This is a genomic window from Pontibacillus litoralis JSM 072002, assembly GCF_000775615.1.
In the GTDB taxonomy this organism is placed as follows: Bacteria; Bacillota; Bacilli; order Bacillales; family BH030062; genus Pontibacillus; species Pontibacillus litoralis.
In genome coordinates, this window is the sequence record NZ_AVPG01000016.1 from 1 (window position 1) to 57,671 (window position 57,671).

Consider the following 57,671-nt stretch of genomic DNA (forward strand, 5'->3'; position numbering starts at 1 on the left):
ATGATAGGTGTGGGCTATTTGACGCTTACATTACATCAAGTGTTTACTCGAATGAAAATTTAAAATATTATTATACAAGTGATTTTGTAGACAACATTATGTATGTGGACGACCTAGATATTGAAGATTATGCTAATGACACATCTGAAAAAAGTTATAATATCGAAAATTATGAAGTAAATATATTAAAAGATTCCCCTATCAATTTTGTGGTACATATTTGGGTTAAGGACATCCAGAATGAAAATATAACTTTTTATTTAAATAAGGCATTTAAAGTGTCTACGATATTTTCCGATAACAATCAATTGTCATTTCAACAAACAGGTAATGAAGTAACAGTTACACTTAATAGTATGCAAGAACAGGAGTTAGTGTTTAATTATGAAGGGGTAGGAACTGCGTTAAACCCTGTAAATGAAAATTATGTTTTTTTACCATACTTTTTTAGATGGTTACCCACTAACAGTTCTACCGAAGATTACGTTTTTAATGAAAACTCTTTAGATTATCAACCATTTGAAAATGAATGTGTAGGTATTAAAAATTTTCAGGTCGATTTAACAAGTATAATAGTACAAGAATCTCATGATTGTTTTTCAATAATTAAAGGTGATTTTATCAGTGACAAGGTATCTGATGTCACATATCATATACCTAAAACTTGGGCTGGAAATGCTAAGAATCCAAATTATTATTATACGGAAATCAGAAGTGAAATAGTAGATTTTTTTAACAAAGAATTTGACACTTCTTATACTCTCAAGCCAAAATCAGTAGTTTTTTTCCCAAGATTTGAAGATAGTCCTATATTAAGTTTAAATGATGTAAGGTTAAATAATGATCAAGATATAGTTTTTATAAATCCATTTATAAATATAAAAGATAAAAATTTATCAGAGCATATTTATAGTAAAACGCTATTTGCAACTCCTTTTGCTTTAATTAGAGAAAATGTAAATAGTGCTAATTTTGAAGATTCTAAAATATTCTCTGGATTGGTTACCATCCATTTTGCAGAAAATGAAGGTTACATATTAAATCAGGAGATACTAAATAAAATCAATACCCTATTACCACAAGAATTACAAAATTTTCAAAAACTAAGTGAGGACAACAGACAAATTATTTTACATGATTTATATAATTCTATTATTAATAATAATTAAATTTAAAGAATAGTAAATCTTGAAGGGAGGTGAGAAAATGTTAACAGAGGTTGTAAATAATAAAAAGAAAATCCTACTTGCTACTCTAGTATTAGTCTTTACTCTATTATTTACTGTAAATACTGTATATGCGGCTACAGCTACGGCACACATTTATCCAGGCAAGACTTCAGATACGAGCAGTAAGATAACAGCCACTAAATCAAATGGTTCTTTATCTGTGGTATCTGGTGGGCCAAATTATTATGTTAAAGGTTATGCAAAGAGATCTATTAATTATTGGCCGGATTCAACGGCAGCTTCTATAATTGCTTACCCAGGAAAAAGTAGGTCTACAAATTTTAGTGCTAATTCTGGCTCGAAATATTATGCACAAGCTAATGCACAAACTGGATCTACAGGGGTTTATGGAGAGGCTAAGATTCGTTTCTAGATTGGATTGTAAGATGAAAGAAAATCCATTTTGTTTAATGTTATTTATAAACCACATGAAGTCGAGTTTATAAAATTTGATTCCATGTGGTTATTCTTAAAACAAAAATTCAATAAATTATGAAATGAGTGTTAACAATGAGGCTGTTCGGAAGAATTTCTTTGTTCTATGCGAAACAAATGATAAAATCTCCAATTTACATTGGAACACATATATTCCTACTACTAATGCTTATAATTAGAGTAATAATAAACATTAATAGTGAATTTAACTATAATGACTTTGGAAACTTTATAGGTGAAATGACTATAATTATACATGTAGTCTTTTTAAGTTTTATGGTTTTCTTTTACATATTTCTCTCTAATGAGTACAGGTATGGTGCCAGCCAATTATTTGTAGGTTCTTTAAAAATTACTTATATTAGATTAGCAGCTATGTTTATGAACCATTTTCTTTTTCTATTCTTCTTTACTTTTTTTCAGATAGTAATTATATTTTTATATTTTTATTATTCCAATATTGCTTTCTCTTCATTTTATATAGAAACATTAAACTATATTTTTATTTATTGGTGTGCCCCATCTATTCTCTCATTTTTGATTGGTGTCCTTTTGGCAATAACTTTTGGAAGAAGAAACATAACTCTTATTTTTATATTAATAATATGGGTATTGGTTGGTCCTATGAACGCCATTTTTTTCTATGACTTTTTTAGTTCTTTAGATGAAGGCGATGCCGGCTATTTGTTATTATTAACACCCTTAAATACTGATGATGTATATCGTGATATTGTTGGATATAATATGAGTAATTCGATATTGATTAGTAATATTTTTTGGTGTTTAATACTATGTTCATTAATTATTTTCTCATTAATGAAAGCCTCCTATGCTAGAAAAGCCAAAATTCTAAATGTGATTATTGTGGCATGTCTTCTATTTCTAAGTTTTACTATCTATCCGTTTGCACTCACGGGAAAAAATCCTGTATTTAATTATAATCAAATAATTAATGAAGCTAAGTATTCTCAACAAGAGTCTCCTTCTATAAGTGACGACTTACTTGCTTACGATATAAAAAATTATGATATAGAAATTTCGATGAAAAAAAAACCCCAGGTCAATGTCAAACTTGAATTGAATATCTATGAAAACCCGCCTGATGAATTAGCATTTTCACTTTATCACTCCATGAACGTAGAAAGAGTTAAAAACCATTATAATCAAGATATTAATTTCACTCAAAATGGTGATTTTGTATTTATTAGTAACCCGACAGAAGAATTAGTATTTGAATATGTGATGGAAGATTCATCTTTATTACCAGCATCTAAATCTTATTTATTTTTACCTTATTATATTAATTGGTTGCCCAGTAAGTCACAACATCCACAGTTAATGTATGATCAGGACACGAATGAAGAAATAATTTTGGTTAGCAATAAACAACCTGCAGACTATAAGTTATTATTTAATGGAGATATTGAATATTATACAAGTTTATCTGACGAAACAGGAGATAAGCACTTTGGTAAACAAGATAAAGGGCTTACATTAATTGCAGGTGAGATACGAGAAAACACCATCAAAGATAACAATATAATAGTTCCCAAATCATGGCCAAATATAGATAATAGTTGGTCGGGCTATTATGATGATTTAGTAAAAACACATTTATTTTTAACTGAAATGTTTAGCTTAGAAAATGTAAAACTACCAAAGGATATTTTAATCCTAAGCCCACATTTAAAATATGATTCTTTTCAAAACAAAAATCATCTGCTTATTCATCATACAACCTTACTTGAATTAAGCGATTCGACTCATGAAATACCAGAAGTATATATCAATGGATTGTTATGGAACAATAGAGAATCCTTTAATTTGGATAGGGGGCTAATGGAAGCTTTTAATGAAATGCTAAATTCATTTTTACTAGATGAAATAACGTTTAGCAGTTCTAACTATGTTAACTCTTCATTTGATTTAACGCCATCAAGACCAGTTGCTAGGTATGATGATATTTACGAATTAGGAATAGATATATTTTACGAAAAATTTGTTCAGATGACTCAAGATCAAAAAAAGGAGTTTCTTATAGAATGGTATGATAACTTTGAAGAAATTAACAATTGGGAAGAGGCTGTAATTTTCATAGAAAGTTTTATAAGGGAGCAGGTTTAATGATTGAAATTTCTGGTTTAACTAAACGTACAAAGAAAAAAGAGATTTTAAGAGATATAAACATAAAAATGGATGGAATTTATGGATTAATTGGTCCTAACGGTGCAGGTAAAACAACCCTAATGAAAATTATATCTGGACTTACGTCTATGAGTAGTGGACGAATTTCGATTAATGGGGAAGATTATACAAAAGGGAAGTATTTAAAACAAAATAAGCATACAGCATACCTCCCTCAAGATTTTATGATTTATCCTAAAGTAACGGTAAATGAGGCTTTAGATCACATAGCACTCCTTAAAGGAATACTAGATAAAAACGTAAGAGAACAAAAGGTATACAATTCTCTAAAAGAAGTAAATTTACTAGAACATAAGGGTAAAAAAATGTCACAATTATCTGGAGGGCTACGTAAACGAGTAGGTATTGCACAATTATTACTTGATGAACCAAGCATTTTACTTTTTGATGAACCGACTGCCGGGTTAGATATAGAAGAAAGAATTCGTTTTAGAAATTTACTGAAACACCTTGGGGATAATCATGTAATTGTTATATCCTCACATATTATTGAAGATATTGAATTCCTTGCGACAAGGATAGGCATTTTAAAGGAAGGAAAGTTATTATTTGAAGGAACACCAGAGAAATTGAAACAAGCTGCTGAGCAAAAAATATGGACTGCGCAAATACCATTAGAGGAATTAAGTAAATTCATATTAGATCAAGACGTTATTTCTCTAACTGAGGAGGGGAAAAATGTAAATGTTAGAGTTTACTCTTCCACCTCAATAAATAGTAGTAGCTATGAAATTGCAACTCCCAGATTATTAGATGGTTATTTAAGTGTAATAAGGGAGCATAAAATATGAAAAACAAATTAGTAAAAATTCTTTTATTATTCAAATTTGATTTAAAAAACACTGGTGTAATTTGGTTTTTTCCGTTAGTTATGTGGGTTATTTCCGTTATATATCTAATATTACAAGTACCTATAGATCAATCGAGTATCTATAATAGTATTATTATGTTTCAAGGCTTCTATGTACCATTCATAGGGTTTGGTATTATGTTTAGATTAAAAGAGTTGTATGAAGATGGCGCTAGTGAGAGTCTTATGCCATATTACACTTTAAACCTCCCTTTGGATATAGTACGTTATCTCTTATTGCACTTTTTTGGAGTAATAATCTGGTGCTTAGTTTTTTCAATAAAGTACGATATTAATCTAATATGGCCGATAAACATCATACACTTTTTTTTACTTAGTATTCTTTTTATTTTCTTTAGTACAACTTTAATTATAACAATCAAACATATAGAGTTTTCGTTAACAGTTTTATTAACATATGTGGTAATTGAAATGGCTACATTAGGGGAATTTATGCCATGGCCGCATGTTTTTATATTTGATCAGGTCTCATTGTATCCTGAATTGAGATTAAAGTTTGTATTCATTTGTTTCTATATCATTTGTTTAGTATGTGCTACTGGGATATTAATAAAGAGAGACTCAACTAAGAAAACAAATTCAATTTGACTACCACTGTAAAACAATGAAAAAACTGTTGTAATGGGGAGGTATTTTTCGGAAAATTAATAGGGAGGTGATAATAATGGGGTTATACTACTTTTTATTGATGTTTATTGGAATAGTATTATTAGTGAGAGGATTGTTTAAAAATGATGGAACGAAGAAAATAAAGATAGTCTATATTGTTGTAGGAGTAATTATTATAATACTGTCCATAATACTACTCATGCCCGGTACTATATTTGAATGGTGATTGATTACCAAATGTATTTCTACACTCTATTGTGAAATGAAAGTAAGCGTCAAATACTACACACATATGCAACTTCGCCTCCAGATGAGATAATCTTCATAGATTAATTCTCGAAGGAGGCTTTTTATGTCAGATAAACAGTTAGAATGGGAGACAAGAATGGATCAATGGTGCGAAAGCGGCCTTAGTATGGCTGCTTGGTGCCGTAAAGAAAAGTAAGCGTCAAATAGCCCAGACCTGAATGATAGGTGTGGGCTATTTGACACTTACCTTTAAAATATTATATTGCCACAGCTGTGATATATATCAGTCTTTAACATGAATCGGGACGAATATATAATAACAGAGAGGGTGAGTATATGTTTTCGTCCAGACAAAAGATGTTACTAGCAAAGCTTTTAGATAGCAATCAGTATGTCACAGTTGCGTTTCTAGCAAAGTGGCAAAATGTAAGCGGAAGAACAATTCGCTATGATCTAGATGCGATGGATGCCATATTAAAGGATATGGATATTACGCTTACTAGAGTGCCTGGTAAAGGTGTACTATTACACGTTAGTGAAGAAAAACGTTCTATTTTGCTCTCCATTGCGGAAGGTAATCAGATTACATTTGACAAGTGTATACAGCTTACGATGATCAGCTTGTTTGTGGTGATGCGGGAAACAGTCACAATTCAGCAATTGGCTGACGAATTTCACTTAAGTCGCTCAAGCATTCAGAAATATCTTCCCGAAGTAGAAGAAATGTTGGATCGTTTCGATTTACAACTAACGAGATTAGCGAGAAGAGGGTTTCGGGTAAATGGAACAGAACGTAGCTTGCGGCGGGCACTCTATCATCTTCTTACGGATGTACAAGTCGATCTTGAAAAAGCGAAAGGGTGGCTTACGCTTGAAGAACACGAAGGCAATGAGCTGCTCTTGCAGTGGCTCGATTCATGCCAGGAGGAGCGTGGAGTTTATTATAGTGAAAATTCCCTCCAAGTTCTCTATATTTTTCTAGGGTGGTGGTATAACCATATTTTAAATGGTCATTACGTTTTTGTGCCGCAGAATCAAAGGGACAAAAAGGCTTATTATCTTGGAAAAGTGAGAGAATTTCTCACGTGTACGATTGACGATAGTCGTGTGCTTGAGCATGAGAGTGCCTTTCTAGATAATCTCTTTGATCAAGCAAAAGTCGTTTCTTATAAGAAGAACGCTATTCAATGGGGGAATTACGACAAGGAGAAAACATTTAGTACGTATCTTGTTAAACGAATCTCTGCTGTTTTGCAAGTCGACTTGACCACAGATGAAAAATTGATGAACGATTTGACGTACCATATCAAATCGGCGATTCTTCGAAGTGAGCAAGGGGTGGAAATTGACAACCCTTATACTGAAGAAATTAAAGTTAGGTATCGGGCTATTTATGAAATGGTCCACCAAATTACTTGTGATATGGGGTATCCGCTGTTAGCAGCTGAAGTTGCCTTTATTACGATGCATATTAGTGCTAGTTTTGACCGAAGCAAAAGCAGACGATTTATACCAACAGTCATTGTTGTATGCTCCACAGGTCTGGCCACCTCCTCCATCTTGACGACGAAGCTTTCGCAGGTGGAACCAGGTTTTCGAATAATAAGCGTTGTCAACACAGAAGACCTTGCTCATGAACTTGAGGAACATGATGTTGATTTTGTCCTAACCACACAGGAACTTAACATGAAGCTATGGAATCAAGTGAAAATCTTTCGAGTGAGTCCACTTTTGAATGATGATGATAAACGAACGATTCAACATGAAGCTCAGAAAATCATTAACCGCAAACAGCTGGAGCTTTTTAACCAAGTGTACGCCAGTGCTGCTCCAGTTGTTGAACCAACGCTTTTTGATGAAACCGTTCACTTTGCGAAGACAAGTGATTGGAGAGAAAGTGTATCCCTTGCAGCTCAGCCACTTTTGCAAAAAGGTTACATTCGCCAGGGGTACATTCAAGAGATGATTATGTCTGTTGAGAGAAATGGAACATATATGGTGTTTCTTCCGAAAATTGCATTTGTCCATGCTGGCCCAGAAAATGTTATCAAGGAAGGCATTAGTATGACTGTCTTTGATAAGGAGATCGATTTTGGTTCATTTAACCCCGAAAAAGTAAAAATCGTTATCGTCCTAGCGATTAAGGAAGCGCACAATCAAGATTTTCTTCAGCTGTTCCGCTATTTAGAGTCTCCTGAGGTGAGAGAGCGGTTATCGGCGAAGAAGAGTGGAGGTAAGGAAGAAACGTGAGAGAAGAAATAATAAAACAAGAACATATTATTACTGGTATTCAGGTGGCGAATTGGGAAGAAGCCATTCAGGCATCAGGTGATTTACTTATAAAAAGTGGCGCTGTCAGCACTGAATATGTAAAGCAAATGATTCAATCGGTGAAGGATAATGGCCCTTACATTGTCATCGGCCCTGGTATTGCTATGGCCCACGCAAGACCGAGTGAAGCAGTACGGGAGAATGCTATTTCCCTTGCCGTATTAAAAGAGGCGGTGAGCTTTGGTCATGAGGAAAATGACCCTGTTGATTTAGTTTTTTCCTTTTCTGCGAAAGAAGCAGATTCCCATTTAAAAATGATGGAGAGCCTGTCACGTGTACTCATCGACGAACAGAAAGTCGAGCAACTAAGGCAAGCAAAAACAGCAAAAGAAATTTATCAATTACTATAGAAGGAGTGTTAATCAATGAGTAAATTAAAAATTATGACGGTATGTGGATTTGGTTTAGGATCTTCCATGGTATTAAAAATGAATTTGGAAGGTGTGATGAAGGACTTAAATATGGAGGCCGATATCTTTACAGGGGATGTTGGTTCTGCCCAAAGTACCCCTGCAGATTATATTTTCACAAGCAAAGAACTTGGGGAAAAGCTAAAGGAATCTGTTAGTGCTCCAGTGGTTATCATCAATAGTTTTGTGAACAAAGCAGAAATTAAAGAAAAAGCGGAAGAAGCAATCGTACGTAAATAGCGGCGGTTTGGTTTTATTCATTCACTAGCACAGGGGGTTATAATTATGCAATCATTTATGAACTTTTTGGTCGAGATTATTCGTGAGCCTGCTATCTTTTTAGGGCTCATTGCCTTGGTTGGTTTGCTGCTCTTGAAAAAAGACTTCTCTTCCGTTGTTTCAGGAACAACAAAAACCATTATAGGTGTCGTCATACTAACGCAAGGTACGAACATTTTAACAGGCTCGATCGCACCATTAACAGAAGGATTTAACTTAATGTATGACATTCCAGAGTCAGAAGTAGCACCTGCTCTTGGATCAGATACAGTCTTAAGTGAGTACGGGACTGAAATTGGTCTTGCGATGTTAATTGCCTTTGCAATCAATTTAATTGTGGCTAGATTTACACCAATCAAACATGTTTTTTTAACTGGCCACATGTTATTCTGGTTCCCGTTCATTTTTGTCGCAGTAGGGGTTGAAAATTCTTTAAGCAATACACAGATTATTTTGTTTGCTGCCATCATGACTGCTATTTATATTATCGTAGCACCTGCCCTTTTGCGGCCGTTCGTTCGCAAGGTTACGGGCTCTGATGATTTCATTATTGGCCATCCGACAACCATTTTGTCGTTAATTTCTGGGTGGGTCGGTATGCTGTTTGGCACAAAAGGTAAATCATCAGAAGATATTAAATTCCCTAAATCATTAGAATTTTTGAGAGAAATTAGCATTACATCGTCGATCACTATGTTTTTTGTTTACTTCATTGTCAGTCTTATTATTGGCTTTGATTCAGCTGCGACTGCCTTTGGAGCAGATCAAAGTATTTTCATTTTCAGCATTATGCAAGGGATTCTTTTCGGTGCGGGGCTTACCATTTTACTACTCGGGGTAAGAATGATGCTTGCAGAAATTATTCCAGCATTTCAAGGTATTTCACAGAAGTGGATCCCCAATGCGGTTCCTGCTCTTGATGCGCCTATTCTATTCCCGTTTGCACCAAATGCGGTTCTCATTGGATTTATTGTATCCATGATTACATCGGTAGCCACTATTTTTATTACAGGAAGCCTAGGAGTGTTCGGCTTTGTTATTGTGCCGCTCACCATTACCTGTTTCTTTGAAATTGGAACAGCGGCGATTATTGGTAACGGAACAGGCGGTTTAAAAGGGGCAATTGCAGGCTCAGCAACAGCTGGAGTAGTGATGGTATTGCTTGTGGGCATATCGGTACCCGTATTAAGTGGCACTGTATCCGACTGGATTGTCATTTTTGGCGGGAACGATTTCTCCCTCTGGTCATTTATCGGTGACACCATTTTGAAAATCCTTCCATAAAGGGGAACACATCTATGTCGTATATCAAACAATATTATGATAAAGTTCAACAACTGCTTGGCCAAGTTCTAGAGGAACAAGAACAGCTTCTAGATGAAGTTGCTCAATTGATGGTAAAAGCAGTAAAAGAGGGTAACTCATTGTATCTCTTTGGAGCCTCCCACGCGGGTATCGTTGCGGAGGACGCATTTTACCGGGCGGGGGGATTTGCCCTATTTAATCCGATCTTTAGTCCAGCATTGATGCTCAATGTGGAGCCGGTTACGCTTACTTCCAAAGTCGAACGCTTGGAAGGCTACGGGCAAATTCTTTTACACTCTAAGCCGGTTAAGGCTGGTGACGTGATTTTTATTCACTCTGTTTCTGGGAGAAATCCCGTAGCGGTTGATCTTGCCATTGAGGCAAGGCAACGAGGCATGAAAGTAGTCTCGTTAACCAATCTGACGTATTCCAAAAGTGTTACGTCGCGCCATTCCTCTGGTAAACGGCTCTTTGAAGTCAGTGATTTTGTCATTGATAACTTTGGAGAGCCGGGAGATGCGGCCGTTTCTATTCAATCGCTTTCTCAAAAAGTCGCTCCCACTTCCACAATCATCGGTAGCTTTGTCATTCATTCGATTGTGTTGCAAATTATTACCCATCTAGAGCAATCTGGAAGTGATGTACCTATCTTCCGTAGTGCCAACCTAGATGGAGGCGACGACTATAATGAAACGATGATGAGCAAGTATAAAGAACAAATCCACTATATGTAAGGAGCGATTGCATTGAAGAGATATTTGCGTATTTCAGCTATATCTGCGGTAATGATTCTTTCTCTTGCTGGGTGCAGCACAGGAGAAGAGGGAAGCACGGAAGAAGAAAAAAATGCCAAGTCGAGCCAAGATGCGACAGAGGATACAGCTACTAGCGAAGAAATCGAGTGGGAAATTGTTTATGAAGAAGACTTTGAACAAGAGCCACAACAGCTGCTTGATAACGAGTGGATCCACGATGATTTAACAAGTGGAGAAGACAATCAATGGCATGTAGACCATATGGATGACAACGGCGAATACTTCGATGTACGTCAAGGGCCAGAATTTCAGGAAAAACTAGATGAAATGAAGCTGTATCGCCAACAAATCCCTTTTGGTGAAGATGATTGGCTCACTCTAGAACTAGCTGCTAGAGATTTTAATACTAGTAACGAGCAACCTGAAGAAGCTGTACAACCATTCGCAGAAATTGTGGATGATGGAACAGGAAACCAAGTTCTTACGTTAAATGAGCCTGAATACAAAGGTGGCATCCTCGTTCGTAACACGGAGGAATTACCGCAAGAATACCGAATTGAATACGATTTGCATAACGTCAATTTTGGGGGACGCAATGCAGAAGGTGCAATTGAGTACGACGGAATGTACAATGGCTATACAGAAACGGAAGAAGAATTGGACGGTTTCCCGTGGACGAGTGGAGAAGACATTAAGCAAGCCAATGGTTTTTATTATTTAGGGATTATGGATTACGCCAATCCGGCTCCCCATAATAATGCTTTCATTCATAACCACCGCAAAGTCGTCTTTGATAGTTATAGCACGGAAGATTTGCCATACGGTCAAGAAAAACAAATATGCAATACTGCAACAGGTGAAAACTATGATTATTACAGTGATGAAAGTGCACATTTACCGGTCTATGCTGGATTTACGAATGCCTATCATCAGAATTTTTTCAATGAGAACTTGCTTTACCCGCCGATGACAGTTCATAGCGAATGCGGTAGTGTGTCGCAATCAGATAATATTTACTCAGCATTTGAACTTGATCCAGCGGAATTAGACGGAGACGGGCACTACCATATGGCTGTTGAACGACATGAAGATCGCTACGTTATCGAAGTTACAGGCAAGATGTTTCATGATGAAAAAGAACAGACGTATCGATATGAACAAAAGTTTAACGACCCAGAGAATGAAACCATCGTATGGCACTATAACCAAACGGAGGAAGAATACGACGGGGAGTATAATTTCACTGCTACAAGCGAAGGGGATTATGGAAGCTATGAAGTAGAACAATGGCCTGCCGATTCTGCTTACCCTGACTTTTTTGTCATTGGTGACCCGCACTTGAACTACTATGAAGGCGATGCCGTCATTGATAATCTCACTTTTTCTATTCCTAAATAATTTGATTTCATGGAATGGATGAATTATTAATTCGATGAGAGAGCACTGGTCAGCATCTTGATAAATATGCGTTACATCTAAATCAACCGTACCCTAAAAAAATCGGGTACGGTTGATTATTCGTTCCCTCTAATACTGCCCCAATCTCCGCCCTTTATATCGTCCTTCTCACCCCTCGTATTGTCCTTTCTACCGTATTCTTAATGTCGAAAGTAAAGAGTGCTCCTATACTTGTGGTAACAAGGGAAGGGAGCAATCGAGATGAGAAAATATGATGCAATTGTTTTATTCGTTCTAGGTGGATTATTTATGATGTTGAGCAATGGGAAGTTTTTGTTGGCGCCAGCGGCTTGGGTATTTCCCGTCTTATTCTTGTTTGCGATTGAGAAGCTGTCGGTGAGGGTGGCTCTTGTTGCGTTGACGGTTGTCACGGCGTTGAGTAATCAGTTGAGTTTTCATAAGATGTTGCCGAGTTTGGATATGCCATTCTTTGAGTATATTCCGGCGCTAGCTGGTTCTCTTTATGCGCTGCCGTTTATTTTTCAGAAGCTGAGTTTTCAAAAGACGAATGCGTTTGTGGCGACGTTGATCTTGCCGTGTACGTATGCGTTGTTGGACTATATGAATGTATATTTCAACCCGTATGGAACGTTTGGTATTCTTGGTTATTCGCAACATAGCTTCTTGCCGATGGTGCAAGTGGCATCTGTGTTAGGTGTTACGGGGATTACGTTCATTATAATGTGGACGGCATCGATTGTGTATTGGCTTCGTTTGGACATTGGCAAAGGAAAAAGGAGAAAGGTCACTTTGTTGACTAGTTCAGCTTTGCTGTTGATAGTAACGTTTGGTGGGTTACGTGTCGTGCTCACTGAAGAGGTAGAAACAGTAGCTGTATCGGGCATTCATACGTTGGATAGAACGGATACGGCATTGTTAGAAATATTTAATTTACATGAGAAGCAAGATAGAGATTTTTTAGAGAAAACGGAAGAAAATATAGATAAGTTGATTGAAATGACGATTGCCGAGGCGGAAGCGGGCGCTAAAATTATTCATCATTCAGAAGGTGTTGCTCTCCTTGATCATACGCAGAAAACGGCTTATTTAAACAGATTAAGTGCAGTGGCGAAAGAATGGGGCGTGTACATTGTAACGGTGCCTTACGTATTTACTGCTGAAGGTGAACCAAATGAAAATGTTCTATACATGATAGACCCTGCTGGTGATATTGCTTTAGAGCATTTCAAGTATGGTGGTAATTTAATTGAGAAAACGGTTGAAGGGGATAAAAGTATTCAATATGTAGATACGGAATATGGACGCTTATCTGGTATTATTTGCTGGGATAAAGATTTTCCTGCGATTGTAAATCAAGTAGGAGAGAAAGAGGTCGATATGTTATTTATTCCATCTGCGGATTGGAAAGAAATTTCTCCTTACCATACGATTGTTGGTAATTTCAGAGGAGTAGAAAATGGGGCCAATGTTGTAACGCAAACAGTAAATGGCATGTCAATGATCACGGATTACAAAGGTCAGACGTTAGCACAAATGGATCATTTCACGACGGATCATTGGATAATGAGAGGGCATGTACCGATGGAAGGTGCAAAGACGTTGTACTCCATGTGGGGGAAATATGTTGTCTGGTGTATTATAATTGCATTAATGATTTCTATACTATATATCCGGTTCGTTCATAGAAAAAAAGGCGAATAATATAAGGAGTTCAAATGAGATTAGGCCTAGTGTGTAACAACAACAATCGTGAGGAATTATTGGGAAAATTCAAATCCTTAGGGGTAGAAGTGTATCGAAATGCCGACTTGTATATAGTGGAGGAAGGATTGCATGATGGGTTCATGCCGTGTATTGTTTTCCATCCAAATCATCTAAACGATTTATTGGAAGTAGTCCGGCTATTCTCTATGAAAACCGCCACGTCAAAAATTGTTGGCTTTCTCAATGAGGAGTACCATGTCATTAACCACGAGGACATTCTTTATTTTGAAGCGGTTGACTCCTCTGTGTGGTGTCATACAGGAACAGAGGTGTATCGACTGAAAGACAAACTGTACCAATTGGAAGAGCGTTTGCCAAGTGATCGTTTTATTAAGGTAAGCAGATCGTTTATTGTGCATATTGATTCGGTTACGAGAATTATTCCGTGGTTCAATCGTAGATTACTTCTCAAATTTGAACAGTCAAAAAAAGAAGTAGAAGTATCCAAAAATTATGTTGGACATTTCAAAGAGTTCTTAGGAATGAGGTAAGGTGCTATGAAAAAATTTTATTTGGAAGCACTTATTGTGTCAGCATTGGTCGGAGTCTGTATCAGGGCTGTCGTGCTATTAATGATGGGACAGTCGCTATTTACAAGCGTTGAAAATTACTTTTATAGTGCGGTAATTGCAATAGTTTCTTGTACGATTTCCTTTCTCGTTCATGTGAATGTACTGACAAACAGCCGTTATTCGTTTGTCACGAAGTATGTCATTTCCTCTATACTTATTGTTTCAATTTATGTCATCGGTAATTTATACGTTGGAGGTATGTATGTATTCTATCAAATACAGTTTTACAGTTACGGCGCCGCTATCGTGCTCATTTCGTTACCGTTAATTTATTACTTTAATAAGCGAATGATTCGGTTTAATGACTTCTTACAGCTCAAGAAATCTCAGCACGTGAAGGAGTAAGAACATCATCCATGGAAAAAGAGGTAAAACCTATGGTATACATGGGTTTTACCTCTTTTTTTAACCATTCTTTTCATGATGATTAGAGGATAAGTGTGGCACGTTTATTAATTCAAAATCGTTGTTGTTTGTAGTGAAACGGTTAAAAAAGCTCTCTTCAATACCGGTTAGTCGGTGGAAAAAAGTGTTGTCTACCTTCCAGTCTTTTTCACCCATTTCGTAAATATCAATGATGCCTCTTTTGACAACTAAATCAATAATTGATTTCATTTTTTGCGGTTTCTGAATAGGTATAATCTCATCGAGTGGCTCTCTTTGTAAATACCCTTTTCGATGAAGTGCTGCATAGAAATTGCGATGATTTCTGGCATCTAATATTCCTAAACTTGCAGCTCGATATCCTAAAACTTGTAATGATGTTTTCCATTTCTTTTTTAGGTCAAGGTATGCGTCTGGATTCGTGCGGTGGGAAATAGCTTTCATATCAGCTAACACCGATTCTTCAGGAAGGAGGAAAGCACTTGCAAATTGATTGGCTTCATTTTCCACCGCTTTATGCTCTTTTCGATCTAAATTGGTAAACTCAACCCTGTAATGAAGCAATAAGTGACCAAGCTCATGCGCAATATCGAAATTTCTCCGAACAGCCGATCGCTTTAAATTGCCTAATAGGATGAAAGGACGGTCCTGTTTAGTCCATAAACTATATGCGTCCATTTCTTCACCAATGGCTTTTTCAAACATGAACACGCCACTTTTTTCTACTAAAAACATAAGGTTGTCATTGGTTTCTTCGTGTAGGCAAAGTTGTTCCCTTGCTAGCTTGGCTACCGTTTTAATTTGTGTTTCTCTGGCTTCGGTAGATGTATTTACGTAATCAACCACTTCATTCCTTAGTTGAATCATTTTTTGCGTAGGATAGGTTACCTTAGCTGTTATATAATTAATAAAGCTATCTAAAAACTCTATATGTTTAGCTTCTGTTTGCGTTTTAGAAATGCTGTTCATTATTTTGGAACGATATGCAATGTTCATGACTGGTATATTGTTATGATTCTTATATTGACTAAGCACATCTTGATAATAAAAGTATTTGCTTTTTACGTGAAAAATGGATTTCAAATCATTTACAATCTTCATTTTAGGCGAAGTGTATTGATTCTCGTATTGCCAAACTGCCTGTTCTGTTACATCTAACATCTCAGAGAGCTGTTTACGTGAATATCCATGCATGATACGAAGGTTAGTCAAATTTTCACCGATAAACATCATGCTCCCCCTAACTTAAATAAAGTTATTCTATTTTCTTTCCTCATCTCCAATAATTCCAATATCGTATGCGCCAGCGTCTGTTTCATATTCTAAATCGGGTGCGAGAATGGAACGTTCTTCATTAGTTATGTCTGCCCCTGAAATATAGGCTGAGAGATCTTCTATTTCATATGCTATATTGTTGTTTGGGTTCGGTAAATAATGCATAACATTAGAAATTTGGAAAGCTTCATCAATGCTGTAAGTAAGAATATGGAACTCGGTGTATAACGATTTAAGGTGAGTGAGTTCTGTTCTTATTTGGTTCTCTGGAATAAATAATGAAAGCTGTATACTATGTTCATCCGTTCTTTCTTGTTGTTTAGGAGTGGGTGGAAAATCTAGATGTTCGTTTATTTTTGATAGCTCATGAAGATAGGTTCGTCTACCACGTTGACTTTTATTCTTGTTTGGTAGTAAGGCTTGTGAATAATTATCTTGATTAAAATATGCTGCATTTTTGATTAAAAAAAGTTTTTGGGTATCTAAATGAATAAATTGTAGGTAATCCCATGTTAATCCAGCTTTTGCTTTATGGTAGGAAATATTATGATCAACGCAAGCTTCTGCAATTTTATTTTCAATAAAATTACCTTTTGTCCATGCAAAGGCAGAACTTATTTTCATTTTTTCATTGCGCTCTTTTCGTAGTTCGATATATTCTCGATAACCTTCTACAATTGCTTCAACAATCATTTTACTCTGAATCACATCAAATTTATATTGTTCCACAATCAACACTCCTATACAAGAAATATCTTTTACCTTTAGTGTAATTGAAATGAGCGGGTAAAGATATGATAAAATTTATTTTTATTAAAGTTTTCATGATATACAAAGCTTATTTTTATAGTTTTTCTCGTGTTGTTGTGTTTCTCTTCTAGTACCTTGAACCCTTCTCTTGCTATCTCTATACTTAAAAGTGTAAGACTATACTCATATGTGAAGAGGAGAGACGCTATGTTATCTGATAAGCTTCGTGAGGCGTTAATTGATCAAATGAACTATGAATTTTATTCAGCTCATACGTATATTGCCATGGCTTCGTATTGCTCGGCAGAAAGCTATGATGGATTTGCAAATTTCTTTTTGATGCAGGCGGAGGAAGAGCGGTTTCACGCAATGAAGATGTACAACTATCTTCATGATCGCGGGGAGCATGCCATTGTTGCTGGCTTTGAACATCCGAATAATTCTTTTGAACATGTGCTAGATGCGTTTGAGAAGGCGTTGGAGCATGAGAAAGAGGTTACAAAGCGGATTTATCACTTGTCTGATATTGCTTGGGATGAAAGAGAACATGCGACAATCACATTTTGAAATGGTTCATTGATGAGCAAGTAGAAGAAGAAGCATCATTTGATAGCATCATTCAGAAATTGAAGCGTATTATGAATGACTCCAATGCGTTATTTATGCTAGATGCTGAACTGGCGAAGCGCACCTTTACGCCACCAGCGGAATAAGAAAAGAGCTAAGCCTCGACAGGAGGGCTTAGCTCTCATTTATTCGTACTCTTTTGCAATTCGTTTAGTGCTTCTTACTGTGTCAATTGGTCGCACTATGCTTTCGATTTCTGCTCTTTTTGGTTCGAGAAATGGTGGTAGTGCTAGTTTTTCTCCAAGTGTTTCGTATGGTTCGTCTTCCATAAACCCTGGTCCGTCCGTTGCGAATTCGAATAAAATGTTGCGCGTCATTCTGCTGTATAATGATCCGAAGTAGAAGCGATCGACAAAGCCGGATGTAGGTAAGCGGGATTGTTTTAGGTGGGTGTTCCATTTCTCTAATTCAGCACGGTCTTCTACGCGGAAGGCAACGTGATGTACAGTACCATAGCCTTGTCGTGCCTGCTTAAGCTCGGTGTTGTGTTCCACGATGACTTGCGCTCCGTTACCACCTTCGCCTACTTCAAATAAATACTTTTCCTCTTCTTGATCGATTTGTTTAAAGAGCAAGGTATTCTCTAGCAATTGCTTGAATGCTTTTATATCAGAGACGCGAAGGAAGATTGGTCCTAAGCCAGTAATAGCGAATGGTGTTGGGACTGGTCCGTTTTGCCACGGTGTTCCAGATGGGACGCCTTCGTTGTGTTCGTCTGATATCAATTGGTACTGTTGGTCATCGAAGTCTACGAACGATAATGTTTGTTTACCGAATTGTTGTTGAATCCCAGTATGCGGAACGTCTAGTCGATCGAAGCGTTTGACCCAGTATTGTAATGCAGCATCGTCCGGTACACGGAAGGAGGTTTTGGCAATTTCATCTGTTCCGTGTCTCCCTTTTGGTACACCAGGGAAATGAAAGAAGGTCATGTCTGTTCCAGGGCTTCCTTTATCATCAGCAAAGAATAAATGATACGTGCGAATATCGTCTTGGTTGACCGTTTTCTTCACAAGGCGCATGCCTAGCACATAGGTAAAAAATTCATAGTTCTTCTCGGCGCTACTTGTAACGGCTGATACGTGGTGAATTCCTTTTAATTGCATTTGTAATTCCTCCTCACAAGTATATCTTGAATTCGAGATAAATAATCTTAATGCTATTGTAAATGGAAATGGGGAAAAATGCAAATCTTTTATTTTGAAATGGAGATAACAGCACTGTTCAAAAGGTATTGTTACGCAACTACAATTCGGGAATGATAAGATGGATTTATACAACAGATAAAAAAAGAGGGGATAGAATGACATTGAGTGAAACATATTGGAATCTAGAGCATAGTTATGCGGAGTTGCCGGATAGATTCTTTTCGCACATGGCGTTAAATCCGGTTCCATCTCCGCAAATCGTGTTAGTAAATAAAAGGCTAGCTGATTCGTTACGATTAGATGTGGAGAAGCTTCAAGATGTTAAGCGGGTAAAAGAATTCGCAGGTAATGAAGTTCCTGATGGCGGTTTACCGATAGCACAAGCGTATGCAGGGCATCAATTTGGTTATTTCACCATGTTGGGCGATGGGAGAGCGGTGTTACTAGGAGAGCATGTTACGCCTGATGGAAAACGGGTTGATGTCCAGTTGAAAGGGGCTGGGAGAACGCTGTATTCTCGTGATGGTGATGGGCGCGCGACACTTGGGCCAATGCTTAGGGAGTACGTCATTAGTGAAGCAATGCATGGATTGGGCATTCCAACGACAAGGAGTTTAGCGGTTGTGACGACAGGGGAGCGTGTGTTTCGAGAAAAGTGGTTACCTGGGGCAATTTTAACTCGTATAGCTTCAAGTCATTTACGTGTTGGTACGTTTCAATATGCGGCTAATTGGGGCAGTAAAGAGGAACTTCAAGCGTTAGCAGACTATGCGATTCGTCGTCATGATCCAGACATTGCTGAAGATGAAGCACGCTATTTGACGTTTTTGGAAAATGTAATGAAACGACAAGTTGATTTGATTGTAAAATGGCAACTTGTCGGTTTTATTCATGGCGTGATGAATACGGATAATATGACGATAAGTGGAGAAACGATTGATTACGGCCCGTGTGCGTTTATGGATACGTTTGATCCGGAGACTGTATTTAGTTCCATTGATAGACAGGGAAGGTATGCCTATCGCAATCAGCCACCTATTGCAGGGTGGAATTTAGCGCGCTTTGCGGAAGCGTTACTACCACTAATCCATGAAAATCAGGAGCGTGCAATTGAATTAGCGGAGAAGAAGCTTAATGCCTTTCCGCAGCTGTTTGAGGAGAAATGGTTAAATGGAATGCGTGCCAAGTTAGGTTTGTTTAATGAAGAGAAAGAAGATGAGAAACTAGCCAAAGAGCTACTTGGCATGATGCATCATTACGGGGCAGACTATACGAATACGTTTCGCGCTTTAACGTTAGAAGCACAAGGGAAAGAGGAAATGTTTACATCGGAGGCATTTACGAATTGGTATGAGAGATGGCAAGCGAGACGAAAGAGACAACAAGCGTCGGCAGAAGAGGCCAATGAGCGGATGCGCAAACATAATCCAGCTATTATCCCGCGAAACCTTTATGTAGAAGAAGCGTTAGAAAAAGCGGTAGAGCACGGAGATTATCGTGTGTTGAACCGTTTGCTAGACGTACTTGCTGATCCTTACGCTTATTCAGAGAAGCAGAAAGCATATGCTGTTGTGCCGCAATCTAATGGTTCATATAGAACATTTTGCGGGACGTAACGGATAAAAAAACATTGGGGGGAACGAAGATGAAACAAGGTTTACGAGCTACATGGCAACATCAATTAGAACAATATATGATGCATTATCCAAAGGAAGAGAGTCAGTTAGGACAGTTAATGAAAGAGCGAGCTGCAGAAGGAGATTTATTTGATCGCAAAAGGTTGCCAGGGCACATTACAGGTAGTGGCTTTATATTGGACGAAGAGCATATGTTATTGATTTACCATCCTTTTCTTAAGATGTGGATTCAGCCAGGTGGACATGTTGAGGCGGGGGAATCACCATTAGAAGCGGCAATTCGTGAAGTGAAAGAAGAAACGGGTATAGATGTTCATCTCCATCCATGGCATGATCGATACCCAATTCCTTATGATATTGATATTCATGAAATTCCAGCCAATGAAAAGAAAGGGGAACCAGCTCATTATCATTATGACTTTCGCTTCTTGTTTCAACCACAGAAGAATCAAGCGGGTAACTTATGTCAAACGTGTGATCGAGAGGATATTCAAATGGAATGGTTGCCGTTAAATGAAGTGAAAAAGACAGATCTTCGTTTCGTGGTAGAGAAGGTAAAGCCGATAAAGTAAACGTGCAAATCGGTGTTGATCTTTTTGCACCATTGTAAAAAGGGCTCCAATCATCGTTTTTTCGATAATGGGAACCCTTTTTATTATTTATCTCACAGATACTTTACCTGCTTTCTTTAACAAGTAAAGTAGGTAAGGAGCTCCAACTAATGACACCATGAGTCCAGCTGGTATATCATTTGGTGCTAATAAGTAGCGTCCAAGGAAGTCAGAAATGGTTAAAAGGATGCCTCCTAATAATACGCTTACGGGAAAAATGTATTGGTGCTTAGATCCAACCATGCGTCTGGCTGCATGTGGAGCAAGAAGTCCAATAAAGCCGATTGTACCAACGATGGCTGCACTTATGCCAGCTAGCGTGACGCCCATCATAATCATGGTAAGGCGCATTTTTACTGTTGGTACACCTAATCCGATGGCTACTTCGTCTTTGAATACGAGTACGTTAAACGTCCGAGTGAAGTAATGAATGATCGGGAAGAAAATCACAATGGTAAGAAGTGCAATGATTACTTCTTGCCAATTACTTCCGTATGTACTCCCTGAAATCCATGTTAATGCTTGAGTGACATGTAATTTTGCTTTGACAATTAAAATTTGAATCATTGCGGAGAACATAGCGGAAATACATACACCTATTAAGACGAGCATGACAGGTTGGAATCCGCTTCGATAAGTAAGGGTTAGAATGATTCCCATGGCAAGTAAGGCTCCGAAGATGGCGCCAGCAGGAACGAAATAAAATGGGAGGCTCGGGAAAACGATTAATAGAATCATTGCCATCATCCCAGCTCCAGATGTGACGCCTAGTACAGAAGCATCTGCTAATGGATTACGTAACACCGCTTGAAAAATCATCCCCCCCGCTGCCATAATCATTCCAACGAGAAAACTCACTAGGACGCGTGGCACTCGAAAATCCCATACGTAAAGGTTGTGTGCCATTTCATGAAAGATTTGGGTGATTGGTGTAAACGATGTTCCGCCAAATAATAAACTTACGAACACTGTACCGGCAGCGAGAATGGAAGCAACAACAATCGCTAATCCTTTGCGCTGGAAGAAGTCGTGCCCTCCTAACATAGCTGAAGAGGAGGAGGCCTTTCGATTCGCCCCCATTTGAATTGCTAAATAAACAAGCCAAGGTCCTCCAATTAAAGCGGTCATCGCGCCTACTGGTAATTCACTCGTTTGGGAGACGAGGCGAACAAGAATATCCGCCATTATTAATAGCATCGCCCCGATTATCATGTTGGCTACAATCATGCTGAAGTGTTTATGAAAGCCGATTAAACGGACAATATGAGGGGCAATGATCCCTATAAACCCAATAGGGCCAACGACAGCTACCGTAACAGATACGAGGAAAATGGCTACAAACCAGCCGATTAATTTGTTGCGATCAACCTTTTCACCTAATCCGATGGCGGTTTCTTCATCAAGCAGTAGAATATCTAATTTTCGGCTAATGAGTAAAGCACCTATAATGAAAGCAACAACCCACGGCCAGGCGAATTGTACACCAGACCAATCAAGTTGTAGCAACGTACCTGAACCCCATAAGAATAATCCACTTACTTCATTGGCATAAAATAATTGTAAAGCACCTGTTAAGGAAGCAAATAACATGCTTACAATCATTCCTGTTAAAGCAACACGGACAGGATCAAGTGTTTTACCAACTAGTAGCCAGACGAGTAGTGCTGCGACTAATCCTCCGCTAAACGTAACGAGTAAAGGGAAGGCACCACTAATTTTCGGCATAAAAATGGTTGTTGCAACAACGAAAAAATATGCACCCGAATGAATACCTAGCGTGCTAGCACTAGCTAAAGGGTTTTTTGTAATCGTTTGCATAATCATTCCAGCAATGGCTAAAGCAGCACCAGCGATACAACCAATAACGAAGCGTGGTAATCGCTGGTATAATAAGAAGTTCATTTGTTGCTCATCGTTCATCAATTGCTGCCAAAATGCAATATAACCAGGCGATGATTGCCCTTGACTAAGGTGCACAGAAGCTAGTAAACCAAATAGCGCTATGCACCCTAGTAATAAGGTGATTTGCTTCATGTGACGAGAAATCATTGTGCTTCTTCTAGCGCCTCAAGCAAGTTGTCGACTAACGTATGAGCAGATAAAACGCCACCAAATGTCCACGTATCTCCACCGATGTCTACCATGTTGTTTTCTTTCACAAATTGTAATTCATTCCACGCCTTATTCTTTTCTAAGTTCTCAAATAGTGGGTCGTCTTCCTGTACAGCGTGAATAAACATCGCATCTTCATACTTAGCAAGGCCCTCTACATTCGCATCTGTAAAGCCCCATGGTGCATCCTGGTTATCTGTAATCGAATTTTCTAACCCGACGTTTTCTAACACGTTACTCACCATAGAATTTTTCGTGAATAAACGGAAAGAAGGAGTGTTATTGGAACTGAATGCTTGAGTAAAGACAAATTGTTTTGTTGGTAAATCCATTGCTTCAATTTCTTTAGCAGCATCTTCATATTTCGCATCTAAATCATTTATGGCTTGTTCAGCTTCATCTTCTTTTTGCACGAGAGAAGCAGTTTTCTTGAAGGTTGTTAACGTATGCGCATATAGATTTTTAGTTGCTTCTTCAGAAGTAGAATTATAAAAAACAGTTGGAGCAATTTTCTCTAAATCTGCTTGGATTTTCTCATGATTCGTCGCGCTCGTAATAATGGCATCTGGCTCTAACTTCGCAATCTCTTCTAAGTTCGGCTCTGTTCTTGTTCCAACATCGATAACATCGTCATTTAGCTCTGCCTCAATATCAACCCATTTCTCAAAGCCATCGATATCAGCTACTCCAACAGGCTGAATACCTAATGCGAGTAGTTGTTCAACATAATTCCACTCCAATACTACGATGTTTTTTGGTACTTCATCGAAAGTAGCTGTTCCTAGTGCATGTTCAACCGTAATTTGTTCTTTGTTGTTGCTTGTATCTTCTCCAGCTTCTTGATCTGCCCCTTTTTCCGCACAAGCAGTTAAAGCTAGCAATAAGGCAACCATTAAGACAAGTAGTTTCTTCATGTGTGACGCTCCTTTTATTTAAAGTATAATAACATTCACAATGCTTACAGTTTGGAAGATGTTGATAATCATTATCAATTAACATAAATATAATAGCATTTGGCAAGCGGAATGGCAAGAGGATAGAGACTAGAATATTCTTTCTTGACGGATAGAAGATTGCCTGTAATAACTATAGTAATGTCATCTGGTACCTTGAATTCCATTTAGAGAAGCGACCAAGGGGAATTTGGACAGTTATGCGGAAAAGTGGACTTTTTGTCAAGGAAGGAAAGTGTTTCTTCTTTAACTAAGTAAGAGACAGACGAAGAATCAGGTCTTCGTCTGTTCTTATTTAAACCATCCTTTTTCTTTAAAGCGTGATATGGCTTCAATACGATTACTTACTTCAAGTTTATCTAATATAACAGATATATAATTTCGAACGGTGCCTGGTGTAATATACAATTCATTGGATATATCCTTCGTCGTTTTCCCGTCAGCCATTAGTTGAATTACTTGTTTCTCTCTTTCCGTTAACGGATTCTGTGGCTCAAAGGCTAAATCGACAAGTTCTGGAGCAAAGATGCGCTGTCCGTCCATGATTTTCCGAATGGATGTTGCTAAGTCTTCTATTGGACTGTCTTTCAGCAAATATCCGCTTACACGCGCCTTTTGTGCTCGTTCAAAATAGCCAGCTCGAGCAAATGTCGTTAAGATAATAAGTTTACACGGTTCATCTTTCAATTCTTCTGCTGCATCTAGTCCGCTTTTTAATGGCATTTCAATATCCATGATACAAACATCAGGCTGTAGTTGTTTCACGAGCTTGCACGCTTCTTCGCCATTGGTAGCTTGACCGACCACTTCCATTCCTTCTTCTAAGTCGAGCAATGCCCCAAGCGCTCCAAGTAACATCCGTTGATCTTCAGCAATTACAATGCGAATCATATGGATTCCTCCTCTTCCATCTGTTGAACGATATTTGGTACGCGAATATTCAAAGTAGTGCCGTTATGAGATCGTACTTCTAAACTGCCATTTACAAATTCTAATCGTTCCTTCATTCCTTGTAGACCATGACCGTGGAAGGAATCGATTTTTCCTGAAATGCCAATGCCGTCATCTTGGACCTGGATAATTACCTCTGTATCGGTTTGGTGAACGGATACTCGGCATTTACTTGCGTTACTATGTTTCACTATATTAGTCGCTGCTTCTTTCAAGCACATGCTTAATACATTTTCGACTAGTAGTGGTGTGTGTGTTAAATGGATGTTTCCTTCTAATTGAAAGTCCATCTCTGCGGCTTGAATAATTTGTTGTACACGTATAATTTCGTCTTCAAGCTTAGCGCCTTTCATATTCGCTACCATTTCGCGCACTTCTTTTAGCGCTGTACTAGCCGTTTGCCGAATATCATTAATTTCTTGCACCGCTTTCTCTGGTTTAACAAGCATCAATTTACGAGCAAGGTCACTCTTTAATCCAATCATGGAAAGCTTTTGGCCTAACGTATCGTGTAAATCCCGCGCAATTCGTTCCCTCTCTTCAATAATCATTAGTTGAGCAATCCGTTCATTCGCATCTTCCAATTGCCCTTCTAATTGCAAGCGCTTGTTGCGATAGCGCATCGAGAAAGGGAGTAAAATAACGCCAATAATACAGATGATAATAAATGGCATTTGTGGAAATAGTGACTCTGTTTGCGTAAAGAAGCTAAACGTCGTTGCTACGATAGTAGTAGCGAGATGAACCACATAAAGTGAGATAAATCCTCCTTTATGTTCAATATTTCCTATGAAAAAAGCGAGAAATAAAGAAAAGTACACGTAACCAAATAAGATAATCATCATAATGTTAATGGCTATTTCTATACTGACCCATAAGTAAACGAAATGATTATTCGAGATGAAGGAGAGTCGATAAGTAAGGAAGAATAGCGCAATCATAACAATTCCGATAATCATTTCTACTGTTGTAGATGCACGAAAAATGAAAAAGAACGGCAATAAACAAAAGACAATCCAAACGTAAGAACTCAGCCCAATATTATCTGGAATAATTTGATACCATTTCCGCATCGTGTTACCTCATTTCTCCATGTATGTGTTCACAATATATCATATATATTAGGACGACTTCCAAACTATCCAAAGATGAAGAAAGCCCCATTCCTTTTGGATAGAATGGGGGGAAGGCTTTATTTGTCTTGGAAGCTCGGTTTCTTCCCTTGTAGAATAGCTTTTGCATGAGATACAGCTTCTTTATTGTTGAGTAATGGCTTAATCTCTTTAAAGGTAACAAATGCTTTATTTTTGGGGTCGTATAGTCGAAAACGAATGGCTTCTAAGCTAGATTTGATCGTAATCGTTGTGACGTGTTGTAATGGTGGTGTAGTGTCATGAGCTTCCTCTAGATGATAGTTCGGCACTCTCGGACTTAAATGGTGAACGTGGTGAAAGCCGATGTTACCTGTTATCCACTGCAAGAGCTTTGGCAACTTGTAATAGGAGCTACCTTCCACTGCCGCTTTAACAAAGTCCCATTCTTCTTCGTATTCAAAGTAAGAATCTTCAAATTGATGTTGGACGTAAAATAACCAAATGCCAAGTATTCCAGAGAAATACATAATGGGTGCTTGGACAATAAAGAATGCTTTCCAGCCGATAACCCAGATTATTAACGCAGCTATGACTACAATCGCTGCATTGGTGAAATACGTATTAAGTCGTTCCTTTTGCTTGGCATCATTGCGATTCATTCTATTCGATACAAAGAGCAATAAGAAAGGACCTAAGCCAAACATAACTAATGGATTACGGTATAGACGATATTTCAACCTTCCTATGAAAGAAGCGGCTAAATATTCATCCACTGTCATGATCCATATATCCCCAGTTCCGCGCTTGTCTAGATTGCCGCTTGTTGCATGGTGAATTGTATGTTCTCGCTTCCATTTCTCAAAAGGAAACATCGTAATAATCCCTGTAATATTTCCGATAATTTTATTTGCTGTTTTATTAGGAAGAAACGACCCGTGTGTACAATCGTGGAAAATAATAAAAATACGCACGAGAAACCCACCAGCAATCATCGCAAGTGGAATGGCTAACCAGATAGAGATAGATATGCTTTGGTACGCTAGAAACCATAGTAGAAAAAATGGTACTAAGGTATTAATTAACTGTCGAACACCTGCTGTTGTATTCGCTTTTGCGAAAGATGCGACGCTTTTTCTTAAGGCTTGTTGTTTTTGTTTAAACGTATTCATTTTGTAACCCCTCTATTTAGGATTTGTATCCATAGCATAGAGCAAGGCAAGCCATTATGTAAGGCATATATGTCAGGTTGTTTATATGACAAGTGTCATGTATTTGCCTTTCATAAAAAAACAGCCCCTGACGAATGCAGGAGCTGTGAACATTATAATGCCTGTTTGATCACTCTTCTATAATAAAGCACAGATTGAATAGCAAATAGGGAATACAAAGCCGTATAGATGACCATGACAATAATCATCGGTGTCCATAGCGATGTGCCGAATAAAAACCAGCCAGAACGAACGGCGAAATAGCTATGAAGTAAACCAATCACTAACGGAATACCGAAATTAAACAGTTGCTTACGGCGAATCCCTTGCAGTAAATCACTTTGCGTGAAGCCGAGTTTGCGTAAAATCGTGTAATTTGCTTTTTCACTTTCACTTTCATCCATCTGCTTGAAGTATAGAATACACCCTGACGTTATAAGGAATGTTAAACCTAGGAAGCCAACAATAAACATGGTAAGGCCATTCTGTTGTTTGAGAGAACTACTCAATAGTTCCAATGATACGTTACCGACTCCTTGATAATCTTGTGCGATGTAGATGTCATTGGCCGCTTCTAGTTGACTACGTTCGACAATATCGATTCCGTAGTAGGTAGGTGACTCTGGTTGAATGTCGTCTTCTGCATCTTGCTTTACGTCATGGAATACAGTTTGATCAACGATGATGACAGGCATTTGCAGAGTATAGTTGAGAGAAAGGATGTGCTCCTTTTTTAAACCTAAATATTGTAGTTCGGTCGATGTAGAACTTCCTAGCAATGTAATCGAGCCACTATCTTTCCAGGTCATAAAATTATCCATTACGTCGCTAAAACCAGCAAAATATGCTTCATTAGGGGATACATCTGTATGCTGGATAGCTTCATCACTAATAATGGGGTAGGACGATTCCTTGAAATTATCTGGAAATTCCCCAGATGTCTTACTTTCAATAATATTTGAGATGTTAACGTTCGCAACAACGACATCGATTACAGTTTCTTCGAAAGAAATATGCGCTGATTCCAATGCTTCTTTGAAGGTGGTAACATTCTCTTCATTCGCTAAGGCAAAATCATTGGGCACGTAACTTGCTGCCGTTTTTTCTGCGGAATAATAAGAGATATAGCTTAAAGACAACAAACTGATGGATAGCGCGGAAATTGTTGTAATAACGGTTAATAATAATGCGTTCGATTTCATTCGGAACATAATCGATGTTAAAGATAATACGTCTCGCACGTTGACATACCCTTTTTTTCTGTTACGGATAATAGAGAAGATGAAACGAATCGAACCTTTATAGAAAAGGTATGTTCCGACAATCACGGAGCCTAAAATGAAAAGCATGGCAAGCATTAAACTCTCTGTTGAGGGAAATTTTCCATTGAATAAGATGGAGGATACGTAATAACCAGCAATGATTAGAACAATCCCCATCATACCAAGAATCACTTCGAGAATAGAGATAGTGCGTCGGTGTTCATCTGGTGTAGCATTCATCTGAAACAAGGATATGATACGTTGTCTCTTAATAAAGATGTAATTCATGATCATAATGAGTGCGTAAATGATAGCGAATACGATGAGGGTTTGGCTAAGGGCTTCTATCGAGAATCGTAGCTTAGCAACTTCCTCAATGCCAGTTATGGTGAACATCATCATCGTCATAAGTTTAGAGAAAGAAAATCCAATGAAAATCCCCACTATGAGTGATCCGAAATAAAGCATGAAATTTTCGGCTGTGAGAATACGAAATATCTTGTTTTTGGTCATGCCAATTAATTGAAACAAGCCTATTTCTTTGCTTCGGCGTTTTATAAATAAATTATTTGCATAGAGCAAGAATGTCGCAACAATGGCTACTAGTAGAATCGAGGCTACTTTTATGGCGGCAGCACCTTTGATGGAATTCTCTGCTCCGTTTAAGGCAGGATCATATTGTAACGTGACAAAGGAAAAATATAAAGCAACACTAAACGTTAAAGCAAAAACATATAAGTAATAGTTTTTAAGGTTTTTACGAAAGTTGCGGAAGATAAGCTGACTAATTCGCATTGGAAACCCCACCTAGCACGCCTTGTGTTTGAATAATGTTTTGGAAGAAGTCTTCTCCAAGTTGTTTCCCGCGGTGTAACTGGGAATAGATCTCGCCGTCTTTAATGAAGATGACTCGATCACTATAGCTAGCAGCGACCGGATCGTGGGTCACCATAATGATCGTCGCTTCTCTACTTTCATTTAATTGCTTTAGTTTGCGAAGTAAGTCAGTAGCAGATTTGGAATCCAATGCTCCTGTTGGTTCGTCCGCGAAAATAATACTCGGTTCATGAATAAATGCTCTCGCCGCTGAAGTTCGCTGCTTCTGACCTCCAGATATTTCATTAGGGTATTTATGTTGAAGTTCTTCAATGCCTAGTTCAGTTGCCAAGGCGTGAAATTTGGCATCTGCGTCCTTTTTAGGTGTCTTCGTAATGGTAAGTGGCAGCATAATGTTCTCTTTTACCGTTAATGTGTCGAGTAAGTTATATTCTTGAAAGATAAACCCTAAATGATGTTTGCGAAATTCAGCTAGTTGCTTTTCTTTCATTTTTGTCAATTCCTTATTTTCAATCGAGATGTTTCCATAGCTAACATTGTCAATGGAAGATAGTACGTTCAATAATGTCGTTTTTCCTGAACCAGAAGCCCCCATAATACTGACAAATTCCCCTTTAAGCATAGTCAAATCAATATTGTGTAACACTTCCTGTTTATTGAATTTATTTCCATAGCTTTTATAAACGTTCGTCGCTGTTAATATGTTCATCACTGCAACTCCTCTCTTTGTTGCTTTTATTATAAAACGGGTAACAACTCTTTATCCTGCGATTCTCCGAACAAATAACAATAGCATATGACAATATTGTCACATGCTAATGGTGTGATCGAAATCGTTCTTCCTTGGAAACGTCAAGATAAATGTTGATCCTTCTTGGGGCGTAGATTCTGCGTGAATATGGATGCCTAACGCTTCCGAAACGTTGTGCGCTAAATATAATCCCATTCCTGTTGCACTATTATCTGAATGTGAGGTGGTAGAGGTGAATCCTTTTTCAAAAATGCGTGGCATGTCTTGAGGATCAATCCCCCGGCCAAAGTCTTGAACAGCAAGATGGACATGATGATTGCTTTCATAGCTTCGTATCATTATATCGTTGTGTTCACTATATTTTACGGCATTCGTTAATAGTTGCCTCACAATAAATGCCAGCCATTTCGCATCTGCTAGTACCTCTGTGACGGCTAGCTGTACCTCAAAGCCAATTCCTTTTTCGATACACCAGGATTGTAAAGGCTTAATTTCTTGCGTAACAATTGGTTGAAAGGATACATGCTCGATGTATAAGTCATTTTCCATAAATACCATTCGTTTTTGGTGTAACTGTTGGTCCAGCAGGTGATGCATCCTTAACCATTCATACAATAAAGCAGTCCTTAATTTCCTATCTTCCACGCGGTCTAACATTAATCTCATTGCAGTAAGAGGTCGCTTTACTTCGTGAATCCAAGCTAAGAGGTCGTCTTTTTCTCGTTGTAAAAGGATTCGATTTGTTGCGGCTATTTGCTTCAAATGCTCTGTTTGCTTCGTAATGCTCTCTTCCACGATTCTTTCAAAGGGGCTCTCAGCTTGACTTAACCCTGTTATATCTAAATCATGCTCTCGTTCTTGTAAGTTCCGGTAAAATTTCGTTTCAAAATGGTAACGGATATAAATAAATAGGAGAAACATAATCATTTCTAGAAAAACAATATACACAATAGAATGAAACGGAATAGACGTATCAATGAAAGCAACAAACAACATGACGAACTGTAAGAAAAAGAAGAAAGCAATCCAACTACGTCTTTCATTAATATAGCGTTTAAGCATTAGGATTTCTCTCCTCCGTTGCGATATAGCCTTGTCCGGTTTTCGTTTCAATAAAGGCATCTAATCCTATTTCCGCTAGTCGCTTTCGTAACCGATTGACGTTCACGGTTAACGTATTATCACTAATGAAGCGCTCATCGTCCCATAGGCGGTTAATAATGTGTTCTCTCTTTACGATGTTATTCTTCTGTTCTATTAAAATCCGTAATATAAATAACTCATTTTTCGTTAGCTCGATGCTCCCAGCTTCATTAGAAACGGTACTCTTCTCATAATCTACTGTTGCCCCGCACCACGTTCGTAAACTAACTTGTTCGGTGTTGTAATCATATACACGTCGTAAAATGGCTTGAATCTTAGCAATCAGTACATCAAAATGAAATGGCTTTTGAATGAAGTCGTCAGCTCCTAACTGCATAGCCATCACCATATCCATTGGATGATCTCGAGAAGATAAGAAGATAATGGGGACATTTGAATGAGATCGTATCATTCGACACCAATGAAAGCCGTCGAATTTCGGCAACTGGATGTCGATAATAACTAAATCAGGTTTTACCTGCGAAAATGGCTCCATAATGTTACTGAAATCTGTAATTCCATGTACGTCATACGACCATTGCTCTAAACGCTCTTGCATTGCTTGAAGAATCGTCACATCATCTTCAATGATAAGTAAGGTAAACAATAGTATCACCACGCTACTCTATATTTAGACTACTTAAAGTGTATAGGAAAAGGGTGTGATCATCTATATGAATTTCTTTATTAAAGCGAAAAAGAACCCCTATGATTGCGACAGGGGTTAAAAAGGTCAAAATAAACTATCTTTATTGCGCCGTCCGATGAGAAAATGTTCCGATGCTATGGGCAATAAATAACTGCGCACTGTAATACGTACACATCACCCAATCTGAACCATGAGGAATGGTAGATACGAACATGTTCCAAGCTAGAATCGAATCCGAGATGACGAATAAAAAGCTACCAATAGCCGCCCATTTGTTTCCTGTCATGATAGAGGTTAAGAGCATGAAAGAAATGACGATAACATAGGCGATAACAGGAAGAATAAGTGCATCATGATTGTTTAGTTGTAACGCTTCTACTAGCGTTGTGCTATACCAGCTTGCGTATAAAGCGAGAGGAATAACAGTGCCTAAGCGTAACCACGAAAATGTCCAACGTTCAAGAAACCCTCCTGCATAACATAAATGGCCGATAAGAAAGGTAGCAAGTCCAAGTACAAAGGTCAGTTCAATCAAAGCATCAGCGAACATACTTATGATTAATCCTGTTAATAGTAAGAGGTGCATACGAGATTTATAACTTGGCATCCGTTGATAACCGTGATAAATAATGAGGACCATAGGGATAATTTTAAAGAAAATATTTAGGAACAATGGTTTTACTGGGATGAGTAAAATATAGATGGCACTCATGGTAATAATAAGAAATAATCTCTTTTTAGTTGACATTAACAATCACTTCCTCATGAATGATATCTCCCTTGGTGGAGGAGTGCGGTAGACATTTCATGTGATAAGCAATGAATGGAAGCTAGGGAGACTTAGATTTTTGGCATGCCGAATTACATATAGAAACAACGCTACATTTTTCTATATTATAAACAACAACCAATAAAATTCCAACAATTTGCATTCATGGATAGAAGCGTAGATAGTTTGCAATCATGCGGGGATTTAGATGGGTGCTAGGATGATTTTCTATATTTGTGTCGCATCTAGTAAATAGGTCACTAGTTTTGTAATATATATTGATTATTCAGAAAATTATTATTATATTAAAGTTAGCTCGATAGTATGCTTATAATTCGAAAAATATGGGAGGACGACTTTTGTGAAGATGAGCAACAAGATTATGTGGATGATAGTATGTATTCTGTTCATTGCACCTATGAGCATAGCGGCAGAACCTGTGGAGAAGAACGTGCATAATGGACATCAAGGTTCTCCATTTGATGCAGGAATTGCGAATGATGAGCGCTTAATTGAAATGTTGAAAGAGGAAGGGGAAATTGCGAAAGATGCAACACCAGCAGAAGCAGAAAAGGCATTAAATCGTTTTTTGCAAAACAAGGCTGACGCAGTTCAACTAGAAAAGGGAGAGCTCGCTAAAGAAGAGCAAGGGGCACAAGAGCAACTTGACAAAGCGAGACAGAATAACAGTATCACGAATGGGAAAGGGAATAAATTAGGACAAGCGAAGAAGAATAAAGTAGACTCCGTTAAGGAAGAAGCTTGGGATGGCGGAACACGTACAGATAAAGTGTTGGTATTATTAATTGATTATCCTGATCGTCCACACAATGCGATGAGTGCTGATGAGACAGATATGTATTATGAAGGGGAGGATGCTTATTCCCGTGAGCATTATCAAGACATGCTATTTGGTAATGGTGGATGGGAAGGTCCAGATGGAGAAACGTATGTGTCGATGAAGCAGTATTATGAGCAACAATCTGGTGGTAGCTATTCCGTGGAAGGGGAAGTAGCTGGGTGGTACACAGCAAGTCAACCGGCTGCTGCATATGGAGCAAATGATCCGCAGCCAGACGGAAATGATGTGGATGCAAGAGGCTTAGTAAAGGAAGCTTTAAATGCAGCTGTGGCAGATCCTGCTGTCGATATTAGCGATTATGATCAATGGGACCGATATGATTTAGACGGTGATGGCAACTATATGGAGCCAGATGGATTGGTTGATCATTTGATGGTCATTCATGCTGGGGTTGGAGAAGAGGCAGGCGGGGGATCGCTTGGTTCTGATGCAATTTGGTCACACCGGTGGAATTTAGGCGATATTTATACAATGGGAGGGACGGAAGCAAGTGTTGATTATTGGGGAGGAGAAATGGCTGCTTATGACTATACGGTAGAACCAGAGGATGGTGCTGTTGGTGTAATGGCCCATGAATTCGCCCATGACTTAGGGCTGCCTGACGAATATGACACACAATATACAGGAGCAGGAGAACCGGTTAGTTATTGGTCACTGATGGCTAGCGGAAGTTGGGCTGGTGAGTTACCAGGTACAACACCAACAGGATTTAGCCCATTGATGAAAGAAATGCTTCAAGCAACTGCGGGTGGTAATTGGTTAAGTGGGAGTGAAGTAGATGTAGAGGATATAGATGGTGAGGGGGTAGAAGCTTTATTAGATGAGGCGAACACGAAAGGAACGAACAATGATACAGTAAAGGTAAATCTGCCGCAAAAAGAAACGGTTGTGAACGAACCAGCAAGCGGCAAGTATGAGTATTTCAGTGGTAGTGATAACAATTTGCAAAATCAAATGACGATGACGGTCGACTTAACGGAAGCATCTTCTGCAATGTTGTCCTTTAAAGCTTGGTATGATATTGAAAAAGATTGGGATTATGCGTATATAACAGTAGACGGTGAACCGGTGGAAAGTGATATTACGACGAATGAGAACCCTTATGGTAGCAATCTCGGAAATGGTATCACAGGTTCATCAGACGGTTGGATAGACGCACAATTCGATCTATCGGATTACGTTGGTCAAAAGGTAGAGGTTGGCTTTAAGTATGTAACAGATGCTGCTGTGTCTAATCCGGGTTTGTACGTAGATGACATTCAAGTATTGAAGGATAATGACCAAGTATTTAGTGACAATGTAGAAGGAGAGTCATTGCTTCAATTAGACGGCTTTACAATTTCAGATGGAGTAAAGCGTACTGACCACTACTATTTATTAGAGTGGCGCAGTCATAACGGCGTAGATGAAGGGCTTGCGAATATTCGTCGAGGCGATAGTTTAATGACGTTCGATCCGGGACTGGTTGTATGGTATGTTGATCATTTTTATTCAGAGAACTGGACTGGTGTGCATCCAGGTGACGGCTTTGTTGGTGTAGTAGACGCGGATCAACACCCAAACTATTGGAGCGATAAAACGGTAGCTTCTACGCGCTATCAAGTCCACGATGCGGCGTTTAGTTTAGATAAAACAGAGAAGATGCTATTAGATTATAGTGCTATTGCGGGTATTACGTTAAAAGATAACTATACGAAACGAAATGTGCTGTTTGATGATAGTATGGATTATTTGAATAGCGGGTTAGTAGATGCTGGACGGGATGTTCCGAACTATGGTCTGAAATTCCGTGTAACAGGACAAAGTGATGATAAGACGGTTGGTAAGGTTCACATTTTTCGATAAAAGAAGTAAGCGTACTAAATAGAAAAACAGGTAAAAATCTATCCAATTGATAAGGTTTTTACCTGTTTTTTTCTATTTGTTTATGCAGAAGTCTTGCGTTTGAAAGGGTTATGCTTTTGTGACTTCTTTAACGTGTTACGAATGCTTTTCTTCTTTTTCATCTATCGTCACCACCTATATATATCTATCATTTCCGATAGAAATAATAATTATACGAACATAGCGGCATATTTCTATGATGAGTGACATATACTCTAGCAAAATGAACGAAGTAGGTGGCGGGGATGAGAGTATATAGTAGACATGATTTGTTAGGAGAATGGTTACGCATTCCAAGGGATAAATCTCATCATTTCATAACGTTTGCTAAGCGGATCATTCGCTCTTTTCAAGCAACGATTGATGTAGAGATGACAGTTCCTTCTATGGTGTATATACGGGCGGAGAGCGTCTGTGACTTTATTCGGAAAGAGTATCATTTAACGTTTGATATTCATGACCTTGTATGGATTTTGTATAAAGACTTTATGGAAGTAGCGTTGTATGAACCGGATTTAAGGAAGGTATATGAAACTATAACCAATGACTACTCTCATCAATGGTTGGAAGTATATCATTACGGTGAACTGGTGGACAAATATGAACATAAGCAAGCTCATCCGAGAAGGACGATAGTGTTGACAGTTGATAAAAAAGAAATACGTAATGGCGAGGCGCTTTTAGCTGAAATGGATCAACGTTTTCCAAATAGATTGATGGTAGAAGATATGCTAGAGGAAATAGTAACGAGTTTTCTCGAGAGCAATCATGATGAATCTGTTCAACAAATAGTACATCGACTTGTACGTAAAGCAGAGAAGTATTGGTAGGAGGGAGATAAATGAGTAGCTTCATCAATAATGCGAATCGAACAATTAGTAGGACGTGGTCAAGCTTAATGGCACTTGCAGAGAAGATGTTTGCATTCCTTTCATTGCATAAGAAATTAGTGCTGACTGTATGTGTTGTAGGTTGTATAGTAATGATTCTCTCTCCTGTTCTGCAAGTAATCATTGCCTATCTTCATCTTGCTAAATTGCTAATTTACATAATGTTTGCGGCGACTTTACTGTTAGCGGTCATGTGTACACAATGTGATTGGTTGCGCAACGCGTTATCGCTCCTCTTTCCTTTCGTTATTACTGCTTTTTATGCAGATGTTTATAGTAGTTATTATGGATCTCCCTATATGGAGTGGATAATGAAAGAGTCAACCACGACGAGTATGCTAACACTTTCGACTTTTATTTATGCGTGTGCAGTGAGCCTCCTCTCTTTCTTGATGCATCAGTTTATGCTTGTGACAGTTATGACAAATGCCAATCAGCGATTTCCTAGGGAATATTTAGATAAATAGTGATAACATGCTTCATTCTATCTCTACGGTAAAAAGTTGGTATAATAAACGTAAATCTTTGTTTAGGAGGTTATGATAATGAAACAGTATATTATGGAGCATCAACAACGTTTCATAGATGAGTTACAGCAATTTTTGCGTATTCCAAGTATATCCGCATTAAGTGAACATACACAAGATGTGAAGAAAGGGGCTATATGGGTAAGCGATGCACTTCGACAAATTGGGATGGAGAACGTTGACATAATCAAAACAAACGGTCATCCCATTGTGTATGCTGACTGGTTGCATGCAGAGGGAAAGCCAACGGTATTAATTTACGGTCATTACGATGTCCAACCAGCTGATCCCATTGAACGATGGGAAACGCCCCCATTTGAACCGCAAATTCGTGACGGTAAATTGTACGCAAGAGGAGCAACAGATGATAAGGGCCAGCTTTTTCTTCATATAAAAGCGTTAGAAGCGCTAATGCAACAGGACGGAAAACTACCGATAAATGTTAAGTTTTGTATTGAAGGAGAAGAAGAGATTGCAAGTCCGAACTTAGCTCCTTTTATTAAGCAGCATGAAGAGAAACTTAGAGCCGACGCTGTCGTTATATCGGATACATCGTTCATTAACAAAGAGCAGCCAGCGATCTGTACGTCTTTAAGAGGTGCATTAGCTCTCGAAATGAAGGTGAAAACTGCTAAATCTGATTTGCATTCAGGTGTTTACGGTGGCGGTGTCCCGAATGCTGTACATAGTTTAGTGCGCATATTAGATTCTTTTCATGGGGAAGACGGGGAGATAACGGTAGAAGGGTTTTATGAAGGTGTCCCTATTCCTACCCCTGAATTAAAAGGCGAAGTTGCTCAAATCCCATTTGATGAGATGGAAACGAAGCGGTCATTAGAATTAGATGCGTTATATGGGGAGTCGGGTTTTACCTTTTTAGAGCAAACAGGGATTCGACCGACACTTGAAATAAACGGAATCACGGGTGGTTTTCAAGGTGAAGGAGTGAAAACGATTGTTCCGTGTGAGGCGAGTGCGAAAATTAGCTGTCGGTTAGTCGGTAGTCAGCATCCTGACCGGGTGTTTGAACAAATTCAACATCATGTCGAGCGCTTCCAGCCGGTAGGAACGAAGGTAGAGTTACAACCCTCCATTAAGGCTCAACCAGTGTCGTTGGATTCCCAGCATGAAATGATTCAACTTGCCGCAGATGCTTATGAGAAAGTGTACGGAGTGCGCCCGCTTTTCCCTAAAGAAGGTGGATCTATTCCTGTGGTGGAGGTGTTTGCCAAAGTGTTACAAGCTCCTGTTGTTTTAATGGGCTTTGGGCTACCAACAGAAAATTTACATGCCCCAAATGAACACTTCCATTTAGAAAATATAACAAAAGGAATGGAAACGATTTGTACGTATTACGATTCCATTAAATAAGTAGATGAAGGTGAGCTTCTGAATAAGGCTCACCTTTTTAATTTTTTGTAAAGATTTTTGCCGTCAGATGCGATAATTGCCTATATAAATTTAGAAAATGTTAACAATTGAAAGGCGTAATGTGTGCGATAATATAGGCAGACAATCCCAATTTATTTACTTAATTCTAACTTTAATTTTTATCTTCAACAAATCTTTGAGTAACAACCATCTATTCGACACGCTATGACACCTGTTATCGGAATTTTGCGAAGGAATTAAATTGTAAGGTTATTCAGATGATTTTATAATGGAATTATCTAGTACTTTAAAACGATGGACATTAAGGAGTGTTGTTGTGGTATTGGACATGGCGTTGGAACATGACATTTATTTATTTCATCAAGGGAATCTTCGTTACAGTTATAAGTTAATGGGAGCACATCTATCAGAAGAAAATGGTTTGCAAGGAGTACGGTTTACTGTGTGGGCTCCTAATGCAGTTCAAATAAGTGTTGTTGGCTTATTTAACGAGTGGGATGGACGATGTCACCCAATGAGGAAAGTGAACGATAACGGAATATGGTCTACGTTTATCCCGGGTCTAGACCGAGGGTGCCTCTACAAGTATGAAGTGTTAACGAAACACGGACATATTATGTTGAAATCCGATCCTTATGCTTTTTCCAGTGAGTTACGTCCTAATACTGCTTCCGTTGTTGATCCACTTCAGTATTACGACTGGAAAGATGATGATTGGATGCTTCGAAGAGAGAATAGGAATATGTATGAGTCTCCGATGTCTATTTACGAGCTTCATTTAGGATCATGGAAATATATTGAGACAGAAGTGTTTTATACATATCGTGAGTATGCGGATATGGTGATACCTTATGTGAAAGAAATGGGCTACACGCACATCGAACTGTTGCCGTTAACAGAGCACCCATTTGATCGCTCTTGGGGTTATCAGGCTACCGGGTATTATAGCGTGACTTCTCGTTATGGTTCGCCTGATGATTTACGCTATTTTGTAGATCAATGCCACCAAAACGGAATTGGTGTTATTTTAGATTGGGTACCTGGTCACTTTTGTAAAGACCAGCATGGCTTACGTAGATTTGATGGAGAGCCATTATATGAATACGCGAATCCGGCTAAAGCAGAAAAGACGCAGTGGGGAACGTTGACATTTGATTTTGGGAGAAACGAAGTGCAAAGCTTTCTTATTTCAAATGCCATTTATTGGTTGAAAGAATACCATATCGACGGGTTGCGAGTAGATGCTGTTGCAAGTATGCTATATCTCGATTTCGGTAAAGAAGATAGCAATGATTGGGAACCAAATGAGTATGGAGGCCGAGAAAACCTAGAAGCTGTTGCCTTCATTAAGAAGATGAACGAAGCAATATTTGAAGAAGTGCCAGATGTGTTAATGATGGCAGAAGAGTCAACTGCGTGGCCGTTAGTAAGTGCGCCTACTTATCTTGGAGGCCTCGGGTTTAATTATAAATGGAATATGGGTTGGATGAATGACATGTTGAAATACATGGAAATGGACCCTGTTCACAGGAAGTATCATCACAATTTAATTACCTTCTCTTTGTTTTATGCATTTTCCGAGAATTTCGTACTACCGATTTCTCATGATGAAGTTGTGCATGGTAAGAAATCGCTATTAAATAAAATGCCAGGGGACTATTGGCAGAAATTCGCGAACCTACGTGCTTTTCTTGCTTATATGTATGCACATCCTGGCAAGAAACTATTATTTATGGGGAGTGAGTTTGGGCAGTTTGATGAATGGAAGGATCTCGAAGATTTAGATTGGGAGCTGTTAGAGTATGATTCCCATGCTTCTACGCAACAGTATATGAAACAACTGCACCATTTGTATCATGATCACCCAGCATTGTGGGAGCTAGACCATGATGAGAAAGGATTTGAATGGATTGATGCTAATAATTATGAGCAAAGTATCATCTCCTTCATTCGAAGTAGTCGCTATGCTCATGATCAATTAGTCGTAGTGTGTAATTTCACCCCTAACGTTTACCACGATTATAAAATTGGGGTGCCGCAAGCAGGTGTTTATGAGGAAGTATTCTCAAGTGATGCAACTGATTTCGGTGGGTCTGGTCAAACGAATGGTTTAGATTTAACAACGTGTGATGCACCTTGGCAAAGTCAACAGCAACATATCACAATGACGATTCCACCGTTAGCCGTTAGTTTTTTGAAACGAGTATCTGCAACTACTGTTAGGGAGGGCAACGTATGAGACGTAAAGAGTGTGTAGCTATGCTTTTAGCTGGTGGACAAGGGACAAGATTGAAATCGTTAACGAAGAAAATTGCTAAACCAGCCGTGTTTTTTGGTGGTAAATACCGGATTATCGACTTCCCTCTGAGTAACTGTACAAACTCAGGTATTAATACAGTCGGAGTGTTAACGCAATATGAACCGTTAATTCTTCATGATTATATTGGCATCGGTTCTTCTTGGGATTTAGATCGTAAGTATGGTGGGGTATCTGTGCTGCCTCCATTCATGCAGTCTGATGGTGGAGACTGGTATAACGGTACAGCAGATGCTATATACCGTAATATTCAATTCCTTGATCAGTACAATCCAGAGCACGTCCTTATTCTGTCTGGAGATCACATTTACAAGATGGATTATGATGCGATGTTGCAATATCACAAGTCCGAGGAAGCAGATGTCACCATTTCTGTCATTGAAGTGCCGTGGAATGAAGCAAGTCGTTTCGGCATTATGAATACGAATGAGGAAGGGCGTATAACCGAATTTGAGGAGAAGCCGCCATACCCATCTAGTAATCTAGCTTCTATGGGCGTTTATATATTTAAGTGGGATTATTTGAAACAGTATTTAATCGCAGATGCCGCAGATGAACAATCTTGCCATGATTTTGGGAAAGACGTTATTCCGAAGTTTCTTGCCGATGGAAACAAGATGATGGCTTATACATTCCAAGGCTATTGGAAAGATGTTGGTACGATTGAGAGCTTATGGGAAGCGAATATGGATTTATTAGAAGATCAACCGGAACTGAATTTAAATGATTATTCTTGGCAAATCTATTCGAAAAATCCGAATCAACCTGCACAATATATTGCTCCACATGCTAACGTGCACAACGCGTTAATAAACGAAGGCTGTCGTGTATACGGCTCTGTAGATACATCGGTAGTCTTTTACGGAGTACACATGGATGAAGGGTCTAGTATGAAAGATTCCGTCATTATGCCAAATGTTCGCATTGGCAAAAACGTGAAAATATATCGTTCTATTATAGCGGAAGGTAGTGTAATTGAAGATAATGCGGTTATTGGAGACCCATCCCCAAATAGCCAAATTACACTTATTGCAGAAGAGGGAAGTTTTTTAGCAAAGAGCTATGCTATGACTAAGTAAATGAGGGGAGATTTCATGGATCGTATCGCAGGTATTATAAACTTGGATCATGAACAGGATTTATTAGAAGAGTTAACGTACTTCCGGTGTGGCGCGGCTGTTCCGTTTGCAGGTCGCTATCGAATGATTGATTTTACATTATCGAATATGACCAACTCTCGGATAGAATCAATCGCTGTGTTTACGAGAAGTAAATATCGTTCTTTAATGGATCATTTAGAACAAGGGAAAGCTTGGGATTTAGATCGAAAACGTGGGGGTCTATTTATATTGCCGCCAGATTGGAACGACCCTACAGATATTTCGCGTGGTGATTTGCAGCATTTTCATAACAACATTGATTATGTGCACAGGTCCTACGGTGATTATATGTTAATAACGGGTTCTCAACACATTTGTAACATTGATTATCAAGATGTGTTAGCCGCTCATAAACAGTCAGATGCAGACGTAACGTTGATATATAAACGCGTGGAAATGGTGCAGCCTGAACATCAATTAGCGTCTAAATTATCCATAGATGAGCATAATCGAGTGACAGATATTCACAACAATCAGAAGAGCAACTATGTGTATATGGATATGTATTTAGTGAAAAAAAGCTATTTGTTGGAATTGATAGAAGAAGGAATTGCACATGGGTATGCTCATTTATTCAATGAAGCTATTAAAGCGAAAGTGAATACTACTCACGTTCATGCCTATGAGTATACAGGTGTGCACGCGTTAGTGAATTCTGTAGAAAGCTATTTTCGCAATAGTCGCTCGTTATTAAATCCACAAGAACATGATTTGTTATTTAAGCAGGAGTCACCAGTCTATACGAAAGTGATGAACGAAGCTCCTTCGAAATACTTACAAAGCTCGAATGTGCACAATACACTCGTTGCAAACGGTTGTGTAATAGCTGGGGATGTAGAAGATAGCATTTTATTTCGAGGAGTTCATGTAGGCAAAGGTGCCGTCATTAAGAATTCTGTTATTTTACAAAACTGTGTGATTGAACCCAATGCAGTGCTAGAGAATGTCATCATGGATAAAGACTGTACGATTTCGGAAGGACGTATGTTAATAGGAGCAACGGAAAAGCCGTTTGTACTTGCGAAGCGTAAAGTGATGTAGCATGAAATAGGGCTGTCTAAATAAAGGGATGGACAGCTCTATTTCTTAGGCTAATGATTTTCAAATGGGCATGTATTTTCATTGAAGGAGTGAAACAAAATTGAATGTACTAATGGTTGGTTCAGAGTGTACCCCTTTTGTGAAAACAGGTGGCTTGGCAGATGTATTAGGATCTTTACCCGGAGAACTAAGAGATCAAGGAATAGATGTACGCCTCGTGTTGCCGAAATATGAAAATATGGAAACGGAATGGAAAGAGAAGTTAACGCTAACGAACGTATTAAACGTACAACTAGGCTGGCGCAACCAGTATGCTGGCATTGAATATATCGAGTATAATGGCACGCCTGTTTATTTTATTGATAATGAATATTATTTCAAACGCTCCAACTTGTATGGTTATGGTGATGAAGCGGAACGGTTTGTTTTTTTTAATCGTGCGGTAATGGAGCTTGTCCGTGAGATGGACTGGACGCCAGATGTATTGCATTGTCATGACTGGCAGACAGGTCTAATTCCGCTATTTCTTCATACTCATTACAAAGAAGATCCTATTTTCCAACACATGAAAACCGTTTTCACCATTCATAATTTAAAATATCAAGGTATTTTCCCACAATCGGTGCTGCATGACTTAATGGATTTAGATGAAGGATTGATGGTGGAAAGTGGATTAGAGTTTTTTGGTGAGATTAACTTTATGAAAGGTGCGCTTAACTTCGCGGATTACATTACGACCGTTAGTGAGACGTATGCTGAAGAAATACAAACCGCTTATTATGGAGAGAATCTGGATGGAGTATTGCGGAAGCGTTCGGATCAATTAACGGGTATAGTGAACGGCATTGACGTGAAGAATTATAACCCGTTAAAGGACGAGGCAATTCCATTTCCATACCGCAGTTCATCTGCGAAGAAAGCCCAAAATAAAATGTGGCTTCAAGAAAAATTAGGGTTGCCTGTACGTAGTGATGTACCGATGATTGGTATTGTTTCCCGCTTAGTAGAACAAAAGGGGTTTGACTTAATTGGAAGAGTAATCGATGAACTGCTCTATCATAACGATATTCAAGTCGTTGTTCTTGGTACAGGGGAATACCATTATGAGCAAATGCTGCAATGGGCTCAAGATCGTAATCCGTCGAAAATGTCGACAAATATTATGTTCTCTGAACCTTTTTCCCGCCAAATCTACGCAGCTAGCGATATGTTTTGGATGCCTTCCCGCTTTGAACCTTGTGGAATAGGCCAATTAATTGCATTGCGCTATTTAACAGCTCCTATCGTGAGGGAAACAGGTGGTCTAGTGGATACGGTTCAGTCGTACGATTTTGAAACGCAAGAAGGAAATGGATTCACCTTTACGAATTATAACGCACATGACATGTTATTTACGATGAAAAGGGCCATACAATGTTATGAAGATGCGGATCATTGGAAACAATTAATGAAGAATATGGTGAAGAGTCAATTTTCATGGAAGAATTCTGCACAGCAATATAAGGCGTTGTATCAAACTATAGCTCAAGAGTTTGTAATGCAATAAGAGTATGGCGAATGGAGGGGCAACTTTGTTTAACAATAAAGAGCAATGTAAAGAGGCAATTACGGGCCGGTTAAAAACGCAACTAGGTAAAGGTGTTGAAAAAGCAACAGAACGAGACGTGTACAAAGCTTTATCTTCCTTACTACAATCGGAGATTATGAAGCAGTGGAAAAAGACAAATGATACGTATAGAACGAACAAAGATAAGCAAGTGTATTACTTTTCCATGGAGTTTCTAATGGGGCGTTTATTAGGCAATAATATGTTAAACATGAAAGTAATTGACGTAGTGGATGAAGCTTTAAAAGACTTAGGGTTCTCTCTAACCAATACGGAAGATCAGGAAAAAGATGCAGGGCTAGGAAATGGTGGTCTTGGTCGCTTAGCTGCTTGCTTCCTAGATTCATTAGCCTCTCTCGGAATTGCAGGACATGGTTATGGGATTCGTTATAAGTATGGTATGTTTGATCAACGCATTGTGGACGGTTATCAGGTTGAATTACCGGATCATTGGTTAAATGAAGCCTTTGCGTGGGAAGTGCGAAGGCCAGAAGAAGCGGTGGAAGTCCGTTTTGAAGGTAGAGTGACTTCGAGGGAAAGGGAAGATGGACAGCTCGATTTTCATCACGAAGGTTATGAGACGCTACAAGCTGTACCATACGACGTTCCTGTTGTTGGTTATAATGGGGATACAATTAATACGTTACGTTTATGGTCGGCGGAACCGTCTGATAAGGATATTATGCACTTGGCTCATAAATATCATGATTATAGTCATATGTTAGGCCATCAACGTACGCATGAGTCTATTTCTGATATTTTATATCCAGACGACTCTACATTAGAAGGACAAAAGTTACGCTTGAAGCAAGAATATTTTTTCGTTTCTGCTGGTTTACAAAGTGCCATTAAAAAGTTCGAACAGTTAGATTTATCATGGGATCAATTACCACATAAAGCCGCTTTTCACATTAATGATACACATCCAGCGCTTATTGTGCCTGAATTAATGCGCATATTAATGGATGAGAAACAGCTAAGCTGGAACAAAGCTTGGGATATAACGTTGCGCTCTGTTTCCTATACGAACCATACCATTTTAAGTGAAGCGTTAGAGATGTGGCCAATTGATATGTTCCGTGCCATTTTGCCGAGAATCTTTATGATTATTGAGGAAATTAACAATCGTTTCTGTCATGAATTATGGACGAAGCATCCAGGCGATTATGATCGAATTGGACGTTTAGCCATTATTGCAGATGGCCAAGTGAAAATGGCTCATTTAGCGATTGTCGGTAGTCATAGCATTAATGGCGTAGCTAAATTGCATACGGAGATTTTGAAGAAACGAGAGATGAAATATTTCTTTGGTACGTTCCCAGAACGATTTAATAATAAGACAAATGGTATTACACATAGACGTTGGTTAATGCATGCGAATAAACCATTATCCAATGTGATAACGGATGTGATTGGCGACGAGTGGAAGAGGCAACCGACACGTTTATTAAATTTATTAAAGTATCAAGAGGACGCCTCGTTGTTAGATAACATTTATAATGTGAAGCAACACAACAAGGAAAGCTTTTCTGATTGGCTTTATAAGCAATCTGGCATAATGGTTGATCCAACGTCGGTATTTGATGTACATATCAAACGTTTGCACGGGTACAAGCGTCAACTGTTAAATGCGCTGCATATTATGTATTTATACAATGAAATGAAAGCGAACCGTACTCCTCAAGTTGCTCCAAGGACATTCTTCTTTGGTGCGAAGGCGGCCCCTAGTTATCATTTCGCTAAAAAAGTCATAAAATTAATTAATACGATTGCTACTGTTGTCAACAATGACCCTGATGTAAACGACCAATTAAAGGTTGTGTTTTTGGAGAATTATAGCGTTTCGATTGCAGAAAAAATTATACCTGCAACGAATGTAAGTGAACAAATTTCGACTGCTAGTAAAGAAGCTTCAGGAACAGGAAATATGAAATTGATGATGAATGGGGCACTTACGCTAGGTACGATGGATGGTGCCAATGTAGAAATTTACGAGCAAGTTGGAGAAGATAATATTTACACGTTTGGTCTTCGTTCGGATGAAGTGTTGAAATATGAGCGAGAAGGTGGCTACGTTGCGAAAAATAGGTACCATCAGGATGAAAGAATTCGCCATACGGTAGACCAATTAATTCATACTAGTCCTTTCTCAGATGATGGAACAGAATTCAAGTTTATTTATGATGCGTTACTTACGTACAACGATGAATATTTTGTCTTGAAAGATTTTAGTGAATATATTGAAAAGCAAAAGATGATGAATCGTGATTATAAAGATGTAAGGCAATGGAGCAAGAAAAGCTTGGTTAACATTGCTCACTCTGGGGCGTTTTCTAGCGATTCTACCATTGAGGCTTATGCAAATGACATTTGGAATGTAAAGCATCAGCAAGTGGTTTTGAAGTAGAAGGAGGATGTTTGGTGAAGCAGCAAGAGATGTATCATAATAGCTTTGAATCTTCATTTAGAGAGCCTTTCGGTGCCGCGCCGAAAGGCTCCATCGTGTCTATCAAAATAGATATTCCCGATCATTATGATGCGCAAGAGGTATTTCTTCATTATATTTATGACCGAACAGAGGAACATCATAAAGTAGAAATGACGCCTTCTAAGCGTGCGCATGATTATCCCACATATGAAGTGACCATATCCATGCCCAATCAACCGCAACTTGTTTGGTATTATTTTGAAGTTGGGGCTAATCAAGGAACTTTGTATTACGGTCGTGTAGATGGGCAAGTAAGTGGTGAAGGAAGGGTGTATACTCATATCCCGCCATCTTGGCAAATTACAGTGTATGACCCATCGTTTACGACACCAAATTGGTGGAAAAACGCTACGATGTATCAAATTTTCCCTGATCGTTTTCACATTGGGAAAGAACCTCTCGTGAACAAAGCGCCGAAATCGAGCCTGCTCCATGCACATTGGGATAATGAGCCTATTTATATTCGAAACGAAGCGGGAGATGTTGTAAGATGGGATTTCTTTGGGGGCAATCTTCAAGGGATTATCGAAAAGCTAGATTATATCGCTTCTTTAGGAGTTCACGTCATTTATTTAAATCCTATTTTCGAAGCAGAGAGTAATCATCGATACGATACAGGTGATTATCATCAAATTGATGGTTTATTAGGTACGAAAGAGGATTTTCAACAGTTGTTGATGGAGGCAAGAAAAAGAGGAATAGAGATGATGCTAGACGGTGTCTTTAGTCATACGGGGAGTAATAGCATTTACTTTAATAGAGAAGGTGCCTATCATAGTACCGGTGCTTATCAATCAAAGCAATCCCCATATTATGAATGGTATACCTTTTATAATTATCCTGATGAATATGAAGCGTGGTGGGGAATTGATACGTTACCGACCGTGAACAAAAATAATCGCTCCTATCAACATTTTATGGTGCATGATGAAGACAGCGTCATCAAAACGTGGCAACGCAACGGGATGAAGCATTGGCGATTAGATGTGGCGGATGAACTAACGGACGATTTTATCCGGCAAATTTATCGCCAACTGAAGAAAGAGAATGAAGATAGCGTTTTATTAGGGGAAGTATGGGAAGATGCCTCGAACAAAACCGCCTATGGACAACGAAGAGACTATTTATTAGGTGGTGTTTTGGACTCGGTAATGAATTATCCTTTACGTAAGTGTATGTTAGATTTTGTGAGTAATCGTATTGATGCGTATGCGCTACACCGTCAGTTGATGACGTTAAAGGAGCATTATCCGAAATCCCATTTTTATTCCACGATGAATTTACTATCTAGTCATGATGTTGCACGCATTCAAACGGTACTCGATAGCTATTTACCTGAGACAATGACGGAAGAAGATCGGCAAATGCGGTTGCAAAAACAAGTAAAAGCGTTAAGTCTTTGGTTGTATGCTTTTCCAGGTGTTCCTTCTTTGTATTACGGTGATGAAGCAGGTGTAACAGGCGGAGAAGATCCGGAAAACCGTAAGACGTATCCATGGGGAGCAGAAAATCAAGAGCTAGTAGCTTGGTATCGACAGTTAGGTGCTTTACGTAATGATTATCACGTGTTACGTACTGGGAGTTGGATTTCAAGGGCAATTGATTCAGATATATATGGGTTTGAACGCCGTATTGATTATGAGCAAGATGAATTTGGTCAAGAAGCTAACAATGATCATCTTGTTTATGTGTTCAATCGTCATGTGCAAACGAAAAAAATCACTTTCCCACTTCGAGATGGAAAGTGGGAGCATGTATTAACGAAACAAGTTTTTTCAACCATTGATGGAGCAATCACGTTGTCATTAAGCCCTGGTGAAGGTGCTTTACTCCGATATATATTGCTCTAAAGCTTGAAGATAAACACCTTCAAGCTTTTTTAAATGATTATTTTTACAAGGCGTTGTAATCGTTAGTACGGAAGAGGTGAAGTTTCTTTCATGAATTTTGAAATGGATTTAATTATATTTACTTAGTGCTGATGAAATGGTATTTTTAGTTTGTGGTGGTTATCGGTAAATATACCTATAACCATCGACTATTGCACATAGATAGATTAGCGGGGAGATACATATGAAAATAAAATCTATAAGCTTTGTAGTGGTGTTATTGCTATTTCTTACTAGTTGTGGCACATCAGAGAGTGAGGAGCCATTGCATGTAAGCAATCAATCTTATTCTGCTACGGATAAAGAGGAGATGAGTTACACGTATGCTTCTTCAGCAACGTTATCAGCAATTGGTGATATACTCATTCATGATTCTTTGTATAAGGATGCTCGAACGGCTAATGGGTATGATTTTAAGCCAATGTTTGCGCCTGTGAAACCGTATTTAAATAAGGCGGACATAACATTTGCAAATTCGGAAAGTATGATTGGAGGTAGTGAGATAGGATTATCTTCTTATCCTTCCTTTAACAGTCCGTATGAAGTGGGAGATGCGCTTGCTGATGCTGGTGTGGACGTAGTATCTATGGCGAACAACCATACATTAGACCGAGGCGAACAAGCGATAGAGAATGCGCTTACTTATTGGGACAAGCTTGGAATAGAACATGCTGGGTCTTATTTATCAGAAGAGGAACAGAAGGAAATAACAACGATTACAAAGAATAACATCACCTTTTCGTTTTTAGCTTATACGTATGGAACGAATGGTATACCAGTGCCGGATGGTAAAGAATACTTGGTTAACCTTATGGATCGATCATTAATGGAAGAAGATATCGAGAAAGCAAGAAAAGTGTCAGATGTTGTTGTGGTTAGCTTACATTTTGGGGATGAGTACGTACGTTTTCCAGATGAAAAACAACAGGATGTAGCTCGTTTTGCAGCTAACAATGGAGCGGATATCATTTTAGGTCATCATACCCATGTATTGCAGCCACCAGAATGGATTGAAACAGAAGATGATCGCAAGGCTTTTGTCGTTTATTCCCTTGGTAATTTCATTTCAGGGCAAGATAAGCATCACCGAAGAATAGGTGGAGTCATGAATATAGAAGTAGTAAAACAAACGGATGCAAAAGGCTCTTCGATAGAGCTGCAAAATTCATCTTTTGTTCCTACATATACAAAGTATACGAATTTCCGTAACTATGAAGTCGTCCCTTTAAAGCAATACAATGAGACATACTACAAGGAAACGAAAGAGCATATGTCGACATACATGACGGATATTCAGTTTCCTTAATATTTCAAAACGCTGTTTGTAACGGACAGCGTTTTTTTTTGTGGTATAGCAGGGATTAGCAATTCGTTATCTAATTATACAAATAAGGAAAGTTAACGACGGTGTCTGATTAATGAATAATCTTTGGCGAGGTGAATAGATGGATAGTGCATTAGTTACGGTGACGTTAGACAGAATGGGACGCATTATTGTACCAAAGAAAACGCGGGATGCTCTACGGTTAGCAAATCAACACTTGCTCGTTGAATATTCTAAGGATAATAAAGGCATTATTCTTTTAAAAGCGGAAAAAGGTATTAATCAAAAGACGAAAACAATAGATGGGGATGGGAGGTTTCTTATTCCAGCATCATTCCGTCACTCCTTGCAATGGGGAAGTGGTATGAATTTAGAGTTGTATAGTTGGGAAGATAAACTAATTGTTTCTGAAGGTGCGGATCGTTGTAACATTTGTAAGTCACGGAATCATTTGTTACTAATAAAGCAACACTTCCTCTGTGAGAACTGTCTATTTGTTGGTACAGAAGCCTTTGTATCGAAATGGAATGCTGATTTAAACAAGTTAGCTCATCAGTATGTGACATATTGTTATAATGCGATTTCGTTTCGGGACACAGAAGATGTACATCAAGCGCGTGTAGTGGGTAGGCGTATCGAAATGATGTTAACTTTTATAGGTGTTGAGGAAGATCATGCGTTACTAGTCGCTATAAAAGAAGCACATAAGCAGTTAGGTAGTGTGCGAGAAAGTGATGTTTTTATCGACTATTTTTATAAACGGTTACAACAAGAAAAGAATCAAGAGTTAGCGCTCGTTTATCGTGCATATATGGAATTGCGTGAAGATAAAAGAAGGAAGCAACAAAAGAAGCTGAAGAAATCGTTACCGACCATTATTACGGATCAATTTCTAGAACAATGGAATGAGTTCACTAAGGAACAACTCCCTACCTACTTACTGTTATTAAATGTGGATAGTCGCTTGTGTGAGTATGAACAGTCCTTTGCTGTAAAAGTAAAAAAATATGAGCAAGAAGTAACCGAAAATGAACATCATTCCAGTATTGCCCTAAATGCATTGCACCATGTGCGCTTAGTGTCAAAGTCATTACGATATATTTATGATTATATTAGTTCTCTGTATGGAGAGCCTTATAAAACGAAAGCAGAAAACTATAAAGAGATTCAAAGCACATTAGGAGTTATTCATGATAGGTATGACTTTTTAAAAGAAATCAAGAATAACAAGAAGAAAGTCGAAGTAAAGAAGAAGCAAATAAAGCTTGTGGAACAACAAATCGTAGAAGAATTACAATCCTTAATCATACAAGTGGATCTTAATCAGCTTAAGCAAATATAAATCGACATGTTTCACGTGAAACATGTCGATTGAATGAAGGAACATCACGAATTATTTTGTTTGTCCATCTAAAATGTGGCGAATCGCCTTCGCAACGCCGTGTTCTTCATTTGTTGCAGTAATCCAATTTGCTTCCTCTTTAACCGTTTGTTGCGCGTTGCCCATAGCTATGCCAAATCCTGATTCACGAATCATGGCGATATCGTTTAAGCTATCCCCAATAGCGGCAACTTGCTTCATGGATATATCCAGCCAACTTGTTACTTTTTTTAATGCGGTTGCTTTATTAATGCCAATCGGATTAATTTCAATATTGGTAGGACTAGAATTGGTTATTTCAAAGGATTTGACAGCTTGGAGGTCGCTCATAACAGCTTCTCTAACATTATCATCCTGAATTTCAAATCCATATTTAATCCAATCGTAATCCTCTAGATTCTTTTCAAAAGGGTTCTCGCTATTAAATCTTCCTTGTACAGTAGAAGACCAAAAGAAGACGTCATGTTTATTCGTAATGTTCCATAATTGGCGAACCTCGTCATGATGTAACGGATTTCTTTCTACAAGCTCCAAGCGTTTATCAAATATTTCTCCCCCATTAATTGTAATGAGAAATTCTGAATCCCCAAGCACTTGAATAATATCCTTGCAGGTAGATAATGAGCGTCCTGTACTAATGACGACATGTATACCTCGCTCTTTCGCTTCGTGAATGGCTTGTTTATTCTGTTCTGATATTTCATGTTGTTGGTTGAGCAGTGTTCCATCCATGTCAATGGCAATTAATTGAATATCTTGATTCATATCATTTACTCCTTTTGTCAAGTTAACAGCACGTGTAACTACTTCTATTGTATTATATCTCTTAGTTTTGTAAAACAATCCGTGCATAAGTTGCTAATAATATATTCAAGAGGGTGTTTCGTCCTATAAATATATTATTTAACAATAACATAATGGGTACTATTGTTTATTTTGTTAAATATGTCCTGTATTTACACTTGTTTAATACTATCTTTACATTTGTGCGTTATTCTGTTGGTGGAATAGTTATTAAGGGGGAGAAATATGTTGAATAAAAATTTTTCTAAGAAAGCTTTGTCGATTGTTGCAGCGACGACGATTGCTTTAACAGGTTTTGGGCAAGTGGCCCCAACTGAGGTAAGTGCAGAGGAGAAGGAAAAGGAAATTAAAAATGTTATTTTCCTAATTGGTGATGGTATGGGCCCTTCTTATACGACAGCTTATCGCTATGTAAAGGATGATCCAGAAACTGTTATGATGGAACCGACTGCTTTTGATCCTCATTTGGTAGGAATGCAAAAAGTTAACCCTGAAGACCCGGAGGAAAACATTACCGACTCTGCAGCTGCTGCGACAGCAATGGCTACTGGAGAGAAAACGTATAACGGTGCGGTAGCGGTTGATAACGACAAATCTGAAATAAAAACAGTGCTGGAACAATCGAAAGAAAATGGAATGGCAACAGGTTTAGTTGCAACATCTCAAATAAACCACGCGACACCAGCTTCATTTGGTGCTCATGATGAGGACCGTGGAAATTATAACGAAATTGCAGATGATTATTACGATCTCTTGATTAATGATGAGCATCAAGTAGATGTGATGCTTGGTGGTGGAACAGATTACTTTGTTCGTGAAGATCGTGATTTGACAGAAGAATTTCAGGCAGATGGCTACAGTTATGTAACGACGAAAGAAGAGTTAATGGCAGATGATAATGAACAAGTACTTGGATTGTTTGCACCGGTTGGATTACCTAAGATGATTGACCGTACAGAGGAAGTACCATCTTTAGAAGAGATGACGACAAGTGCGCTAGATCGTCTAAGTAAAGATGAAGATGGATTCTTTCTTATGGTAGAAGGTAGCCAAATAGATTGGGCTGGACACAGCAATGATATTGTAGGCGCAATGAGCGAAATGGAAGACTTTGAGAAGGCATTTGCAGCTGCAATTGAGTTTGCAGAAGAGGATGGGGAAACATTAGTTGTTACCACTGCTGATCACTCTACTGGGGGGTTAAGTATTGGTGTTGACGGTCCTTATGAATTTGATCCAGAAGCGATTAAAGCTGCGCAGCGTACACCAGAATTTATGGCTGCTGAAATCGAAGAAGGTGGAGATGTAGAGGAAGTATTGAATGAATACACAGAGTTTGATTTGACGAAAGAGGAAATCAAGTCAGTTAAAAAAGCACAGAAGAAATTGAAGAAGGATGAATATGCTGTAACGACAGCTATTTCTACTATATTTAATGAACGTGCTCGTGCTGGTTGGACAACTGGAGGCCACACAGGTGTAGATGTTCCTGTATATGCGTATGGACCTGGTAAAGAACGATTTGCTGGTACGACCGATAACACAGATCAAGCGAATACTATCTTTAGTATCTTAGAAGAGAATGGAGAGAAAGAGCCAGAAGAGAAGAAGAATGGTTTCTTCAATTTCTTTGGTTTATTCAACTAAGTGAAAGCCTCGAGCGAAATGCTTGGGGCTTTTGGGCGAATGGAGCGAGAAATTTGATGCCATGACCGCAGAAAGCGCTCTTCTGAAATGAAAATCAGCTACTCTTCCTATATATTTTGTCGATTTCAATAAAGGTCATTTGAATTGTGAGTTGGATTCAATAAAAATAGTTCCCTTGTCAACTAGGCAAGGGAACTATTTTTATGTGATGGTTTGTTTGAGGACAGTTTTATAAAAGTGAACTATGCTCGCTTAACCATATCTGTATAGAGTTGTTGGTATGCCTTTGCTTCGTGTTCTTTTCCTAATTCCTTGTAGAGCTTGGCTAGTTTTTGAACCGGTTTAGGGTTATGTTCATCCAGTTCCATTTCAAAGCTGAAGCATTCAATCGCTTCGTCTAGCTGCTGAAATTCATAGTAAAGTTCACCTAATTGGCCTTGTTTATTAGGATCTTCTTGCAGCAATTGCATCTGATCTATTTTGTTCACGATTGATTGAGCCTTATCCAAATCTCGCATTGGTGTTAACCATTTTTGAATATAGGAAAGGGGGTGTTCTTTTATTAATAAGGTTATTGCTTTGCTTAATAGCGATTCAGCTTGGATTGGTACGATGCTGAATAGCGATGCAATCACGTCGTTTAATTGTTCTATAGACAAGCTACTTTTATTGAAGTCGATATGCTCGATAATAGCATGGAACGCATGTCTTTGCTTTTCAGATAAAGTAAGCTTATGTGTTGCAATAAGGGCAAGTGCTTTTTCAGGTTCATCAAGCTTTACAAAGGTATCAAACAAGTCGTGCTTAAGTTGAGGTAATGCAATGCGAGTGTGGATGTCCTCTAGTATATACATAATTGCTTGACCACTATAATGGTGGTGGATTTGTTCCGAAACATGGGTATACAACTCTGGTGCTTGGTTTGCTTCTAGTTGGTCTATGGAAAGAACGAGTTCGTCTAACCAACGTTCTTGTTTTAAGAATAGCTTGGACAGTTGCTCATATGAACTAGGGGAGTGCCTTTGGTCATAAAGGGCACTTTCTATATAAATGGGGTCTCGTTGAAATAGATCGGCATTCATCTTCTCGTAAAGGGGATCGAATTTCTTAAATTCTAAGTCACCTGCTAATGATCGAACCCAAGTATGTTGAGGGGCAAACGTTTCTAAAAGGCGATAAATACGGTTGCAAGCAAACATTTTGCCGGCACGTCGATCTTCGTAGAACAGGGTTTTGATATATTTAACGAGTTGTTCTTTCTTGATAAAGGATTCAAAAAAAGTAGCAATTAACGCAGTTTCTTGATTCGTGTGCTGATGTTGTAGCTTAGGAAACAGGTCATTGAAGCGGTGGATGGTGTAGTGAGTTGTTTCAGATAAAAGTGTGTCAATAAAAGGGTGTGGGCACTTAAAGCAAATCCCATCTTCATAGGCATTCGCAATAAAGGATTCTGGTTTCATACGTTTTGCCTTCACCATATTCAAGTATTTATTTTTGTAGAAAAACATATAGTACTGCTGTTGCTCGGCGTCGGATAGTTCGATAATTTTACCCTGCTTATATACGAGCATCTGATGAATGTTGAAGGTTTTCTTTTGTTTTTGCTCTTTAACGGTTAACTGTGTTTGAAACATGGAATCCCTCCTATTGATACTTTGAGCGTATCATATTTTCCAACGTTTCGCACGTCTAAAAAGGGAAGCTGTTATACATTGCCAATTGCAGTAGCTTCTGATCATGAGTATGCAACCAATATAGGTGGCAATCATGGAGAAAGGAGGAAGTGCCGTTAATGCTGCAGTTGGGGTGGAGGATGCACTAGGGGTAACTGATTCTTGCGGGTCAGGTATAGGTGATGGAGGAACGATGATGGTATATCCACCGTCTAGAGATCCTATTGTGTACGATTATCGCGTGAAAAACGGGCGAAAAAAGAATGGCTTTTTTGTTCTATATAAAAAACGAGAAAAAAAGAGTAAATAGAAGGAAAACGCCGTATAACAAAGTAGGAATGTTCTTTATAGAGAATTATGCGTTATTTTCGCATTTTTCTTTTTCGGTTTATATAGGTATACTCTTTCTTGGGTGTTCTTTATAAAGAACAACACACTTCATCCTTCTAAAGGGGGGGTCTATCTGGAAAAGCGAAATAATTGGTTAAGAAGAAAGAAAATAAAAGGTAAAGAGAAAATAGTAAAGAGACTAACATTAATTATTGCACTAGGTTCTATAACAATTGGAACAGCAGCTCATTTGGTCACGGAAACGCATAGCTCTTACACGGATAGTTCTAAGACAAGCCCTTCTTTACAAGCATGTGAAGTGTTTCCGAGCTATATTAATGATCAGTGGAAAGAAACTTACAATGCTTTCATCACACTTAAATCCCTGCAGCAAGAACTTCGTCATTTCGTAGCCGAGCCTGAGCAGGAACAGATTCGTACAATTCAAGGCTTAAACACGATGTCCTCGGAAGAACTTACTACATTATCAACGTATTATAACCAGTATATAAACGAAGGAAATGAGCAACTCACTTATTTAAAAGAACTTGATCAATCAATCGAACAAATGAAATTAGCCATGCAAACAGAATCTTTTATAATCGTGAAGCATTTAATCGAACTGTCTTCTTATCCTAGTGACATAGATAAGCAATGTCTTAAGGGAGAGTATGGGGATTATCCGAGTAAAGTTCAATCAGAAATCAAGATGTACGAGTCTTTTGAACAATTACAAATTTCAACTATTGTGCAATATTATGAGAATGTATCTAACGGACAAAGTATTGCAGCACCTAGCATTTACAGTAAAAAAGAGTTACAGGACAAGTTTGATGCCTTGATTGATAGCGAGATCAGCAAGACGAACAGGCAAATGAACAACTTTAGAGTTGCCCTAGAGAAATGGATTAAGCAGGCGGAGAAAAATAAATTAAAAGTCGATGCAGCCATGGAAGAGTATAAGGAACAAGATGACAAAGAAGCACCTTCATCGAATGAGCAACATACCAGGCCGAAAAATGATAACAAAGCACAACAAAAACAGCAAGATGAAAACAATTTAGAAGAAAGCCACGAGCAAGATCATTCTTCAACAGAACAACCAAGTAAACAGGAAGATGATTCGTCGGCACAGAAGGATCATCCAAAGCAGAAAGAGCCGAATAATACAGAGGACAAAGATGCCCAAAAGGAAGAACAAACGAAAAAAGGATCTGAGCAAGAGCAGAAAATGAAAGGCGAGGAGCTTGATCATCCTATGCAAGACGAACAAGCAGAAGAAGCAGAGCAACCCTCAAATGAAACAGCAAAATCAGAATAAATGGAATTCTATCTCTAGTAGAAAGGTGGATTTCTACCATGAAAAAGATAATAAGTACGACTGTAACTGTTATGTTATATAGCCTTTTAATTGTGATGATGCTTGTTGTAGTTGTTTCAAAAGCTTCAGGTGGTGAACCTTCTTTTATGGGCTATAAAGTGATGAGTGTGCTATCAGGATCAATGGAACCGACCTTTCAAACAGGCTCCATTATAGCCATTGATCCAAAAGAAGCAGAGCACATATATGATAAAGGCGATATTATCACTTTTAAGAAAGAAGAAGGTATTCTCGTTACGCACCGTATTACAGCGGTAAACGGGAAAGGTGACACGGTTACGTATGAAACAAAGGGCGATAACAACGACGCTGCTGATACTGAACCTGTTCGGACAGAAAATGTTGTTGGGGAATATACCGACTTTACGATTCCTTATGTAGGCTACTTTTTATCATTTGCTAATTCTAATTTAGGTACGTTGCTACTTATGCTCATACCTGGGATTTTATTGCTTATCTATTCAGGTGTGACGATTTGGCA

48 protein-coding genes and 1 pseudogene (1 of these 49 running past the window's edge) are annotated in these 57,671 nt (G+C 38.5%); 34 read left to right on the top strand and 15 right to left on the bottom strand.

Translation table 11 applies throughout. The features are described 5' to 3' along the window. The 15 genes from N784_RS10555 to N784_RS10620 form a co-directional block, all read left to right on the top strand. The coding region (locus N784_RS10555) for a hypothetical protein (RefSeq protein WP_036834747.1) at positions 1–1,169 on the top strand (1,169 nt) is incomplete at its 5' end. 37 nt (positions 1,170–1,206) lie between these two features. Then, positions 1,207–1,602 carry a hypothetical protein gene (locus N784_RS10560; protein ID WP_036834748.1) on the top strand — a complete coding sequence of 132 codons (396 nt, stop codon included), beginning with the start codon at positions 1,207–1,209 and terminating at the stop codon, positions 1,600–1,602. Positions 1,603–1,763: 161 nt separating this feature from the next. Continuing rightward, positions 1,764–3,788, top strand: coding sequence for an LTA synthase family protein (locus N784_RS10565; protein WP_232306009.1), 2,025 nt, complete (start codon positions 1,764–1,766; stop codon positions 3,786–3,788). Beyond that, a complete protein-coding gene (locus tag N784_RS10570) occupies positions 3,788–4,660 on the top strand; it encodes an ATP-binding cassette domain-containing protein (RefSeq protein ID WP_036834752.1) in 873 nt (290 codons plus the stop codon). The genes N784_RS10565 and N784_RS10570 overlap by 1 nt, the downstream gene beginning before the upstream one ends. 744 nt (positions 4,661–5,404) lie before the next feature. Further along, complete coding sequence (locus N784_RS16835) at positions 5,405–5,575, top strand: hypothetical protein (RefSeq protein ID WP_198134421.1); 171 nt, start codon at positions 5,405–5,407, stop codon at positions 5,573–5,575. 126 nt (positions 5,576–5,701) lie between these two features. Next, a complete protein-coding gene (gene tnpA, locus N784_RS17250) occupies positions 5,702–5,794 on the top strand; it encodes an IS66 family insertion sequence element accessory protein TnpA (RefSeq protein ID WP_408633519.1) in 93 nt (30 codons plus the stop codon). Positions 5,795–5,934: 140 nt separating this feature from the next. Beyond that, complete coding sequence (locus N784_RS10580; RefSeq protein WP_052127265.1) at positions 5,935–7,848, top strand: BglG family transcription antiterminator; 1,914 nt, start codon at positions 5,935–5,937, stop codon at positions 7,846–7,848. After that, positions 7,845–8,279: a PTS sugar transporter subunit IIA gene (locus N784_RS10585; RefSeq protein ID WP_036834753.1), complete on the top strand. Its 435-nt coding sequence runs from the start codon at positions 7,845–7,847 to the stop codon at positions 8,277–8,279. Before N784_RS10580 ends, N784_RS10585 begins: the two co-directional genes overlap by 4 nt. 15 nt (positions 8,280–8,294) lie before the next feature. Next, the gene (locus N784_RS10590; RefSeq protein WP_036834754.1) at positions 8,295–8,579 is read left to right on the top strand and encodes a PTS sugar transporter subunit IIB; all 285 of its coding nucleotides are present in this window, start codon (positions 8,295–8,297) and stop codon (positions 8,577–8,579) included. Between the two features lie 45 nt (positions 8,580–8,624). Beyond that, positions 8,625–9,902 carry a PTS ascorbate transporter subunit IIC gene (locus N784_RS10595; protein WP_036834756.1) on the top strand — a complete coding sequence of 426 codons (1,278 nt, stop codon included), beginning with the start codon at positions 8,625–8,627 and terminating at the stop codon, positions 9,900–9,902. Between the two features lie 14 nt (positions 9,903–9,916). After that, positions 9,917–10,657, top strand: a complete 741-nt coding sequence (locus tag N784_RS10600; protein ID WP_036834758.1) for an SIS domain-containing protein — start codon at positions 9,917–9,919, stop codon at positions 10,655–10,657. A 12-nt stretch (positions 10,658–10,669) separates the two neighbouring features. Further along, entirely contained in the window at positions 10,670–12,076 is a 1,407-nt protein-coding gene (locus N784_RS10605) for a hypothetical protein (RefSeq protein WP_036834759.1), read from the top strand. Positions 12,077–12,337: 261 nt separating this feature from the next. Beyond that, positions 12,338–13,798 carry a nitrilase-related carbon-nitrogen hydrolase gene (locus tag N784_RS10610; protein ID WP_036834760.1) on the top strand — a complete coding sequence of 487 codons (1,461 nt, stop codon included), beginning with the start codon at positions 12,338–12,340 and terminating at the stop codon, positions 13,796–13,798. Positions 13,799–13,812: 14 nt separating this feature from the next. Then, on the top strand, positions 13,813–14,352 hold the full coding sequence (locus tag N784_RS16010) for a LytTR family DNA-binding domain-containing protein (protein WP_052127266.1): 540 nt from the start codon (positions 13,813–13,815) through the stop codon (positions 14,350–14,352). A gap of 6 nt (positions 14,353–14,358) precedes the next feature. Beyond that, positions 14,359–14,778 carry a hypothetical protein gene (locus tag N784_RS10620; protein WP_036834761.1) on the top strand — a complete coding sequence of 140 codons (420 nt, stop codon included), beginning with the start codon at positions 14,359–14,361 and terminating at the stop codon, positions 14,776–14,778. 60 nt (positions 14,779–14,838) lie between these two features. Here N784_RS10620 and N784_RS10625 read toward each other — a convergent pair whose 3' ends face one another. Both N784_RS10625 and N784_RS10630 read right to left on the bottom strand, forming a co-directional pair. After that, positions 14,839–16,047 carry a spr1629 family repressor/antitoxin gene (locus N784_RS10625; protein ID WP_036834764.1) on the bottom strand — a complete coding sequence of 403 codons (1,209 nt, stop codon included), beginning with the start codon at positions 16,045–16,047 and terminating at the stop codon, positions 14,839–14,841. A gap of 30 nt (positions 16,048–16,077) precedes the next feature. Next, positions 16,078–16,821: a spr1630 family ClpXP-sensitive toxin gene (locus N784_RS10630; protein ID WP_036834765.1), complete on the bottom strand. Its 744-nt coding sequence runs from the start codon at positions 16,819–16,821 to the stop codon at positions 16,078–16,080. Between the two features lie 228 nt (positions 16,822–17,049). Between N784_RS10630 and N784_RS10635 the strand changes: the two are divergent. Beyond that, positions 17,050–17,555, top strand: a pseudogene (locus tag N784_RS10635) (ferritin). 39 nt (positions 17,556–17,594) lie between these two features. Here the strand turns inward: N784_RS10635 and N784_RS10640 are convergent. Beyond that, positions 17,595–18,575 (bottom strand): ring-cleaving dioxygenase, encoded by a 981-nt coding sequence (locus N784_RS10640; RefSeq protein WP_036834766.1) that lies wholly within the window; start codon positions 18,573–18,575, stop codon positions 17,595–17,597. Positions 18,576–18,772: 197 nt separating this feature from the next. On the opposite strand from N784_RS10640, the gene N784_RS10645 reads away from it, so the two are divergent. Further along, positions 18,773–20,233: a protein adenylyltransferase SelO gene (locus N784_RS10645; protein ID WP_036834767.1), complete on the top strand. Its 1,461-nt coding sequence runs from the start codon at positions 18,773–18,775 to the stop codon at positions 20,231–20,233. A gap of 29 nt (positions 20,234–20,262) precedes the next feature. Beyond that, positions 20,263–20,826, top strand: coding sequence for an NUDIX hydrolase (locus N784_RS10650; protein ID WP_036834769.1), 564 nt, complete (start codon positions 20,263–20,265; stop codon positions 20,824–20,826). A gap of 87 nt (positions 20,827–20,913) precedes the next feature. On the opposite strand, the gene N784_RS10655 is transcribed toward N784_RS10650, so the two are convergent. The 10 genes from N784_RS10655 to N784_RS10700 all read right to left on the bottom strand — a co-directional run bounded on the left by N784_RS10655 (position 20,914) and on the right by N784_RS10700 (position 32,573). Further along, positions 20,914–22,914 (bottom strand): iron ABC transporter permease, encoded by a 2,001-nt coding sequence (locus N784_RS10655; protein ID WP_036834771.1) that lies wholly within the window; start codon positions 22,912–22,914, stop codon positions 20,914–20,916. Beyond that, positions 22,911–23,891, bottom strand: a complete 981-nt coding sequence (locus N784_RS10660) for an ABC transporter substrate-binding protein (protein WP_036834772.1) — start codon at positions 23,889–23,891, stop codon at positions 22,911–22,913. The genes N784_RS10655 and N784_RS10660 overlap by 4 nt, the downstream gene beginning before the upstream one ends. Before the next feature lie 330 nt (positions 23,892–24,221). After that, complete coding sequence (locus N784_RS10665; protein WP_036834773.1) at positions 24,222–24,821, bottom strand: response regulator transcription factor; 600 nt, start codon at positions 24,819–24,821, stop codon at positions 24,222–24,224. Then, a complete protein-coding gene (locus N784_RS10670) occupies positions 24,818–25,954 on the bottom strand; it encodes a sensor histidine kinase (protein WP_036834774.1) in 1,137 nt (378 codons plus the stop codon). The genes N784_RS10665 and N784_RS10670 overlap by 4 nt, the downstream gene beginning before the upstream one ends. Positions 25,955–26,073: 119 nt before the next feature. Beyond that, positions 26,074–27,144, bottom strand: a complete 1,071-nt coding sequence (locus N784_RS10675; protein ID WP_036834775.1) for a fatty acid desaturase — start codon at positions 27,142–27,144, stop codon at positions 26,074–26,076. A 152-nt stretch (positions 27,145–27,296) separates the two neighbouring features. After that, positions 27,297–29,240: an FtsX-like permease family protein gene (locus N784_RS10680; RefSeq protein ID WP_036834780.1), complete on the bottom strand. Its 1,944-nt coding sequence runs from the start codon at positions 29,238–29,240 to the stop codon at positions 27,297–27,299. After that, positions 29,230–29,991 (bottom strand): ABC transporter ATP-binding protein, encoded by a 762-nt coding sequence (locus tag N784_RS10685; RefSeq protein ID WP_036834782.1) that lies wholly within the window; start codon positions 29,989–29,991, stop codon positions 29,230–29,232. The genes N784_RS10680 and N784_RS10685 overlap by 11 nt, the downstream gene beginning before the upstream one ends. A 99-nt stretch (positions 29,992–30,090) precedes the next feature. Beyond that, positions 30,091–31,095 (bottom strand): sensor histidine kinase, encoded by a 1,005-nt coding sequence (locus N784_RS10690; RefSeq protein ID WP_036834784.1) that lies wholly within the window; start codon positions 31,093–31,095, stop codon positions 30,091–30,093. Continuing rightward, a complete protein-coding gene (locus N784_RS10695) occupies positions 31,088–31,783 on the bottom strand; it encodes a response regulator transcription factor (protein ID WP_036834789.1) in 696 nt (231 codons plus the stop codon). The genes N784_RS10690 and N784_RS10695 overlap by 8 nt, the downstream gene beginning before the upstream one ends. 142 nt (positions 31,784–31,925) lie before the next feature. Continuing rightward, positions 31,926–32,573 carry a lysoplasmalogenase gene (locus N784_RS10700; protein WP_036834790.1) on the bottom strand — a complete coding sequence of 216 codons (648 nt, stop codon included), beginning with the start codon at positions 32,571–32,573 and terminating at the stop codon, positions 31,926–31,928. A 388-nt stretch (positions 32,574–32,961) separates the two neighbouring features. Here N784_RS10700 and N784_RS10705 point away from each other — a divergent pair, with 388 nt between their 5' ends. The 12 genes from N784_RS10705 (at position 32,962) to N784_RS10760 (ending at position 51,316) form a co-directional block, all read left to right on the top strand. Next, on the top strand, positions 32,962–35,301 hold the full coding sequence (locus tag N784_RS10705) for an immune inhibitor A domain-containing protein (protein WP_052127272.1): 2,340 nt from the start codon (positions 32,962–32,964) through the stop codon (positions 35,299–35,301). 284 nt (positions 35,302–35,585) lie between these two features. Further along, entirely contained in the window at positions 35,586–36,170 is a 585-nt protein-coding gene (locus N784_RS10710; RefSeq protein WP_036834792.1) for a hypothetical protein, read from the top strand. An 11-nt stretch (positions 36,171–36,181) separates the two neighbouring features. Continuing rightward, positions 36,182–36,697 (top strand): hypothetical protein, encoded by a 516-nt coding sequence (locus tag N784_RS10715; RefSeq protein ID WP_036834794.1) that lies wholly within the window; start codon positions 36,182–36,184, stop codon positions 36,695–36,697. A gap of 78 nt (positions 36,698–36,775) precedes the next feature. Then, positions 36,776–38,128: a dipeptidase gene (locus N784_RS10720; protein ID WP_198134422.1), complete on the top strand. Its 1,353-nt coding sequence runs from the start codon at positions 36,776–36,778 to the stop codon at positions 38,126–38,128. A gap of 349 nt (positions 38,129–38,477) precedes the next feature. Then, positions 38,478–40,388 (top strand): 1,4-alpha-glucan branching protein GlgB, encoded by a 1,911-nt coding sequence (glgB, locus tag N784_RS10725; RefSeq protein WP_084600237.1) that lies wholly within the window; start codon positions 38,478–38,480, stop codon positions 40,386–40,388. After that, positions 40,385–41,545 (top strand): glucose-1-phosphate adenylyltransferase, encoded by a 1,161-nt coding sequence (locus N784_RS10730; protein ID WP_036834809.1) that lies wholly within the window; start codon positions 40,385–40,387, stop codon positions 41,543–41,545. Before glgB ends, N784_RS10730 begins: the two co-directional genes overlap by 4 nt. Before the next feature lie 15 nt (positions 41,546–41,560). After that, entirely contained in the window at positions 41,561–42,667 is a 1,107-nt protein-coding gene (glgD, locus tag N784_RS10735) for a glucose-1-phosphate adenylyltransferase subunit GlgD (RefSeq protein WP_036834816.1), read from the top strand. A gap of 100 nt (positions 42,668–42,767) precedes the next feature. Further along, positions 42,768–44,213: a glycogen synthase GlgA gene (gene glgA / locus N784_RS10740; protein WP_036834819.1), complete on the top strand. Its 1,446-nt coding sequence runs from the start codon at positions 42,768–42,770 to the stop codon at positions 44,211–44,213. Positions 44,214–44,238: 25 nt separating this feature from the next. After that, on the top strand, positions 44,239–46,680 hold the full coding sequence (locus N784_RS10745) for a glycogen/starch/alpha-glucan phosphorylase (RefSeq protein WP_036834821.1): 2,442 nt from the start codon (positions 44,239–44,241) through the stop codon (positions 46,678–46,680). 14 nt (positions 46,681–46,694) lie between these two features. Continuing rightward, positions 46,695–48,611 carry a glycoside hydrolase family 13 protein gene (locus N784_RS10750; protein ID WP_036834824.1) on the top strand — a complete coding sequence of 639 codons (1,917 nt, stop codon included), beginning with the start codon at positions 46,695–46,697 and terminating at the stop codon, positions 48,609–48,611. A 223-nt stretch (positions 48,612–48,834) separates the two neighbouring features. Continuing rightward, positions 48,835–49,956 (top strand): CapA family protein, encoded by a 1,122-nt coding sequence (locus tag N784_RS10755; RefSeq protein WP_036834825.1) that lies wholly within the window; start codon positions 48,835–48,837, stop codon positions 49,954–49,956. Positions 49,957–50,095: 139 nt separating this feature from the next. Then, the gene (locus tag N784_RS10760) at positions 50,096–51,316 is read left to right on the top strand and encodes a CHAD domain-containing protein (protein WP_036834826.1); all 1,221 of its coding nucleotides are present in this window, start codon (positions 50,096–50,098) and stop codon (positions 51,314–51,316) included. Between the two features lie 51 nt (positions 51,317–51,367). Here the strand turns inward: N784_RS10760 and N784_RS10765 are convergent, their stop codons facing one another. Continuing rightward, positions 51,368–52,120 carry a Cof-type HAD-IIB family hydrolase gene (locus tag N784_RS10765; protein WP_036834828.1) on the bottom strand — a complete coding sequence of 251 codons (753 nt, stop codon included), beginning with the start codon at positions 52,118–52,120 and terminating at the stop codon, positions 51,368–51,370. A 264-nt stretch (positions 52,121–52,384) separates the two neighbouring features. On the opposite strand from N784_RS10765, the gene N784_RS10770 reads away from it, so the two are divergent. Continuing rightward, positions 52,385–53,806, top strand: coding sequence for an alkaline phosphatase (locus tag N784_RS10770; RefSeq protein WP_052127268.1), 1,422 nt, complete (start codon positions 52,385–52,387; stop codon positions 53,804–53,806). A 242-nt stretch (positions 53,807–54,048) separates the two neighbouring features. Here the strand turns inward: N784_RS10770 and N784_RS10775 are convergent, their stop codons facing one another. Continuing rightward, on the bottom strand, positions 54,049–55,440 hold the full coding sequence (locus N784_RS10775; RefSeq protein WP_036834830.1) for a tetratricopeptide repeat protein: 1,392 nt from the start codon (positions 55,438–55,440) through the stop codon (positions 54,049–54,051). 133 nt (positions 55,441–55,573) lie between these two features. Here N784_RS10775 and N784_RS10780 point away from each other — a divergent pair, with 133 nt between their 5' ends. The 3 genes from N784_RS10780 to sipW all read left to right on the top strand — a co-directional run. After that, the gene (locus N784_RS10780) at positions 55,574–55,789 is read left to right on the top strand and encodes a gamma-glutamyltransferase (RefSeq protein ID WP_036834833.1); all 216 of its coding nucleotides are present in this window, start codon (positions 55,574–55,576) and stop codon (positions 55,787–55,789) included. 102 nt (positions 55,790–55,891) lie between these two features. Continuing rightward, positions 55,892–57,130, top strand: coding sequence for a hypothetical protein (locus tag N784_RS10785; protein WP_036834834.1), 1,239 nt, complete (start codon positions 55,892–55,894; stop codon positions 57,128–57,130). A 29-nt stretch (positions 57,131–57,159) separates the two neighbouring features. Continuing rightward, positions 57,160–57,671 carry the 5' portion of a signal peptidase I SipW gene (gene sipW, locus N784_RS10790; protein ID WP_156965233.1) on the top strand. The gene runs 52 nt beyond the window's last position, so only the first 512 of its 564 coding nucleotides appear in the window; it begins with the start codon at positions 57,160–57,162; its stop codon lies off the right edge, out of view.

Bases quoted from the DNA above. Each gene is read 5' to 3' on its own strand.
- N784_RS10560 (WP_036834748.1), top strand. From the start codon at position 1,207: ATGTTAACAGAGGTTGTAAATAATAAAAAGAAAATCCTACTTGCTACT.
- N784_RS10570 (WP_036834752.1), top strand. From the start codon at position 3,788: ATGATTGAAATTTCTGGTTTAACTAAACGTACAAAGAAAAAAGAGATT.
- N784_RS16835 (WP_198134421.1), top strand. From the start codon at position 5,405: ATGGGGTTATACTACTTTTTATTGATGTTTATTGGAATAGTATTATTA.
- tnpA (WP_408633519.1), top strand. From the start codon at position 5,702: ATGTCAGATAAACAGTTAGAATGGGAGACAAGAATGGATCAATGGTGC.
- N784_RS10580 (WP_052127265.1), top strand. From the start codon at position 5,935: ATGTTTTCGTCCAGACAAAAGATGTTACTAGCAAAGCTTTTAGATAGC.
- N784_RS10590 (WP_036834754.1), top strand. From the start codon at position 8,295: ATGAGTAAATTAAAAATTATGACGGTATGTGGATTTGGTTTAGGATCT.
- N784_RS10595 (WP_036834756.1), top strand. From the start codon at position 8,625: ATGCAATCATTTATGAACTTTTTGGTCGAGATTATTCGTGAGCCTGCT.
- N784_RS10600 (WP_036834758.1), top strand. From the start codon at position 9,917: ATGTCGTATATCAAACAATATTATGATAAAGTTCAACAACTGCTTGGC.
- N784_RS10610 (WP_036834760.1), top strand. From the start codon at position 12,338: ATGAGAAAATATGATGCAATTGTTTTATTCGTTCTAGGTGGATTATTT.
- N784_RS16010 (WP_052127266.1), top strand. From the start codon at position 13,813: ATGAGATTAGGCCTAGTGTGTAACAACAACAATCGTGAGGAATTATTG.
- N784_RS10620 (WP_036834761.1), top strand. From the start codon at position 14,359: ATGAAAAAATTTTATTTGGAAGCACTTATTGTGTCAGCATTGGTCGGA.
- N784_RS10625 (WP_036834764.1), bottom strand. From the start codon at position 16,047: ATGTTTATCGGTGAAAATTTGACTAACCTTCGTATCATGCATGGATAT.
- N784_RS10640 (WP_036834766.1), bottom strand. From the start codon at position 18,575: ATGCAATTAAAAGGAATTCACCACGTATCAGCCGTTACAAGTAGCGCC.
- N784_RS10645 (WP_036834767.1), top strand. From the start codon at position 18,773: ATGACATTGAGTGAAACATATTGGAATCTAGAGCATAGTTATGCGGAG.
- N784_RS10650 (WP_036834769.1), top strand. From the start codon at position 20,263: ATGAAACAAGGTTTACGAGCTACATGGCAACATCAATTAGAACAATAT.
- N784_RS10655 (WP_036834771.1), bottom strand. From the start codon at position 22,914: ATGATTTCTCGTCACATGAAGCAAATCACCTTATTACTAGGGTGCATA.
- N784_RS10660 (WP_036834772.1), bottom strand. From the start codon at position 23,891: ATGAAGAAACTACTTGTCTTAATGGTTGCCTTATTGCTAGCTTTAACT.
- N784_RS10665 (WP_036834773.1), bottom strand. From the start codon at position 24,821: ATGATTCGCATTGTAATTGCTGAAGATCAACGGATGTTACTTGGAGCG.
- N784_RS10670 (WP_036834774.1), bottom strand. From the start codon at position 25,954: ATGCGGAAATGGTATCAAATTATTCCAGATAATATTGGGCTGAGTTCT.
- N784_RS10675 (WP_036834775.1), bottom strand. From the start codon at position 27,144: ATGAATACGTTTAAACAAAAACAACAAGCCTTAAGAAAAAGCGTCGCA.
- N784_RS10680 (WP_036834780.1), bottom strand. From the start codon at position 29,240: ATGCGAATTAGTCAGCTTATCTTCCGCAACTTTCGTAAAAACCTTAAA.
- N784_RS10685 (WP_036834782.1), bottom strand. From the start codon at position 29,991: ATGAACATATTAACAGCGACGAACGTTTATAAAAGCTATGGAAATAAA.
- N784_RS10690 (WP_036834784.1), bottom strand. From the start codon at position 31,095: ATGCTTAAACGCTATATTAATGAAAGACGTAGTTGGATTGCTTTCTTC.
- N784_RS10700 (WP_036834790.1), bottom strand. From the start codon at position 32,573: ATGTCAACTAAAAAGAGATTATTTCTTATTATTACCATGAGTGCCATC.
- N784_RS10705 (WP_052127272.1), top strand. From the start codon at position 32,962: ATGAGCAACAAGATTATGTGGATGATAGTATGTATTCTGTTCATTGCA.
- N784_RS10710 (WP_036834792.1), top strand. From the start codon at position 35,586: ATGAGAGTATATAGTAGACATGATTTGTTAGGAGAATGGTTACGCATT.
- N784_RS10715 (WP_036834794.1), top strand. From the start codon at position 36,182: ATGAGTAGCTTCATCAATAATGCGAATCGAACAATTAGTAGGACGTGG.
- N784_RS10720 (WP_198134422.1), top strand. From the start codon at position 36,776: ATGAAACAGTATATTATGGAGCATCAACAACGTTTCATAGATGAGTTA.
- glgB (WP_084600237.1), top strand. From the start codon at position 38,478: ATGGCGTTGGAACATGACATTTATTTATTTCATCAAGGGAATCTTCGT.
- N784_RS10730 (WP_036834809.1), top strand. From the start codon at position 40,385: ATGAGACGTAAAGAGTGTGTAGCTATGCTTTTAGCTGGTGGACAAGGG.
- glgD (WP_036834816.1), top strand. From the start codon at position 41,561: ATGGATCGTATCGCAGGTATTATAAACTTGGATCATGAACAGGATTTA.
- N784_RS10755 (WP_036834825.1), top strand. From the start codon at position 48,835: ATGAAAATAAAATCTATAAGCTTTGTAGTGGTGTTATTGCTATTTCTT.
- N784_RS10760 (WP_036834826.1), top strand. From the start codon at position 50,096: ATGGATAGTGCATTAGTTACGGTGACGTTAGACAGAATGGGACGCATT.
- N784_RS10765 (WP_036834828.1), bottom strand. From the start codon at position 52,120: ATGAATCAAGATATTCAATTAATTGCCATTGACATGGATGGAACACTG.
- N784_RS10770 (WP_052127268.1), top strand. From the start codon at position 52,385: ATGTTGAATAAAAATTTTTCTAAGAAAGCTTTGTCGATTGTTGCAGCG.
- N784_RS10775 (WP_036834830.1), bottom strand. From the start codon at position 55,440: ATGTTTCAAACACAGTTAACCGTTAAAGAGCAAAAACAAAAGAAAACC.
- N784_RS10780 (WP_036834833.1), top strand. From the start codon at position 55,574: ATGGAGAAAGGAGGAAGTGCCGTTAATGCTGCAGTTGGGGTGGAGGAT.